The sequence below is a fragment of the Mycobacterium sp. genome, assembly GCF_032159775.1.
Lineage (GTDB): Bacteria > Actinomycetota > Actinomycetes > Mycobacteriales > Mycobacteriaceae > Mycobacterium.
Genome location: NZ_JAVHWK010000013.1, coordinates 1 through 44,422, shown reverse-complemented (window position 1 = coordinate 44,422; position 44,422 = coordinate 1). Strand labels below are relative to the sequence as shown.

Below are 44,422 nucleotides of genomic sequence, written 5' to 3'. Positions count from 1 at the left end.
CTCGTCCTTCTCCTTGAGCTCTTCGATCGTGCCCCAGGCGCGCTCGTACTGCGCACGCTTCTTGGACAGGATCAGACGGCCTTCCTTGTCCTCCTTGGTGAGGACAAGGGCTTCGACCTCATCGCCGACGGACACAACCTCAGAGGGGTCGACGTCGTGCTTGATGGAGAGCTCTCGGGAGGGGATGACGCCTTCGGTCTTGTAACCGATGTCGAGCAGGACTTCGTCACGGTCGACCTTGACGATGGTTCCCTCGACGATGTCGCCATCGTTGAAGTATTTGATGGTTTTGTCGATGGCGGCGAGAAAGTCCTCGGCCGAGCCGATGTCGTTGACGGCTACTTGCGGCGAGGTGACGGAGGGACTTGGCATGTGGTGGGTTGCTCCGGACAGGTTGGGTCGTAGGGACAGTTTGTGATTGGTGTCACCCGCAGCAGAGATCGCAAAACCACAGACGGGTTACCCGTTGAGGTTACTCGACTGGGTACACGCTGGACAAACTAGGTCCATCGGTCCCGCGATCGACAGCTACCCTGCTCTGGTGTCGTATGCCGGTCCGCCGCAGCAGCCACTTCAATTCATTCCGTCGTACCCGCCGATTTTGAAGAAGGTCCGCAAGGTCGGCGCGCCTCTTGGGGTACTGATCCTGCTCGGCACCATCGCCGGCTTGATCATCATCGCGCTGACCGCGTTCAACCCCGTCGGAACGGGCATCGGGTTCGCCCTGTCCAGCGCCGCCATGACGGTCGTCGTGCTGGCGTATCTGTGGTTGGACCGCTGGGAGCCGGAGCCGCCCCGGCTGTTGATCCTGGCCTTTCTGTGGGGCGCGTCGGTCGCCGTCATCGTTGCATCGATACTTCAACTCATCGCCGAGGCGGTGATCAACCCGGGCGGTACCGAATCGGTCAGCCCGATCACCATCGTCCTGGGTGCGCCCCTGACCGAAGAAGCGGCGAAGGGCCTGTTCCTTCTGCTGATGATGACGGGCCGGCGCCGCAACGAGCTGAACTCGCTGACGGACTGCCTGGTGTACGCCGGGCTGGTCGGCGCGGGGTTCGCCTGGCTGGAGGACATCCTCTACATCGGCGGCGGAGAAACTCTCGGCGACTCGCTGTTGACCGCGGCGATGCGGCTGATCATGGCGCCGTTCGCTCATTCGCTGTTCACCACGTTCTTCGGCATCGGCGTGTGGTTCGCACTACAGCGCCGAGGCGCTTTGGCCAAGGTCGGCTACATCCTGCTCGGATACATCTGCGCAGTGATCATGCACGGCTTGTGGAACGGGTCTTCGTTACTGGGCGTCGGGGCCTACTTCGGGGTGTACCTGCTGTGGATGGTGCCGATCTTCGGGTTGATGATCTGGCTCGGCGTGGCCAGCCGTCGCAAGGAGCAGCGGATCACCGCGGAGAAACTGCCCGGCATGGTCGCGGCCGGTCTACTGACACCCAACGAGGCGACCTGGCTGGGCTCGATCCGTCACCGCAGGGCTGCGGTCGCGCAGGCATCGCGGGCAGGCGGAAAACCCGCAGGCAAGTCGGTCAAGACATTCGCACATCAGGTCGTCGAGCTGGCGTTCGTCCGCGACCGCATCGATCGGGGATTCGGCGACCAGCGTGTGACCGCGCTGTTGAACGAGGAGACCTACGCGGTTTACGGAGCGCGTGCGGGTGCACCCGCTCTGCAGGCTTTGGCTGGATACCGCGCGACGGCGTCTTAGTGCGCGGCGGCGTCCCAGCTGCGGCCATAACCGACGGACACCTCGAGCGGCACGTCGAGCGGGTAGGCGCTGCCCATCTTGTCGCGGACCACCTTCTCGACGTCGTCGCGCTCCCCCTGCGCGATCTCGATCAGCAATTCGTCGTGCACCTGCAGCAGCATTCGTGACTTCAGCCCGGCATCCTTGATCGCTCTGTCGACCTCGATCATCGCCACCTTGATGATGTCCGCGGCGCTGCCCTGGATGGGTGCGTTGAGTGCAGCCCGCTCAGCTGCTTCGCGGACGTTGCGGTTGCTGCTGTCCAGCTCCGGCAGGTACCGGCGCCTGCCGAACACCGTCGATGTGTAGCCGTCCTTGCGGGCCTGGTCGACAACGTCTCGCAAGTAGTCCCGCACGCCGCCGAACCGGTCGAAGTACTGCTCCATCTGCACCTTGGCCTCTTCGGTGGAGATCTTGAGTTGCGCAGCAAGGCCATATGCACTCAATCCGTAGGCCAGCCCGTACGACATGGCCTTGACCCGGCGCCTGAGTTCGGCGGTGACTTCGTCGATGGGAACCGAGAATGCGCGCGATGCGACGAACGAGTGCAGGTCCTCACCGGTGCGGAAGGCCTCGATGAGGCCGTCGTCCTTGGACAGGTGGGCCATGATCCGCATCTCGATCTGGCTGTAGTCCGCGGTCATCAGCTCGTCGTAGCCCTCGCCGACGACGAACGCATCGCGGATCCGGCGGCCCGCGTCCGTGCGGATCGGAATGTTCTGCAGGTTCGGCTCCGTCGAAGACAGCCGGCCGGTCGCCGCGATCGTCTGGTTGAACGTGGTGTGGATTCGGCCGTCGGACCCAACCGCGTTGAGCAGGCCGTCGACGGTGACCTTGAGCCGGGTGACGTCGCGGTGCGCAAGCAGATGCTGAAGGAACGGGTGGCCGGTCTTGTCGAACAGTGACTGCAGCGCGTCGGCGTCGGTGGTGTAGCCGGTCTTGGTGCGCTTGGTCTTCGGCATCTCCAACTCGTCGAACAGCACCACCTGCAGCTGTTTGGGCGAGCCGAGGTTGATCTGCTTGCCGATCACTCCAAAAGCCGCCTCGGCGGCGTCGCGAATCTGGTCGGCGAACTCGCTCTGCAGCTCTGTCAGCTGGCCGATGTCGACCCCGATACCTGCGGTCTCCATCTCGGCGAGCACCCGCTGGACTGGCAGTTCCATGTCGCCCAGCAGCGATGAGGACTCGATGCGGGCCAATTCCTCGTCGAGCGCGTCGGCGAGGTCCATCACGGCGCTGGCCCGCAGGATCGATGTCTGGACCGCCTGCTCATCAACACCGTCAGTGTCGTCGAGCAGCGAAAGTTGTTGCTGCTCCGGATTATCCGCTCGTAGCTCCCGTTTCAAGTACCGCAACGACAGGTCGTCGAGCGCGAAGCTTCGTTGGCCGGGCCGAACGAGGTAGGCGGCCAGCGCGGTGTCCGACGTGACACCTCGGAGCGTCCAGCCGCGGCCTTCCAGATCGTGCATCGCGAGCTTGGCTTCGTGCAGCGCCTTGGGTATGTCGGCGTCTTCCAGCCACGACGCCAGTGCCGCCTCGTCGTCGTGATGCAGATCGGCGGTGTCCAGATAGCGACCGTCTCCGTCGGAGGCGACGATCGCCAACGCGGTCGCATCGGCGTCGAAGGCGAGATGGGTGCCGACGACGGCCATCCCGAACCGGCCGCCCGTACTGTGCGCAGTCAGCCACCCGGCCAGCTCGCCGGCTTCGAGCGCGCCACCGCGTACATCGAAACCCTGGTCCACCTCGGGATCTGTCGACGCCAGCGTGTCGAACAACCGCTCGCGAAGCACGCGGAACTCGAGGTCGTCGAACAGCCGGTGGATCTGGTCGCGATTCCACGGCTGCATGCGAAGCGTGTCGGGGGTCTGGGCCAGCGGGACGTCCTTGACCAGGTCGGTCAGCTCCCGATTGAGCACGACGTGCGACAGGTTGGCCCGCAGCGCGTCGCCGACCTTGCCCTTCACGGTGTCGACCTGGTCGACAAGCGCCTGCAGCGAGCCGTACTCGGCGATCCACTTCGTCGCGGTCTTCTCCCCCACGCCCGGAATTCCGGGAAGGTTGTCGCTCGGATCGCCGCGCAAGGCGGCGAAGTCCGGATACTGCTGTGGAGTCAGCCCGTACTTCTCCAGCACCGCCTCCGGCGTGAACCGCGTGAGCTCGCTGACGCCCTTGCGCGGGTACAGCACTGTGACGTCGTCGCTGACCAGTTGCAGCGAGTCGCGGTCCCCGGTGACCACGAGGACCCGGTAGCCCGCGTCCTCGGCCTGCGTCGCCAGCGTCGCGAGTACATCGTCCGCCTCGTATCCGGGTTCGGCCAGCACGGTGATGCCGAGTGCGCCCAGCACTTCCTTGGTGATGTCGATCTGACCGCGGAACTCGTCGGGGGTGGCAGATCGGCCCGCCTTGTACTCGGGATATCTATCCAACCGGAACGTCTGGCGGGACACGTCGAATGCCGCGGCGATGTGGCTGGGCTGCTCGTCGCGCAGCAGGTTGATGAGCATCGCGGTGAACCCGTACACCGCGTTCGTGGTCAGACCACCCTGGGTCTTGAAGTTCTCGGCGGGCAAAGCATAGAACGCCCGGAACGCCAGCGAATTGCCGTCAAGCAGCATCAATGTCGGCTTGTCGGTCGCCTTCTCGGCCGTTGCGCTTGCGGTCACGGCCCTACTCTATGCACGGCCGCTGACACGCAGTAGCCGACGAGCCCGATCGATCAGGACACGCGCGGCCGGGCTGATCGGGCCCGCTGAGCGCCAGACCAGAACGAGCCGCCCCCGCAGTTCCGGAACGAACGTCAACGCATGCAGGTCGGCGCGGCCACCCGGCACGGACGCAGGCACGATGGCGACCCCAAGTCCGCGCCCTGCCAGGTCGGCCAGCGCGAGTGGAGTGCTGGCCTCGAACGCGATCCGCGGAGAGACGCCCGCTTTCGCGCATGCGCGGTCGAACTGGTTGCGGATGCCCGCGCCGACGGGAAGTGCGATCAGCGTCCTGTCGCGCAGGTCGGCGGTCCGGATCTTCTTCCGTTTCGCGAGCGGATCGGCCAGGCACACCGCCGCTTTGATCGTCTCGTCGGTGACGACTTCGATGGAGAGCCCGTCGGGCACCTCGTCCGGGCCTACCGAGGCGATCGCGACGTCCAGGCGTCCGGTCCGGACGTTCTCGATCAGGTTGTCGGAAGTGTCTGTGCCCAGGGTGATCTCGACGTTGGGATGTTCTGCGTGAAAGTCGGCCAGCAGTTGCGGAATGTCGACGTTGTGTGACGTCACCGTTCCGATGGTGACGGTGCCGCGCACCAACTGGGAGACCTCGTCCGCGGCGACACCCATGGCGCGGACGGCGGCCAGGGCGGCCCTCGCATGGGGCAGCACCGCTTCGCCTGCCGCGGTCAGCCGCACCGCGCGACGCGACCGGTCCACCAGGGTCTGTCCCAGCTCGCGCTCCAGGCGTTGAATCTGGGCGCTGACCGCGGGCTGAGCGACGTGGATCCGCTCTGCCGCCCTGGTGAAGTTGGCCTCCTCGGCGACGGCGACCAGATACTCCAGCTGTCGAAGTTCCATAACGATTTATTATAGTTAGTCGACTAAAATGGTATTGGACTTATGGAAGTCATGCGCCGAGGCTGAAGGCATGGCTGAAAACGTTCTCGTTGCGAGGGCCCGCACACTGCTCGGCGAAGCGGCACATCCGATGTATTCCGTTGCCGCCAATGGTGATCGCAGGCAATCGCGGATGTGACCGTCCTCGCGGAGGAGCTTTCGCGCGCCAAATACCGAACCGACACAACTAGGAGTCACCCATGACGACTTACGTCCTCATCCCCGGCGCCTGCCATGGCGCGTGGTGCTTCGACGATCTCGCTGCAGCCTTGGGCGAGCGTGGTCACCGGGTGTTGCGCTACACGCTCACCGGGGTGGCCGAACGCGCACACCTGGCCCACGGCGGCGTCAACCTCGAGACGCACATCATCGACGTGCTGTCCGCGTTGGCTGCCGAACCCCACGCCGAGGATCTCGTACTGGTCGGACACAGCTATGGCGGCATGGTGATCACCGGCGTCGCCGACCGCATTCCCGAAAAGGTCGACGCGCTGGTGTATCTCGACGCGCTTGTCCCCCGCGACGGCGAATCGTGCTGGCATCTGGTCAACGACGAGGAGCGGCAGTGGTACCTCGACGTCGACGACACCGGCTACGGCGTACCGCCGATGCCGTTCTTCGACCCGCGCGCGACCTCCCACCCCCTCGCGTCGTTCCTTCAGCGGATGAGGCTGACCGGCGACCTGAACAGGTTCCGGCGACGCGATTTCGTCTACGCGCTGAACTGGCCGGGAGATTCGCCGCTGCGGCCGTCCTACGAACGGGTCAAGGACGATCCAGAGTGGAACGTGCATGAACTGGACGGCGCCCACAACCTGATGCGGGACAACCCCGAGGACCTGGTGCGCATCCTGACCGATGTGGCGAAGGGTCGGCGGGATTCCACCCGCGCTCCTGTGCCAATGTGATCAAGCCCGCTTCGTCGTTGATGCTTCGAGCCTGCGCTTCCCGGACCAGTTCCGCATAGTCCTGCAGCGAGATGCCGTTGATGGCTGCCAAACCGGGTCGTCGGCCGCCATCGATCGGGTCGACGGCCCACCGAGGCGGGCCGGGTCGATCGGACCGGCAACGTCCCAGAGCTGGTGGCCGGGACGCCTCTGGGGGCCAACTGCATCCGGACCCGTTCGCTACCGATCCCAAAACTTCTCCAGGCCCGAAAAACTGGAACACGTTTCAGTTTCGTCGCCGCAGTCGGTACGCTGACCGCGTGTCAGCTTCTACCCAACCCGCGATCGACGGCTGGTTCGCCAGCGACGGCTCCGGCGAGCCCTATCTGATCGGCGGCAAATGCCATCAGTGCGGCACGTACGTGTTCCCGCCACGGGAGAACAACTGCCCCAACCCGGCCTGTGACGGCGACGACCTGGCGCAGGTGCCGCTGTCGAGAAGGGGCACGCTGTGGAGCTACACCGAGAACCGGTACGCGCCGCCGCCCCCGTATCCGTCGCCGGATCCCTTCGAGCCGTTCGCCGTTGCCGCGGTAGAGCTCGCCGAGGAGGGGCTGATCGTGTTGGGCAAGGTCATCGACGGCACGTTGGCCGAAGATCTCAAGGTCGGCATGCAGATGGAGTTGGCGACCATGCCGCTGTTCACCGACGACGACGGGGTCCAGCGCGTCGTATACGCCTGGAGGATCGCATGAGTACCGGAGCCGCATCGACGGCGACATCCAGCCCCGAGCCCGTCTACATTCTCGGCGCAGGCATGCACCCGTGGGGCAAGTGGGGACGCGACTTCACCGAGTACGGCGTCGTCGCCGCGCGCGCCGCGCTCGCCGAGGCCGGCCTGGACTGGCGTCAGATCCAGCTGGTAGCAGGCGCTGACACGATCCGCAACGGATACCCCGGCTTCGTGGCGGGCGCCACGTTCGCCCAAAAGCTCGGCTGGAACGGTGTTCCCGTCACCTCGAGCTACGCGGCCTGCGCGAGCGGCTCACAGGCGCTTCAGAGTGCGCGGGCGCAGATCCTGGCCGGTTTCTGCGACGTCGCGCTGGTGATCGGCGCCGATACCACGCCGAAGGGCTTCTTCGCGCCGGTCGGCGGGGAGCGCAAGAACGACCCGGACTGGCAGCGGTTCCACCTGATCGGCGCGACGAACACGGTCTACTTCGCACTGTTGGCGCGGCGCCGGATGGACCTCTACGGCGCCACGCTCGAGGATTTCGCTGCGGTCAAGGTGAAGAACGCACGGCACGGCCTGGACAACCCGAACGCCCGGTACCGCAAGGAAAGCTCCGTCGAGGACGTGCTTGCCAGCCCGGTGGTGTCGGATCCGCTTCGGCTGCTGGATATCTGCGCGACGTCAGATGGCGCGGCGGCGCTGATCGTGGCGAGCAGGGCATTCGCCGAGAAGCACCTTGGCTCCGTCGAGGGCGTGCCATCGGTGCGTGCGGTCAGCCTTCAAACACCGCAGTACCCCCAGCATCTGCCCGAATTGCCGGACATCGCAACGGATTCGACTGCAGCCGTGGCCGCGCCCGAGCGGGTGTTCAAAGACCAGATCCTCGACGCCGCCTACGCCGAGGCCGGTATCGGTCCCGAGGATCTCAGCCTTGCCGAGGTATACGACCTGTCCACCGCACTGGAACTCGACTGGTACGAGCACCTCGGCCTGTGCGCGAGGGGCGAGGCCGAGGGTCTGCTACGCAGTGGCGCGACGACCATCGGCGGGAAGATCCCGGTCAATGCCTCTGGCGGGCTCGCATGTTTCGGCGAGGCGATCCCGGCCCAGGCCATCGCGCAGGTATGCGAGCTGACCTGGCAGCTGAAGGGCCAGGCCACCGGCCGTCAGGTCGAGGGCGCGAAAGTCGGCGTCACCGCCAACCAGGGCTTGTTTGGACACGGCTCGTCGGTTGTCGTCGCCCGCTAACCACCGGTAATCAAATGCGGAAACGCGCCGCATCGAAAGCACCATCGATCCCTGCCCACGTCTGTCGCACGATCTCGGCGACCGGCAACAGCCCGGCGATGCGTGATGACACCTGGCCGGTGTTGGCGACACTGGCATCCATGTCGCCGTCGAAGTACAGATCGGTCACCTTGCCCAGCAACTCAACGTTGGGATCATGGGCCGCGACGCGCGCGGCCAAACCCGTGCGCAGAACCCGCATCGTCGGATTACCGGGAACATCGAGAAGCACAGTGCCTGCGTCGTTCGCGCCGATAATGGCGTTCTTGAAGTTACTGTGCACCAGCGACTCTCGGCTTGCCAGCATCCGCGTTCCCATCTGAACGCCTTCGGCACCCAGTACGACCGCGGCCGCCGCGGACTGCGCGTCGCACATCCCGCCCGCGGCGATGATCGGAAGCTCGACGCATTCCGCGACGAGCGGTAGCAGGACCATCGTCGAGGCACCGAGCGCGGACTTGAAACCTCCGCCCTCAACGCCCTCGACCACCAGAGCGTCGACTCCGGCGTCGGCGGCCTTCATCGCCGCCCGCAGTGACCCGATGACGTGCACGACGGTCATGCCGGCGTCGTGCAGACGTTGAGTGAACAACGCCGGATCACCCGCCGACGTGAAGACGTGGCGCACTTTTGCCTCGGCAAGGATGTCGACGATCGACGGGTCCGCCTTCCAGCCCTGAATCATCAGGTTGGCTGCCACGGGTTGGGCGGTGAGTTCGCGAACGCGTCGCAAATCGGCACGACCCTCGGGTGTCAGCGTTTCGATCATGCCGAGCCCGCCTGCTTCCGACACGGCTGCGGCGAGCTCCGCCCTGGCGATGTAGGTCATCGGTGCCTGAACCACTGGATATTCGACGCCAAGCAGCGCCCGAATGCGGTTGTTCAGCATGCGCCACGGTCCCCCGCGCGGTTAGGCCACGCCGAGGTATGCGGCGCGAATGCTGTCGTCTTCCAGCAACTCTCGGGCATTACCCTCGCGGGTGGTCTCGCCCGTCTCCAGAATGTAGGCGCGGTCGGATCGGGTGAGCGCCTGCTGCGCGTTCTGCTCAACGAGCAGAACCGTCGTGCCCTGCGCATTGATGTCGGCGATGATCTTGAAGATCTGGGATATCACCATCGGCGCCAGTCCCATCGACGGCTCGTCGAGCAGCAGCACCTCGGGACGCGCCATCAGTGCCCGGCCGATTGCCAGCATCTGCTGCTCACCCCCGGACAGGGTGCCGCCGACCTGGCTCCTGCGCTCGGCCAGCCGGGGAAAGGTCTCCAACACCCAGTCGAGGCGCTCCTTGTGCTCTGCCTTGGACGGGAACTTTCTTCCGTAACAACCCATTTCCAGATTCTCGACAACCGACATACCCGGGAAGACGCCGCGGCCTTCCGGAGCCTGGATCAGGCCTTGCGTCACCCGCCGGTGTGCCTTCATGCGGGAGATGTCTTCGCCCTCGAACCACACCGAACCCGATGTCAGCGGCCGCAGTCCGGAGATCGCGCGCATGATCGTGGTCTTGCCCGCACCATTGGAGCCCAGCAGGGTGACCAGCTCACCCTTGCGCACCACCAGCGACACACCGTGCAGCGCTTTGATCCGCCCGTAGTGCACGACGATGTCACGGGCCTCCAGCAGGACCGGCCGGTCGTCGGCGTCAGGAGAGTTCGTCATCGGGCACCCCCAGGTAGGCGGCGATGACCTTCGGGTCTTCGCGGATCTCGGCGGGCAGCCCGTCGGCGATCTTTCGGCCGAACTCCAGCACGACGATCCGGTGGGTCACCCCCATCACCAGCCGCATGTCGTGTTCGATGAGCAGCACCGTGTACCCGTCGTCGCGGATCTTGCGGATCAGATCGATCAACGCCGCCTTCTCGCTGGGGTTGAAGCCCGCGGCCGGTTCGTCGAGGCACAGTAGCTTGGGTTCCGTTGCCAGCGCGCGGGCGATCTCGAGGCGCCGCTGATCGCCGTAGGGCAGGTTCTTCGCCTTCTCCTCGCCGCGATGGGCGATGCCGACGAAGTGCAGCAGCGCAGCGGACCGCTCGATCGCCGACTTCTCCTCCCTGCGGTGTCGCGGGGTGCGCACGAGCGCCCCCGGCACCGACGTGTGGTGTCGGGCATCGGTACCGACCATCACGTTCTCCAACGCGGTCATCTCGCCGAACAGTCGGATGTTCTGGAAAGTGCGGGCAATGCCCTTTCGGGTGATCTTGTGGCGCTTGACGCGGCCAAGCGGAGCGCCGTCGAAAATCACCGAGCCGGAAGTCGGCCGATACACACCGGTGATCGCGTTGAAGCAGGTGGTCTTGCCCGCACCGTTCGGCCCGATCATGCCGAGGATCTCGCCGCGGCGGATGTCGAACGTGACCGAATCCAGTGCGGTCAGCCCGCCGAACTTCACCGTCAGATCCTCTGTCCGCAAGAGGACTTCGCCTTCGGCGGCATGGATCTCGCGGTGCACACTGGCGAGCTCCTCGACGGATTCGTCGGTGCCGGGCAACTGCGTGCTCATGCGGCCGGCTCCTTTTCGCCGGGCTTGGTGCGCAATAGATCGCGCGCGGCCCTGCCGTAGGTCAACAGATGCTGGCGAGCGGGGAAGAGACCCTCGGGGCGGAAGATCATCAACACCACCAACGCGAGCCCGAAGAACAGGTACTTCAGGTCCCCCATGTTGATGCCGAGGAACTCCACACCCAGCAAGCGATTGGGCAGATAGACGATGATGAACGCGCCGAAGATCACGCCGAGCTTGTTGCCCTGTCCGCCGAGCACCACCGCGCACAGGAACAGCATCGAGTTGATGATGTTGAACGTCGGTGGCGCGACGTACTGCACTTGGCCCGCGTAGAGCGCACCCGAAAGCCCGCCGATCGCGGCGCCGATCACGAACGCCCACAGTTTGAATCGGAAAGTGTTGACGCCCATTACTTCTGCGGCATCCTCGTCTTCGCGGACGGCGATCCAGGCACGGCCGACCCGGCTGCGTTCCAGGTTTCCGACGAGCATCAGGATGGCGACGATAAGAATCAGACCGAGCCAGAACCACCAGGTGCCGTAGTTCGCGTGGCCCGTCGAGTTCGCGCTGGAGAAAACTCCTTCCGGCAGCTTCTCACTCTCGCCGACACGCGGGAATGCGATCTCGTTGAGGCCGCGCGGGCCGCCTGTGGTGTCGGCAAGGTTGTCGGCCATCAGCCGGATGATCTCGCCGAATCCAAGTGTGACGATCGCCAGATAGTCACCGCGTAGGCGAAGCGTCGGGAAACCGAGGATCAGGCCCGCGAGCGCGGTGATGGCCATGGCCAGCGGCACACACGACAACCAGGCCCACGGCGTGCTGAAGAAGCCCGTGGGTCCGACCATGTTCCATGGGCTGTCGGGGCTGGTGAGCAGCGCAACCGTGTACGCGCCGACGGCGTAGAAGCCGACGTAGCCGAGGTCGAGCAGGCCGGCCTGCCCCACCACGACATTGAGGCCGATCGCGATGATCGCGACCATGGCGAACTGCGCCATGGTGCCACCGAAGCTGATTCCGGGGGTGTCCAGAAACGGCGGGGTGTGCAGCGGCAGCAGTGCGACCGCCCCGAACAGCAGGACGCCGAAGACCCACTTCTGCGGCCGGGCCAGACCGTCCCACCAACGCCGAAGGCCGTCGCCGGGCGCGAGGAGGTTCTGCGTCCGCTTCGATACGCCATCCGTCTGCTTCTCGCTTGACGTCATGCGCGAGCCTTCCCAAGGCTTTCACCCAGTATCCCGGTGGGCCGGATCAGCAGCACCAGAACAAGCAGCACGAAGGCGATGACGTCGCGCCACTGGGTACCGAACACGGCCTGCCCGTAGTTCTCCATGATGCCCAACAGGAGACCGCCGAGCAGCGCGCCGCGCAGGTTACCGATGCCGCCGAGGACGGCGGCCGAGAAAGCCTTGATGCCCAACAGGAATCCGCCGGAATAGATGATTCCCTGCGGCACCTTCAGGGTGTACAGCAGGGCCGCGGCGCCGGCCAGCAGGCCGCCGATGAGAAACGTCGTCATGATGATGCGTTCACGGGAGACGCCCATCAGCGTCGCGGTGGTCGAGTCCTGTGCGACGGCGCGGATGCCGCGGCCGAACTTCGTCCGGTTGATCGCGATGTCGGTGAGCACGGCGAAAACCAACGCCGCCACGATGATCACGATGGTGACGTTGGAGACCGAGGCGCCGAAGATGGTGAACTGCGTCTTCGGCTGAACCAGGATGATCGGTTGCTGCGCGTTGCTGCCCCCGTAGCCCTTGATCAGCTTGGGAAGAACGAAGTGAACGAACTCCTGCAGCACGAACGACATGCCGATGGCGGTGATCAGGAACGTCAACGACCGTGCGCCCCGTCTTCGCAGCGGTCGGTACGCGACGAACTCGAGCCCGACGGCGGCCGTACCCGAGACCAGCATCGCGAACAACATCGCAATACCCAGATAGAGCAACGTCATCGCGAAGCCCTTGTTGTAGGCGTTGCCGCTCGGCGTGAAGCCCATGATCATGTCCAGCGCGAAGTAGGCACCGAACATGCCGAGCATGAAGATCTCGGAGTGTGCGAAGTTGATCAGCCGAAGCACGCCGAACACCAGGGTGTATCCGACGGCGACCAGCGCGTAGATAGCCCCCCACGAAAAACCGTCGATCGTCAACTGCCAGAAGCCGCTTCGCAAATTCTCGAGGTTGAAGTTGATATCCGCGGCTAGGCAGGCGTACTGGTCGACGCACTCGTGAATCATCCGGCGGCGGGCTCCTCGGCAGGCGATGTGAAGCGAAACGCGCCCGAGCCTTCAGGTCTCGGACGCGCCTCGCCGCAGGATTACTGAACCTTGAAGATCCAGATCAAATTGGTGGTGAGCTCACCGGTCGGGGTCCACTGGTACTTGCGTGCCACTCCCTGGCCGTTGTAGTTCTTGACGAAGTCGAGCAACGCGGGCCGCGTGATGGCCCCCGAGTCAATGCCCTTCACCAGAATCGTGCCGAGGTCGTAGCCTTCGGCGCTGTAGGTGCCTGCCTCGGCGTTGAACTTCTTCTGGTACTCCTCGGCGAACGGTCCCGTCGCAGGGCCGCACGGGCAGGACAGGATCGCGTCCTTGGCCGCTTCACCGGCCTGGCTGACGAACTGCGGGTCCTTGGTGCCGTCGGCGCTGACGAAGGTGCCCTCGAAGCCACCGTCCTTGAGCTGCTGGACGAGCGGAGCCGCCTCCGAGTAGTAGCCGCCGTAGAACACGGCCTTCGGGTTGACGCCCTTGACCTGCGTCACCGCGGCCGAGAAGTCTTTGTCGCCCTTCTTCACGGAGATGTTGCAGCCCGAATCGGCAGTCGCACCAAGCGTGTCGCGCACGGCCGTCGCCAGACCCAGCCCGTAGTCCGTGCTGTCGTCGATGACGCAGATCTTCTCGAACTTCAACCCGTTCTTCAGGTAGTTGGCGACCGACGGGCCTTGCACCGCGTCGTTGGCCAGGCCGCGGAAGAACGTCTTCCAGCCGTTCTCGCTCAGGGTCGGGTTGGTCGCCGACGCCGTCACGGCGACAAGGCCGGCCTGGTCGAAGACGCCGCCGGTGGCCTTCGTCTCACCCGAGAACGCCGGTCCGACAAGACCAATCGTGTACTGGTCGTCGACGATCTGCGGCGCGATCGCGGTCGCCTTCTGCGGATCGCCCTCGGTGTCGAACGGCTTCAGCTGAATCTGGCAGCCGGGGTTGGCGGCATTGTGCTTGTCGATCGCCAACTGCACGCCGTTCTTGATGTTGATGCCGAGCGCCGCGTCAGGGCCGTTGAGCGCACCTGCCATGGCAATCGACACCGGCGGGCAGTTGGCCTTGCCGTCACCAGCCGGATCGGCGGGTGCAGCCCCCTCCGCCGCCTTGACTTCGGCGCCCTTGTCATCGATCTGCACCTGTTCGACGATCTTCAGGTTCGTCTGCGACGACTCTTCTTCCGGCTTGGACTGCTGACAGGCAGCCATGCTGAGGACCACCAGTCCTGCGCTACCGAGCGCAACTGCGCTCCGTGTGACGCGACCGCGCACGTTTCACCTCCGACTCGACGTTTCATCGGCATCGACGATCCGGCCGGTGATTCGGCCAGGGCGCTGACGCTTCGGGGTAGAACATAGCCAACGCGCGGCCGTGGTGCGCGTTTTCGGTGTATTGCTAGGCCGACGGCGCGGCGTCCTCCGGTTCGTCCAGCGTCTCGAGCACAACCTCGGCGACTCGCCTCATGGTTGTACGCCGATCCATCGCCGCCCGCTGAATCCACTTGAACGCCTCGGGTTCGGACATCTGATGCTTGGTCTGGAGCAAACCCTTGGCCCGCTCCACGAGCTTGCGCGTCTCCAGCCTGTCCGACAGCGTCGCGACTTCCTGCTCCAATGCGGAGATCTCACTGAATCGGCTGACCGCCACCTCGATCGCCGGAATCAGGTCTGTGATGGAGAACGGCTTGACGAGATACGCCATCGCGCCCGCATCGCGGGCCCTCTCGACCAACTCGCGCTGGCTGAAGGCCGTCAGCACGACGATCGGGGCGATCCGCTTGGCGGCGATCTCGGACGCCGCGTCGATGCCGTCGCGACGTGGCATTTTGACGTCCATGATCACCAGGTCCGGCTTGAGGCTTTCGGCCAACTCGACGGCTTCCTGCCCGTCACCGGCCTCGCCGACCACCTCGTAGCCCTCCTCGCGCAGCATCTCTGCCAAGTCGAGCCGGATGAGCGCTTCGTCCTCTGCGATGACGACGCGATGCGGCTTGGCACCGTCCGTCGTTGAGCCGGTCATGGCTGCCATTGTGGCGGTCGCGGCCGCAATCAGCGACCTCGGGGGATCCTCTATGGTGGTAGGCCGCGCCCTCGTATCCCAACTGGCAGAGGAAACGGATTCAAAACCCGTACAGTGTGAGTTCGAATCTCACCGAGGGCACCGCTGTCTGCGGCTACAGCACGATGCGTGTGGGCACCGGCGCTAGCAGCGCCTTCTGCAGGCCGACGGCCTGGCGGTAGCCGGCAAATGCACCGAGCAGGGTGAAGCCCGCGATACCCGCGACGCCGGGCAGTGCCGCCGCGAGAATGTCCATGTTGGTCGCGGACCTCAAGTACTCCGAGTAACCGACCCTGAAGGTGTCCGGGATCTTCGTCGGCGGTCGAAGGGAGTCGCCGGGCGCGAGCGGGCTACCCGGGCTGGGCGCACTGGTGGACGGAATCACCGGAACGGCTTGCGGCGCGGGCGGCCCGATGGCCGGCGCGGAGGGCAGGGGCAGCAACCCGCCCGACAGCGGAACGGCAGCAGGCGGCGGCGTCACCGACGGAGCAGGCGCAGCGGGAACAGCGTCTACCAGGGGCGAGCCCATCATCGTCGGGGCCGCATACGCCGCTGGAGCGATGGCTGGGGCCGCCGCTGTTTCCGCAGCAGGCGAGGCGACAGGACCCTTTGATCGGATCACGACGCTGCGGGTGCTCGGCGCGGTCGACACGGTGCTCGTGCGGGCCTGGCCGCCGTTGACGCTCTTCGTCTTTCCGCCACCGCCCAGCAGGTCGACCCCGAGGACGTCGACTCCTCCGACCCCGCCGCCGATGCCGGCAAGATCTGCGTTCGCGACCGCCGCGCCGACGAGCGATGGTCCGACGACAAATGCGCTACAGGCGATCGCGCACCCGATCGCGCTTCGTGTCAGCGAACCATTCATGCTTGTCGCTCCCACCCAAAGGGACAGACCCGGAATGACCTAGAGACGTACCCGCATCGCGGTGGAATCAAACTACCCGCTCACAGCAGAAAGCTCGTCGGTACCGGAGCCAGCAACGCCCGCTGAAGGGATTTCGCCTGGCGGTAACCCGCGTACGCACCGACGAGGGTGAATCCGGCAATCCCCGCGACGCCGGGGAGTGCCGCCGCGACGAGGTCTGTGGTGGTCGCAGACCGCAGGTACTCCGCGTATCCGACCCGGTATGAGTCGGGTATCCGCACAACACTTGAATTACTGGGTGCCAGTGGATCTTTCGCTTGTGGCGGGGCCTGCGAGGGGGCAGGCGGCGCATCAGGCGCTGGCCGACCCTCCGGCTGTGGTGCGACCGGAGGCGGCGCGGCCAGCGGGACGGCGGCGGGCGTCCGCGGAATGGCACGCGGCACAGACCGCGGCGCGGCCGTGCCCGCCGAGCGCGTTGACGCTGTCCCCCGAATGACGATATTGCGGGTAATCGGGGCAGAAGGCACCGACGGCAGGTTCGATGACCGGCCTACCGGGCTGACGCGCGACACCGCGCCGCCGCCTCCGCCCCGGCTCGCACTCTGCGGGCCTGCGCCCTGCAGGCTTGCACTCTTCGGGACGCCACCAGCGGCGACCAAGCCGGCGGCCTGAGGTCCGCTATCGAACGTCGACACCGGCGGGCCGGCATCGGCCGTCGTCACGCCGACGGTGCGAGCAGCCTGCCCGCTGGGAGGCGCCTCGGAGCCGGGCCGGGGGTGGTGAAGATCGGATTTGTCGTCGTCGCCACCGAGCAGGTCCAGGAGGTCCGGGCCGATGCCGAGAATGGCGTGCGACTGCGCAATGCCCACCACACCCGGACCGCAGACCATCGCCCCGCAGGCAAACGCACAGCCGATTGCCGCGCTACGAATCCAAACCCGGTCCACGCTTCGTCCCCCACGATCAGCGAAAGGCAGGCTTAAACCATACAACGTCGCACTAAATTGTCGCCTCCGTCACGGGCTCGGCCGCGGCGCCCTCCCCCCGACTCCTGCGGTCCCACTCCGCAATCACCTCGGTTGCGGTCGGCTTACTCAGCAAACTGCCGACGACGAAGACCACCAGGCCGGACGCCAGCCCGACATAGATGGGCTCATTGGCGAAGATGTCGCCGACGGCGATCATGGTGGCCAGTGTGGCCACGGTGCCGACCGCCATCGCCGCGATCGCGCCGACGTTGGTACCGCGCCGCCACAGCAGCCCGCCGAGGATCGGGATCAGCAATCCGCCGACAAGGATGTCGTAGGCCACGGTCAACGCGGCGACGACGTCTTGCAGCAGGCACGCGATGACAATCATCACGACTCCGAAGACGGCGACATAGATCCGATTGCTGCGGATGTGGTCGTGTTCGCTTCCCGCTTCGATGTCGCGCTTGCGCAGCCGGGCAACGATGTCCTGGCTGAAGACCGTCGCCGTTGCGATCAGCGCTCCGCTCGAAGTGGACATCACCGCGGCAAGCGCGGCCGCCAGCACCAAGCCGGCCAGGATAGGCGGCAACTGCATTTCGACGAACTCCGCGAACGCGTCGTCGCGCGCCTCCAACGCGGGCAGCAGAACCTTGGCCGCCATCCCGATCACCGCACCGGCAACCGCGTACAGCAGGCAGTACACGCCGGCCGCGGTACCCGCCCAGCGGGCAACGCCTGGACTGCGTGCGGTGAACACCCGCTGCCAGATGTCCTGGCCGATGAGGAGTCCGAAGGTATAGATGACGAAATACGTCAGGATCGTCTGGCCGCCGATCGCGGTGAAGGACGTCGCGTCGGCCGGCAGCTTGTCGGCCAGCCCGCCGATTCCGCCTGTCTTGTACAGCGCGACCGGCAGCAGGATGAAGAAGATGCCGATGGTCTTGATCACGAACTGAACGAAGTCGGTCAACGTGATCGACCACATTCCGCCAAGGACCGAGTAGACGACCACCACGCTGCCCCCCAGGACGATGGCGAGCACCCTGCCTATATCGAACAGCGCACTGAAAATGGTCGCGTAGGCGATGGTCGAGGTGACCGACAGCATCAACGTATAGCCGAACATGACCGCGCCGGACAGCACTGAAGAGCCTGGGCCGTAACGAAGTTCGAGCATCTGGCTGACGGTGTACACGCGCAGTCGCTGTATCCGGCCTGCAAACAGCAGGCTCAGCAGGAGAATGCCGGTGCCGATCGCGAACACCAACCACATGCCCGAGATGCCGTACTCGTAACCCAGACCGACGCCGCCGATGGTGGACGCCCCGCCCAGCACGATGGCGGCCATCGTGCCGGAGTAGAGCATAGGACCGAGTCGCCGACCGGCAACCAGGAAGTCGGATTGCGTTGTGGCTCTGCGCTTACCCCAGAACCCGAACGCGATCATGCCAACGAGGTAGATGACGACGACGGCGATATCCATGAGGATGGTCCTTTCAGCGGATGTCGAAGTGAATGAGGGTCGGGCCATCGGCATCGAGTGCGTCGCCGACGAGCCCGGTCAGTTCTGCGGTCGAGGTGGTTCGGGCGCCGTTCGCGCCCATCGCGACAGCCAGTGCGCTCAGGTCCGGCGTGCGCAGCTGGACTCCGATCGGCGGGATCCCGCGGGCCGCCTCTTGATCCTGAATCTCCCGGTAGCCGCCGCTGTCCACGACGATGACCGGTACGGAAAGTCCTTGTTCCACAAGTGTTGTCAATTCTTGCACCGAGAACATCAACGCCCCGTCACCGAGTAGGACGGAAACCGGTGCCTCCGGTCGGCCGATCGCTGCGCCGAGTCCGGCGGGAAGTCCGTAACCGAGGGTGGCGAAACCCGGGCAGTAGCAGAACCGCCGCGGCGCGGGCAGGTCGAAGTAATGCACGGAGCCGAAATAGGTGACCTGTGAGCTGTCGCCGGCCAGCGCGGCATCGGAGGGGAGCGCCGCGCGGACCGCGGCGTTGATTTCGGCGTAGGGGCCCGCATCGACGGCGGCCTCGTCACGGCAGGCCGTGCGCAGGTCCGCCGCACGCTGCTCTCCGCCAGCCGGTTTCGCGGGCAGCGTCTCGAGCAGCGCGTTCAACGTGGTGGCGGCATCACCAAGCAGCGCGTGGTCTGCCGGGCAGTTCTTGTCCAGTTGGGCCGGGTCGATATCGCATCGAATGACGACCCTCCCGCGAATGTGGCCCTCCCACAGGTCGGAGTCGCCGAGTTCGGTGCCGATCACCAGAAGCGCGTCGCTGTCGGCCGCGGCCTTCTGCAACGCCCGAAGTCGTATCGATGCGCCGACCGACAACGGGTGCGCCTCGTCGACCGTGCCCTTTCCGTTGACCGTGGTGGCGACCGGCGCGCCCACCGCCTCGGCGAGGGCCGTCAACTCCTTCTGTGCATCGACGGCGCCACCGCCGGCGATGATGAGCGCCGACTCGGCCGAGGCGAGGAGTTCGGCGGCGCGGCGCACCGCGTTGCGGTCGGCTGTCGGCGGGGCGACCGCCGCATCGACCCGTGGGCCGCCGGCCCAGGCCTGCTCGAGCACGTCGACCGGAATCTCGATGTGGACCGGACGGGTCCGTCGTCCGGTGAACCCGCTGAACGCATCGGACACCGCGGACGCCGCTTCGTCGGCGGTGTGCACCCGACGGCTCCATGACACCAGCTGATCCATTGCGCCGCTGGCATTCTTGGCCTCGTGCAGCTGGCCGAGGTCGCGCCCCGCGGTACCCGTCGGCATGCCGGAGGACAGAAGCAGCACCGGCTGGGACTCGGCATAGGCGGTTGCGGCCGCCGTCATCGCGTTCGTCAGGCCGGGCCCGCTGGTGGTGACCACGACGCCGGGCCGCCCGCTGACGCGCGCATAAGCCTCCGCCGCATAGCCTGCGCCCTGCTCGTGACGTGGCGTGATGGCGCGGACGCCGTGCCCGCCGAAGTGCCGGTACAGCTCAAGGTTGTGAGTGCCGGGGATTCCGAAGATGGTGTCCACACCGTGTGCGGCAAGGGTTTCGACGACGGCTGCACCGCCGTTGCGATAGTCGGTCACGAACCCGCCGCCAGGACGGACAGCAGTTCGTAGGCAACGTGCGCCGCCGCTATCCCGGTGATCTCGGCGTGGTCGTAGGCCGGTGCGACCTCGACGATGTCGGCTCCGACCACGTTGACACCGACCAGGTTTCGCAAGCAGTGCAGCAATTCACGGCTGGTCATGCCGCCGGCCTCAGGGGTCCCGGTGCCGGGCGCATGCGCGGGATCGAGTACGTCGATGTCGACGGAAACGTACACGGGTGCCTCACCGAGGCGGGCGCTCATGCGTTCGATGACGGTAGCAAGTCCGTCGATCTGAAAGTCGTCGGAGCCGATGACCTGGAAGCCGAGCACACGGTCGTCGGAGAGGTCGCTCGGCGCGTACAACGGGCCGCGGATGCCGACGTGCAAGCAGTGTTCCGGGTCGAGCAATCCCTCTTCGCTCGCCCTGCGGAACGGGGTGCCGTGGGTGAAAGGCGCGCCGAAGTAGGTGTCCCAGGTGTCCAGATGAGCGTCGAAGTGCAGCACCGAAATCGGACCGTGGTCACGGTGCAGAGACCGCAGCAGCGGAAGTGCGATGGTGTGGTCCCCGCCGAGGGTGATCAGCTTGGTGCCGCCGTCCCGCAGTTCGTCGGAGGCCCGTTCGATGGTGGTGATCGCTTCCGCGATGTCGAACGGGTTCACGGCGATGTCCCCTGCGTCGGCGACCTGGTGCACCGCGAACGGCTCGACGTCGAGGCGAGGGTGGTACGTACGCAGCAGCTTGGATGCCGCGCGGATGTGTTGGGGTCCGAACCGTGCACCCGGCCGGTAGGAGACCCCGGAGTCGAACGGGATGCCGACGACGGCGACGTCGGTGTGGGTCACCTGATCGGTACGCGGCAGCCGCGCAAAAGTGGGCGGACCGGCGTAGCGCGGCACTTTGGTGGCATCGACAGGACCGAGCGGCTGTTGTGACGACGTCATGAACACGACGATTCCTGAGACGACGGTCACACCGTTATCGACAATTTGTAGAAATTGTGGGCACGCAGTTGGACGATATGTCCATGCCGACGGTCGCGGAGTTGCTTGACGACGCATCCCTTGGCCTCGAGCTGGCCGCAGGCCCCGACGGCAGCGACCGCGAGATCGAGGCGGCAGCGGTGTCCGAGCTGACTCATCCCGGACCATGGCTGCAGGGCGGGGAGCTGCTCCTGACCATCGGGCTGCTCCTACCACGCACCGTCGACGGCTGCGGGGCGTATATCGGCGAGCTTCGCGACGCCGGTGTGCGGGCGGTCGGCCTCGGGCTGGGCACCGAACTGCCCCATCAGCGTGCTCCGGACCGCCTCATCGCAGCCGCCGACCGGCACGAAATGCCGCTGTTGACCGTGCCCGACGGGGTGCCCTTCATCGCGGTCACCAAGGCGGTTTTCGCGTTTCGGGCCCGCGAAGAACGCCGGGTCTTGGAACGGACACTGCACACGCAGCGCGCGCTCACTGCCGCCGCAGTCAGCCCGGGTGGCCTGCTGGGGATCCTCAACGCGCACCGCGAGGCGACGGGCCGGTCAGGTGTCATCGTCGATCAGCTGGGCCGGGTGCTGGCGCAAACCGACGCCGACGGCGATCGTCTTGTCGAGCGGATGTCGAGCCTCCTCGCGTCGGTACGGGACCACGGCCTGACGGCCGCGGCCGCCGACATCGGCGAAGGCCGCCGGCGCGAGTTGCATGCACTCGGCGCCCAGCGGCTGCGGGCGTGGTTGCTGATCGACGGTCCGGTGGAAGTGCCTGCGGCCGAACAGATCACCGGCGACCTGGTGTCGCTGTTGTCCTTGGAGCTGGAGCGCCGCCACGGGCTCAACAGCGCACAGCGACGCGAACGGTCCCAGGTGTTCGACCGGTTGGCGAGGGGCACGGTGGACGACGCGACAGCGGCCCGCTGGCTGGCATCGCTGGGCTTGAAGGACGCCGATCAACGGGCCGCCGCGATCGCCGCGCCCGACGACGCGGAGGAGCTCGCCGCAGACCTACTGACCACCTTGCGCGACGCGCTGGTCCGGGTGGTCGGCAACGTCGTCGAAGTCACGGTCCCGCTCGCGACCGATCTGCCCGCCGCGCTGGCCACGCTGGCTCCGGACAGGGCGGCCGGGATCGGCATCGGGGTCCGGCCCGGCGCCGTTGCGGTGTCGCTGCGGCAAGCCCGCTCGGCTTTGCCTGCGAGCCGGCTGCAGGGCCGGCATCTGCACGCAGAAGAAATCGCCAGCAGCCGGATGTTGTTCGGTGCAGTCGGCCTCGAATCGCTGCAGGCCTACACCGACGCGGTACTCGGGGCGCTCGACGCCAGTGACCGGGCGACCGAACTGCTGCGCGGGCTCACCGCGTTTCTCGAGCACAACGGGCACTGGGCGGCGGCGGCGAACGCCCTGCGGGTGCACAGGCACACCATGCGTCACCGGCTCGAGGCGGTCGAGAGGCTGACGGGCAGGCGAATGGATTCGGCGCAGGACCGTCACGAGCTGTGGCTTGCGCTGCGCGCGCGAGAGATCGGCAGGCTTTCTGCGGACCCAGCGAAGTAGGCTCTCCCCATGACGCGCAGGGCGCGGTCGGTGTGTATGCCCGAGCTGGCGATCGCGAACGCGGTTCCGGCCCGCACTCGGCACTACGCCGAGAGCGTGGCCAGTCGCTTCCGCGTCCTCAAGGTCGCGGCCTGGATCGGCGCAGTGATCAGCGTTGCCTTCGGAATCTTCCAGCTGACGGTCGGCGGCCCGCTGTGGTGGATCGGGCTGCTCAACCTGGTGTTCGGTGCGGTCTTCGTCGCGGTTCCGCTGCTGTACCGGTTCGGCGAGCTGATCGCGCCGCTGACCTTCTTCGTGTTCGCCTACATTTCTGTCGGCTATATCTGCTACTCGATCGGCACGAATTCCGGTCTCCAGTTCTACTTTCTGGTCGCGGCAACGCTGGTGCTCCTCGTGTTCGGGATCGATCGCATCGTTCTGGCGTCGACGATCGTGGCCTTCGGTGCGGCCGGATCGATTGCCCTCCAGATCTTCGTCCCCGACGATAGGAATCTCGGCCCGCCGTGGATGCTCACCGTCGGTTTCATCAGTTCCGTCATCGGCTCGGCGGTGATGGTGGTCGCAACCGTTTGGTATGCGATGCGCGAGATCGACCGCGCCGAGAAGGCCATGGAGGCCGAGTATCAGCGATCCGAGTCGCTGTTGGCGAACATCCTGCCCGCGTCGATCGCGAGCCGGCTCAAGGATCCGGCGCGCAATATCATCGCGGACAAGTACGACGACGCGTCGATCCTGTTCGCCGACATCGCCGGATACACCAAGAGGGCCAGCGATACGACACCCACCGAACTGGTCCGTTTCCTTGACACCCTCTACACCGATCTCGACGCCCTGGTAGACCGGCACGGGCTGGAGAAGATCAAGACCAGCGGCGACTCGTACATGGTGGTCAGCGGCGTGCCGACGCCCCGGCCCGACCACGTGCACGCCATCGCCTGCCTGGCCCTGGATATCACCGAAGCGGTCGCCGGCCTGACGGACCCGCAGGGCCGGGCGGTGCCCTTGCGCATCGGACTGGCGTCGGGGCCCGTGGTCGCCGGAGTCGTCGGGGCCCGCAAGTTCTTCTACGACGTCTGGGGCGACGCGGTGAACGTCGCATCGCGGATGGAGTCCACCGACGTCGAGGGTCGGATCCAGGTGCCTCAGGCGATGTACGAGCGACTCAAGGACGGCTATGTACTAGAGGAACGGGGCGACGTCGACGTCAAGGGCAAGGGCCTGATGCATACCTGGTACCTGGTCGGCAGGCGCAACGGTGACGGCTCGCACGCCGCCGAACTCGAGGCGGTCAGTCCTTGGACGACAGCTCATTCGGTTTGAGCCGCTGCGCAATCGCGCCAAGCCGCCACAGCGTTTCTCGGTTGCGCGGCCACGCCGCAAGGTCACCCAGTTTGCTTGGCACGAGGGCGCCCACCCCGGTGACCGGGTACTCCTCCATCGTCACTCGGCAGCCCTCGGGAATGTCGCTGAGCCGCAGAATGACTCGGGCGGCACCGAACTGGCCTTTGGCGCGCAGCACCAGCTTCTCCAGCGGCGCGCTCTCCTCGACAATGGTCTCGTCGTCGATCAGCAGCGGCCAGACGCCGATCGAATGCCGGATCGTGGAGCCCTGTGCGGGCCAGTTCGGGTCCACCGCCCGCATTCGACTGTTACCGACCACCCACTGAGAGTAGGTCCAGCCGTCGGCGATCACGTCCCACACCTGCTGACGGGATGCGCGAATATCTCTCGTGACTGTCACGCGCGTGGAGTACCCGCTTCGCCGGTGCCTAGACCTTGCGGTTCTCGGACTTGATCAGCCAGGCGAGCTTTTCCAGGCCGTCGATGAGCTGGTGCAGGATGTCTGCCGTGCTGGGATCTTCCGCGTCGACCTCGTCGTGCACGCCACGCAGGGTGCCGACTGCCGCGTAGGTGCGCGCGGTTATCAGGTCAACCACCTCGGCGGTGCCGTGCTCATATGCCGGGAACTGTGGAAGCGACGTGCCCGCCGCGACCGTGTCGGAGCGACCGTCGGGGATGACGTCGAGCGCGCGCATCCGCTCGGCGACCGTGTCGCTGGCCTCTCGCGCGAAGTCCACGAGTTCATCGAGCTGAAGGTGAAGGTCGCGGAAGTTCGTGCCGACCACATTCCAGTGCGCCTGCTTGCCCTGAAGGTGTAGCTCGATGAGGTCCACCAGGACGCGCTGCAAGTTGTCCCTCAGCTGGCTGGATGCTTGGAAGTTCCGAATATCGGTTTCAGTTCGACGTGTGCCCATGCACAGTCCAACGAGCAGTAATCTTGAATGACTCCAAATAGGACTATGAGTGGCGTCACACTTCCTGCTGATCCTGCGCAGCGAGCAACCGGGCGTATCCGGCGCCCATACCCAGAAGGACCAGGCCGACGACGATGAACACCGCAACCCGGAACATCCCGTCCAGCGTGCCGAGGTCGAACAGAAACAGCTTCGCCATGGACCCCGCGACCAGCGCCAGCCCACCGGCGAGCGGCAACGACCTGTCGTCTCGTGGCTGCCGCGCCGCGCACACGAACAAGGCGGCGGCCATGGCGATCCAACAGATGGTGGCAGCCATGTGGCCCGCGAAGAATCCGCCGCTCTCGCCGCCTGCCAGCACGCCAGCCGTCACGGTGAACATGGTGATCGAGTAGACGACCACGACCGCCAGGCCCGCCAGCAGCACGCGGAGCGCATCGGTGTCCAACACCGCGCGGCCGATCCACGACCAGACGACCGCGACGACGGCGATGATCAGCAGGATGCTGGAAGCCAATATGGCCACCGAATCCGGCGTCGACAACTGCGTAGCGCGGACCAGCAACGTGGGTGGCGCATAGCTGAGGTAGGCAAGCCCGCCAATGACACCGAACCCGACGGCCGCCACCCGCGCGACGGCGTCGCGTCGTCCCGCAACGGCGATCACCACGGCCATCGCCAACAGCACCGGCGTGGCGACCTCGCCGTCGAAGGCGACCGTAACGGCGATCAGAGCGGACACCGCCGATGTCGCCGACCAGATCCGGCGGACCATCGTGGAGACGCCTGGTAGCCGGTCGCCGACCAGCACGACCGCCAGGAGCGCCGCGGCCAGTCCGCCCGCCATCAGCGCGGCGACCGTCGAGGGAAGCGCCACCGACGCGCACAGCACCGGGCACACGCCCGCGACGGTCAGCAGCGCCATCGCGCCCCTGTTGTCGGTCGACGGCAGCAGCACCAGTGCCCCCGCCATGGCGAGCACCGCGGCGATCGCGCAGCCGCCGGCCAACCAGGCGCCGTTGGTGTCGCCGATACGGGCCGCGACCAACGCGATCAACAGCGGCAACGTCGGCGCCATGATTCGCGCCGCGTGCAGCCAGACCCAGTTCTTGCCGAGCTGAGGAAGCAGCGAAGCGGCCGAGATGGCGAGCATGAACGCAATCAACAGCATCGTGATGCCGTCGGAGACGATCGGGGCGAGAATGATCAGCGGTACCAGCACGAGCAGGCCGAGGTGCTGGCTGTCCCAACGCCTGGCCAGGATGAGGCCACCGCCACCGATCACTGCAGCGAGCACCAACCCGAAGGGTGCGGACACCCAGTGGTAGATCGTCGTGATCGCGATGACGTCCATGTACGCCGCGGCGATACCCGTTGCGGCAAGGGCGATGGCACCGACACGTCCGCCGGGGCGCGAGTTCAAGCGGGCGGCGACGACGACAAGCGCCCCGGCGAGCAATGCGCCTGCGCCGACTCGGATTTCGGGACGCAGGATGCCGGCCTGGGCGGCGAGCACGAGCAGCAGGACAACGCCGATGAGTGTGACTGCGACGCCTGCGACGGCGAGAACCTTGCCGATCCAATTCGAGTCGCGCGGTGGCCGAGGCGCTTTCGGCGGTGCGGGCGGTGGCGTCATCCGCGGCGGCGGGGCCATGGGAGGCGGCGGAGGAGGAGGTGGCGGCGCGTACGCCGCGGCGGGCGATATATAGGGCTGGGGAATGTACACGGGGGGCGGCACCGGCTGCGGTGCGGGTTGCGAAACGTTCGGGCGTTGGCCCAGAAGGCGGTCCAGTTCGGTCAGGTCGGCGGAAACCTTCGCGAATTGCACGGACATCGAGGCAAAGTTCGCCGAGAGCCGGGAAACGACGGCGTCATGCGGTGCGGTCATTGCGCCATCGTCGCAGCGGACGGGAGTACGCGGATGAGTAGGACTACCCGAATCCGCCTATTCGTCCAGGCCGTGTTCGATGGCATAGCGCGCCAACTCGACGCGGTTGGCGACCTGCAGCTTGCGGAACGTGGCCTGAACGTGGTTTTCGACGGTGCGGTGACTGAGCGACAGCCGCGCGGCGATCTGCTTGGCGGTCAAGCCCTTGGCGACGTGGCGCAGGATCTCGGTTTCGCGCTCGGTCAGGCTCGGCGCCGAACTCGAGTCGGGTCCTTGCGCGATTCGCCGGTATTCCCCCAGCACCAACCCGGCCAGCCCCGGTGTGAACACCGCACGGCCCTCCGCCGTCGCCCGCACGGCGTCGCCGAGTTCGGCCTTCGAAGCACTCTTGACCAGATACCCGGTTGCGCCTGCCTTCACGGCCTCCAACACGTCCTCACGCTCGTCGGAGGCCGACAGGACCAGGATCCTCGACGCAGGCGACACAGTCAGCACTTCCGCGGTTGCCTGCGCGCCGTCGCCGTCGGCCAGCCGCATGTCCATCACCACGACGTTCGGCTGCACTGCCTGCGCCCGCCTGCGCGCTGACCCCACACCATCGGCGGTGGCTACCACGTTGAAACCGCCCTCGGCGAGATCGCGAGCAACCGCGTCGCGCCAGATCGGATGGTCGTCGACCACCATCACCGTCGGGGTATCGTCAGTTCCCATTCCGTCCCGCATCCCGGCCCGGTGTTCAACTTGGCGCTGCCACCCAACCAATCCATCCGCCCCACAATCGATTTGGCTATCCCAAACCGACCCTCACCGACGGCTTCGGAGAGCCGACCGTCCGAGATCCCGACACCGTCGTCGCGGATGCTCACCGTGACGGTATCGCCGAGATCCTCCAAAAGCACGTAGGCCCTTGCATCGGGACCCGCATGGGCGGCGGCGTTGTCGAGCGCGTTGCCTGCCGCTGCCGCAAGTTCTTCGGCGACGGTTGCCTCCAGCAGCACCGGATCAGCAGGCACACTCACCGAAACCCGGTCCGACGCCCGTCGGCGAAGGAGGGCACCGATATCGGTCAGCTCACCTATCCGCGGTTCGGCGTCCGTCGAGCTGACCAGACGGCGCAACGCACGTTCCTGCTCCCCTGCCAGCTCTGCCAGTTCCGCTGTCTCGCCGCCGATCTCGCGGCCCCGGCGGGAGACGAGCGCAAGGACCTGAATGGCGCCGTCGTGCACCTGCCTGGAGAGCCGTTCTCTTTCCTCGGTCCTCGCCGCCAGCCGCGCGGCACGTTCCAGGTCGGTGTGGGCGCGCCGCGCCGTCTGCGCGGCCATGCCGACACCGAGACCCACCGCAAGCTCGATCACCACCGTCGCGTTACGGCCGAGGTCGTAGTTCAGTACACCCTTCGCCAACGTGCTGGCGGCGACAATCACTACGCCACTGAGCATCCCGTAGATCGGGCCGAGCAGGATGGCCGCAGATATCGTCGCATTGGTGGCCCACAGCGTGGTCGGCCAGGACTGGTTGTTCAGCGCCCACTGGTCGGACGCGACGAACTCGGTGGACAACATCAGCGCGACCACGACGGCGAGTTCGGCCACCACCCAGGCGGGCCGGCGGCCGAACCCGTTCAGATAGGCGACCGCACAGGCGACGCTCCAGCCGATCAGGACCACGAACAGCAGCCATCCGATCGCGGGCCGGTCCAGGTCGTCGGTGACGGCGATCTGAAAACCGAGCGCGTAGACGCAACTGAGCAACCGGAACACCTGCGCCGCCCGCCACAGCGGGGTGACCGGGTCCGGTGTGCTTGCCGGCATCAGAGCTAGAGGACCTTGGACAGAAAAGCCTTAGTACGCTCGTGTTGCGGGTTGGCGAGCACATCGCGTGGGGGGCCGCTTTCCACGACCACCCCGGCATCCATGAACACGAGTTGATTTGCCACTTCGCGGGCGAAGCCCATCTCGTGGGTGACCACCACCATCGTCATGCCCTCGGAAGCAAGCTTTTTCATCACCGCGAGAACCTCACCGACGAGTTCTGGATCCAGCGCCGACGTGGGCTCGTCGAACAGCATCAGCTTGGGGTTCATTGCGAGCGCCCGGGCGATCGCCACGCGCTGCTGCTGGCCGCCGGATAGCTGCGCAGGATAAGCGTGCGCCTTGTCCGCCATGCCGACCTGCTCCAGCAGATCCTTCCCCCGCTCCATCGCTTCGGCCTTCTTGACACCCTTCACATGGATAGGTGCCTCGACGATGTTGCCCAATGCCGTGCGATGGGGGAACAGATTGAAATGCTGGAAAACCATGCCGATTTCGCGCCGCTGTTTGGCCGCGACACGGGGTGAAATCTCGTAGAGCTTGGCGCCGGCATCGCGGTAGCCGATCAAGTCGCCGTCGACATGCAGGCGACCCGCATTGACCACCTCCAAGTGGTTGATGCACCGAAGGAACGTCGACTTGCCCGAGCCGGACGGGCCGACCATGCACATCACCTCGCCCCTGCCGACCTCGAGCGTGATGCCCTTCAGGACGTCGAGGGCACCGAAGCTCTTGCAGACCTCTTCGGCCTTCACCATCGGTGTCACGCGCCCTCACCTCCTCCTCCCGGCGCTCCGGTTCCCTGCGCCTTGGCCAGCACCTCGAGTTGCTTGTTCGTCAGCTTGCGCGATGCGCCACGCGAGTAGTACCGCTCCAGGTAGTACTGGCCGACCATCAAGATGCTGGTGACCACCAGGTACCAGAACGCCGCCACCAGCAGGAGCGGAACCGGTTCGAACTCGCGGGCTGCGATCTCGCGAGAGGTGATGCCGTACAAGTCGAGGGCGAACGGCACGGCAGTGACCAGCGATGTGGTCTTCAGCATGCTGATGACCTCATTGCCGGTCGGCGGGATGATCACCCGCATCGCCTGCGGAAGGACGGTGCGGCGCATTGCCATCCCCCACGACATGCCCAGTGCGGTCGACGCCTCGAGCTGACCTTCCGGCACGGAACTGATTCCCGCGCGGATGATTTCGGCCATGTAGGCGGCCTCGTTGAGGGCCAAGCCGACGATCGCCAACAGAAACGGGATGGAGAGCGCCTGCAGATTGAGATGGAAGAACGACGGTCCGAACGGCACACCCAGCTGGATGTTGGCGTAGATCGTCGGGATCAGACCCCAGAACACCAGCTGTACGTAAACCGGGGTGCCGCGGAAGATCCACAGATACACCCACGACACCGACTTGAAAACCGGGTTCGGCGACAGCCGCATCACGGCAAGCAGCACGCCGAGCGCGATCGCGAGCACCATCGAGTAGATGGTCAGCTGCAATGTGTTCAGCAGGCCGACACTGAGCACCCGCTCGTTGAAGACGTACTCCCCGAAGACGCGCCATCGGTAGGCGTCATTGGTGGCAGCGCCGTAAAGGAACAGGACCAACAAGATGATGATGACGACCGCCGCCACCCACCGCCACGGATGACGCAGCGGAACGGCATCGATCGCGGCTGGAGCGGTGGCTGGCGGCGTGTCGACATCAGTCATAGTGGAATCCCTGAACCTAGTTGATCGCGCCGTTGATCACCGGCTTATCGATCAGTCCTGACTCGACACCCCAGTTGGTGGCGATCTCCTTGTATTTACCGGTCTCGATCAGGTGCTCGAGCGCCTGCTTCAGCGACTGCGCAAGGGGCGAACCCTTCTTCACCGGCCAACCGTACGGTGCTGCGTCAGCGATCTCACCTGCCGCCTCCAGCTTGCCGTTGCTCTGCTTGATCGCATACGCGGTGACCGGCGAGTCCGCCGACATGCCGTCGGCCTGCCCGAGCACCACGGCGTTGGTCGCGGCGTCCTGACCGTCGAACTTGAGGATGTCGATCGGCGGCTTGCCCGCATCGGTGCACGCCTTGCTCTTGGTGGGCAACTCCTCGGTCTCCTCGGTCGTGGTGGCCTGCACCGCGACTTTCTTGCCGCACGCGTTGTTCGGGTCGATCGGAGTACCCGGCCGCTGCGCCCACAGGATGCCCGCCGAGAAGTAGGTCACGAAGTCGACCGTCTGCTCGCGCTCCTTGGTGTCGGTGAACGACGACATCCCGATGTTGAAGGTGTCACCCTGGATTGACGGGATGATTTTGGCGAAGTCCGCCTCGCGATACTCCGGGGTCAGGCCGAGGGTGGCCGCAACGGCGTTCACCAGATCGACGTCGAAGCCGACGATCTTGCCGCTGGGATCCTTGAATTCGTTTGGCGCGTACGGAATGTTGACGCCGACGATCAACTTCCCCGACGACTTGATCGCCTCGGGCACGGTGTTCGCGATGGCATCGACCTTCTCCGCGGACACCCCCGAGGTTGCGCTTGTCGACTCGCTCGATCCGGAATCGCTGCCGGCCGAACAGCCTGAAACGGCGAGGGTGGCGGCCGCAGCGAATACCGCTGCCAATCGCCACATGTTCCCCCGACGGGTTTCCCATCCACCTGACACGGTTGCCTCTACTTTCTGCATTGGGCAGTTAACGTACGGAAGGTTAATGGCGACGACGACGTTGCGCCGCGCTTCGGCTTATTGTGCTGTCGGACTCAATTTCCCGCGCGTTGCTTGCAAACTCTTATCCGCGCCGTTAGCGCTGTGAAACACTTCGATCATGACTACCGAAGCTCCCCCGGTCCTGTTGCCACACCTCTGGAAGTCGGCGCTGATGTCCGGACTTCTGGCGGTGATCCTTGGCATCATCGTGCTTGCGTGGCCGGGGATCTCGATCCTGGTCACCGCCATCGTGTTCGGGGCGTATCTGCTGGTGACCGGCATCTCGCAGGTCGTCATGGCGTTCAGCCTCCATGTCACGGCCGGCGGCAGAGTGATGCTGTTCATCAGCGGGGCGGCGGCGCTGATCCTCGCCGTGCTGGCTTTTCGGCATTTCGGCGAGGGCTACGCGGTTTTGCTGCTGGCCATCTGGATCGGGGTCGGGTTCATATTCCGCGGGGTCGCCACGACGGTGGCCGCGGTCAGCGATCCCACCATGCCTGCCAGGGGCTGGAACATCTTCATCGGGCTGATCAGTCTCATCGCCGGTGTCGTGGTGATGGCCTCGCCGTTCGAATCCATCCTGACGCTGGCAATCGTCGTCGGCGTCTGGCTGATCGTCATCGGAGTCTTCGAAGTCGTGTCCGCGTTCGGGATCCGCAAGGCCGCCAACGCACGCACCGCGTCCGCGCCACGCGCTGAACCGCCTGCGCCTGCCGATTCCTCGGCATCATGACCGAACCGCAGCCGCCGCAATACCCGCAGTACCCGCAATATCCGCAATATCCGCCCCCACAGCCGCCAAGTGGCGGCTACCCGGGCGGTTATCCGCCACCACCGCCTCAGCCCTACTCGGGGTACAACCCGCCGTCCGCGGGGCCGCGAAACGGGTTGGGCATCGCTGCGCTGGTCGTGGCGATCATTGCGCTGATCTCTGTTGTCGGCGGCGTGGTGCTCGGCATCGCAGCTGTGATACTCGGCTTCCTCGGATGGCAGCGCGCCAAGCGTGGAGAAGCCACCAACGGTGGCGTCGCGATCGCGGGCATCGTGCTCGGAGTTCTGAGCATCATCGAGGCTATCGTCGCGATCGTGCTGTCGGTGTGGGTGTTCAACGAAGTGGGCGGCACCGACTACATGGACTGCGTGTCGAGGGCGGGCTCGGACCAGGAAGCCGTCCAGCGTTGTGTCGACCAGTTCCAGAAGAAGGTCGAGGATCAGTTCAGCGTCACGGTCACGACGCCCGCAGCACCGACGCCCTAGTCAAATGCCGTCGCCTCGGGACGAACTCGAGCGACAACAGCACGATGAGAAGCGGCACCACCTGTGTGAGCGTCGCCATCACATACCGCTGGTCGCCCAGCGCATGAAACTTCCGTAGATAGCGGTAGAGGGACTCGAGCGCGATGAGCGGGTCCCCCAGGTGGACCGCCGTGAAGACGAGGCTGCGGGGCAGGGTGCGGTGCTTGTCGGTGAAGATCTCGGGAAAAGCTGCAAAGGCAAGCGATAACCGTTGCGCCCCTTGCTCTCTGGCCTTTTCGATCATGTCGACCGACAGTCGCTCGTCGATACCGTTGGGCGCCCCGCGGCGACGCCACGGCACGTCAAGGGTCACCTCGGTGCCGTTGCCTGCGGTGGCGTAGCGGTGGAAGCCTTGGACGCGACCGGTCTTGTCGCGCGCGATGATCAGGGTGACACCCGGGTATCTGCCCTCCAGCGTGCCGTCGAGCGCCATCGAGAAGCCGCGCTCGGTCCGAGAACCGCTCGGCGACTCGAGGATCACGTCTGTCAGTTCGGCAAGCAGATCGTCGGGCAGGCTCTGTTCGTCAACCACTTCGGTGGTGATGCCGAAGTTGGTGGCGCGCTGCACGGCCTGACGGAGATTGCGATATTTCCGCCCGATCATGTCGAACGTCGCCACGTCGATGATCACATCGCGCCCGATGGGAACGGGGGTGAGCTTGCGGCCCAGCACTGCAGGGTTCGCCCAGAGGTTCAGGCGCCGTTCGCTGCAGCCGAGGACGGCGATGCGCCACCCCCTGGTGTGGCACATCGCGGCGAAATCCGCGACCAGAGCGGTGTACCGGGCCTCATCGCCGATCGGGTCGCCGCTGACAACGGCGAAGCCGAGCCGGGCGCGGTAGGCGATCGCGGCGGTGCCGTCACCGCTGAAGTGATAGCACTTCGACGCCTGCATCGCGAACGGCGCAAGCGGGTCACCCGACGTCTCGTTCACCAACGCAAATACCCGGGGCAGATCCGCCGGGTTCGGGCGTGCCGAGGCCGGCCGCATCAGCAACACAGCCGATGTCACCAACAACACGTCGCCGGGCATATCGAAAGCCAGGAACACCGCCGCGATGCCCGCGATGCAGACCACCATTGCCGCGGTGGCATGGCCCGCGGTGACCGGCCTTCCCAGGAAGATGCCGCGCGCAATGAGCACGACGGTGCTCAAGATCGTCGCCGACCAGGCCAGATCCTTGTGCAGCAGGAGCACCCAACAGGACAGGCTGAGGACGGCGAGCGCGCTGATCCAGCGAGCGGCCGTCGAGTCGACGTGGACGACGACACGCTCGCGGGCCCGAAGCCCCGTTGCTTGCTCCATCGCTATGCACCCGGGAAGTACTTGATGATTCCTTCTTGCACCACGGTAGCCACGATCTGCCCGGATTGGTCGAAGAAGTGTCCGGTTCCCAGCCCTCGCGAGTCGGCGGCCACCGGTGAGGTCGTCGAATACAGCACCCACTCGTCGAACCGGATCGGGCGGTGGAACCACACCGAGTGATTGACCGTCGCAGCGAAGATCCGGTCGTAGCCCCACGACAGTCCGTGGGTGGTGATGATCGAGTCGAGCACCGTGGTGTCCGAGGCGTACACCAGGGCGGCGGTGTGCAGCAGCGGGTCTCCCGGCATGGGCCCGTCGGCCTTCAGCCACACCCGGTTGTGACCGAGCGTTTCGCCCTTGCTCCTCATCACCCAGGCCGGGTCGTTCGTGTACCGCCATTCGACGGGCCTCAACGCCTCCACGAACTGCGGCACCGTCTTCTCGTAGCCGGCGAGCAGATCGTCGATCTTGGGCAGCGACAACGGATCTGGCACCACGGGTGCGTCGATTCCGTGTTCGAGGCCGCGGCCGCCGTCGACGAACGAGACCATCGCGGTGGTCAGCAGCACGCCGTCCTGCACGACGTCGACCCTGCGGTTGGCGAACCGGCGTTCGTCGCGCAACCGCACAACCCGGAATTCGAGGTCCTTCTCGGGGTTGCCGCCCGCGATGAAGTGCGTCGACATGGCTCCGGGCGGGCAGTCCCGGACCAGGGTCCGACCCGCCGCCACGAGGGCCTGCGCCATCATCTGCCCGCCGAACGTGCGGGGGGGATTCTTACTCGGGTGAGACCCGACGAATGTGTCGTCGTCGATCCGGATGAGGCCCAGGACCGCCAGCAACTCTTCGAGGTCGCCTACCGGCACCTGTGGCCCTCCCCCGTCTAGACGTCGTCCTCGCCGATCCTGTGCACCTGGATCAGGTTGGTCGAGCCTACTGTGCCCGGTGGCGCGCCTGCGATGATGACCACCAGGTCACCGCGCTTGTAGCGGCCGAGTTCGAGCAGGGACTTGTCGACCTGGCGGATCATTCCGTCGGTGGTATCGATGTGCGGCACGATGAACGTCTCGGTGCCCCAACTCAGTGCCAGCTGGCTTCGCACCTCGGGCAACGACGTGAAAGCCAGAAGTGGCAGCGGGGTGTGCAGCCGGGCCAGTCTGCGGACGGTGTCGCCGGACTGCGTGTAGGCGACCAGCGCCTTGGCGTCCAGCCGCTCGCCGATGTCGCGGGCAGCATAGGAGATCACACCGCGCTTGGTCCGCGGCACGTGCGTCAGCGGCGGCACCACCACCGAATTCTGCTCGACCGCCGAGATGATGCGGGCCATGGTCCTGACAGCTTCCAGCGGGTACTTGCCGACCGATGTCTCACCCGACAGCATCACCGCGTCGGCGCCGTCGAGCACCGCGTTGGCGACGTCGGAAGCCTCCGCGCGGGTCGGTCGGGAGTGCTCGATCATCGACTCCAACATCTGGGTGGCGACGATAACGGGTTTGGCATTCTCCCTTGCCATTTGGATGGCCCGCTTCTGTACCAGCGGCACCTCTTCCAAGGGCAACTCGACGCCCAGGTCGCCGCGGGCGACCATGATGGCGTCGAACGCCAGCACGATGGCCTCCAGGTTATCGACGCCTTCGGGCTTCTCCAGCTTGGCAATCACCGGTACCCGGCGGCCGACGCGGTCCATCACCTCGTGGACGAGTTCGACGTCGGCGGGCGACCGCACGAACGACAGCGCGACGAGGTCGACGCCGAGGCGAAGAGCGAACTCGAGGTCGTCGATGTCCTTCTCCGACATCGCGGGCACCGACACGTTCATGCCGGGCAGGGAAAGGCCCTTGTTGTTGCTGACGGGCCCGCCCTCGGTCACCGTGCACACGACGTCATTGCCGTCGACGTGCTCGACGACCAGACCGACGTTGCCGTCGTCCACGAGCAGGCGGTCGCCGGCTGCGGCGTCGGCGGCGAGATTCTTGTAGGTGGTGGACACCCTGTCGTGGGTGCCCTCGCAGTCGTCGACGGTGATGCGAACGGTTTCGCCGTTCGCCCAGTAGGTGGGTCCTGCGGCGAACCGCCCCAGCCGGATCTTGGGACCCTGCAGGTCGGCGAGGATGCCCACCGCGCGGCCCGTCACATCCGATGCCGCCCGTACGCGCTTGTAGTGGGCCTCGTGATCTGCGTACTCGCCATGGCTGAAGTTGAGTCGGGCCACATCCATTCCGGCCTCGACCAGCGCCCGAACAACATGGTCTTCACTGGTCGCCGGGCCGAGAGTGCAGACGATCTTTCCGCGTCTAGTCACGACTTCTCAGCATAGTCCCGAAAGGTGCCTGTCACGCGACGGCAAGCGGCAATGCGCCCGGCAACACCGGCGCGGGCAAGTCGGACTCACCCATCAGGTAGGAGTCGACGGCGTGCGCCGCGCTGCGCCCCTCGGCGATCGCCCACACGATCAGCGACGCCCCCCGGTGGGCGTCTCCGCAGACGAAGACTCCCGGGGCGCCCGTCTGCCAATCCGATCCGCACGACAACGCCCCTCGCCCGTTCAGTGCCAGCCCGAGGTCGTCCAGCAGGGCCATGTGTTCGACACCGTCGAACCCGATCGCGAGCAGGGCGAGGTCGCACGGAATCTCCAGGGTGTCGCCGACCGGGGTGATCCGCCTGCGGCCTTTGGCATCACGGGTGACCCGCACCTCGGCGATCTCCATTGCGCGGACGTGGCCGTCGTCGTCGCCGACGAACCGCTGCACGGCGACCTCGTAGCGCCGCGCGCCGCCCTCCGCGTGGGCGGGCGACGTGCGCAGCACCAGGGGCCACATCGGCCATGGTGAGCGGGACTCGTCACGGTACTCCGGCGGTTCTGGGTTGTAATCGAGCTGCGTGACCGAGGCCGCGCCCTGACGATGCGCCGTGCCGAGGCAGTCCGCACCGGTATCGCCGCCGCCGATGATGACGACGTGCCTGCCCTTGGCCGACAGCGCCGAGGGGCCGTCGCCCTCGCACTCCCTGTTGGCAGGCACCAGGTGCTCCATCGCGAGATGCACACCGTCGAGCTGCCGTCCCTCGACATTGTTGTCCCGGCCGCGCAGCGCCCCGACGGCCAATACCACCGCATCGTGGCGCTCGCGTAGCTGCTCCACAGACAGGTCGACGCCCACCTCGCATTCGGTGACGAAACGTGTTCCCTCGGCGCGCATTTGGGCCAATCGCTGGTTCAGCGTCGCCTTCTCCAGCTTGTATTCGGGGATTCCGTATCGCATCAGGCCGCCCAACCGGTCGTCGCGCTCGTACACCGTGACGTCGTGTCCGGCGCGGGTCAGCTGCTGGGCAGCAGCCAGACCTGCGGGACCGGAGCCGATGACTGCGACGCTCCTGCCCGTGGAGATGGCGGCGGGTTGAGGCTCGACGATGCCGTCCATCCACGCGTGGTCGGCGATGGTCTGTTCGATGCGTTTGATGGTGACGCTGCCGCCGGTCTTGTCGTCGCCGATGGACAGCACACAGGCCGACTCGCACGGGGCGGGACAAAGGCGGCCGGTGAACTCGGGGAAATTGTTGGTGGCATGCAGTCGATCGCTCGCGGCATCCCACCGGCCTCGGCGGACGAGATCGTTCCATTCGGGGATGAGGTTGCCCAGCGGACAACCGGCGGTTACCGAGTGGCAGAACGGAATTCCGCAGTCCATGCACCTGCGGGCCTGCCGGGACACCTCGCCGGCGCGCTGCTGCGGATCCTGTTGTTCGTACACCTCGCGCCAGTCGCCGACCCGCTCGTCTACCGGCCGCTTGGCCGCCTCGACACGGTGTACCTCCAGGAATCCACGCGGATCAGCCACGGCTCGCCTCCATGATCGCGGCGTCCACGTCGCGGCCCTGCGCCTTGGCCATCCTGGTCGCGGTCAGGACACGCTGATAGTCGGTCGGCATGATCTTTGTGAACTGCGCGCTGCGCCGTGGCCAGTCGGACAGTAAGGACGTGGCTACCGTGCTACCGGTGAACCGGGCATGCCTGGCCACCACGTCGTGCAGCCAGGTGAAGTCCTCGGGGTCGGGACGTTGCAACTCCACCATCTCGGTGTTGACCATCGCCTGATCGAGGCCGAGCACGAATGCGATGCCGCCCGACATGCCCGCGGCCATGTTCCGACCAGTTTCACCAAGCACCACGACACGTCCGCCGGTCATGTACTCGCAGGCGTGGTCTCCCACGCCTTCGGACACCGCGAGCGCACCGGAGTTGCGGGCACAGAAGCGTTCCCCGACCCGGCCGCGGAGAAAGACCTCACCGGATGTGGCGCCGTACAGCAGCGTGTTGCCCGCAATCACGTGGTCCTCGGGGAGGAACAGCACGTCGTCGGGCGGCTTGACGATGACCCGTCCACCCGACAGTCCCTTGCCGACGTAGTCGTTGGCGTCACCGACCAGCTCGAGGGTGATGCCCGGCGGCAGGAAGGCACCGATGGACTGGCCCGCGGAGCCGTGCAGCTCGATGTGGATGGTGCCGTCCGGCAGCCCCTGCGCGCCGTATCGGCGGGTGACTTCTGCGCCGAGCATGGTGCCCACCGTGCGGTTGACGTTGCGCACCGGCAGTTCCAGTCGGACAGGGTGAGCATCCTCCAACGCACCCTCGGCGAGTTGGATCAGCGTCTGATCCAAAGCCTGGTCCAGCGCGTGGTTCTGGTCGCGGACGCGCCTGCGCACCGTCTGGCCGGGATCGTGGGCGTTATCCGACTTCGAGAAAATCGGCGTCAGATCGAGACCCGTTGCCTTCCAATGGGATACACCGTGCGCCGTATCGAGCATGTCGACTTGGCCGACCGCCTCGTCGATGCTGCGGAAACCCAGCTGGGCGAGGTAGCGTCTGATGTCCTCGGCGACGAACCGGAAGTAGTTCTCCACGAACTCCGGCTTGCCGTTGAACCGCGACCGTAGTTCGGGGTTCTGGGTGGCGACGCCCACCGGGCAGGTGTCGAGATGGCAGACCCGCATCATGATGCAGCCGGAAACCACCAATGGTGCGGTGGCGAAGCCGAATTCCTCGGCGCCGAGAAGCATCGCCACAACGACATCGCGCGCGGTGCGCATACCGCCGTCGCACTGCACCGTTATCCGGTCACGCAATCCGTTCAACATCAATGTCTGCTGGGTGTCGGCGAGGCCGATCTCCCACGGGGCACCTGCGTGCTTGAGCGACGTCAGCGGCGCGGCACCGGTGCCGCCGTCGTACCCGGATATCAGCACGACGTCGGCGTGCGCCTTCGAAACGCCGGCCGCGACGGTGCCGACGCCGACCGAGCTGACCAGCTTGACGTGGATGCGTGCGTCGGAGTTGGCATTCTTCAGGTCGTGAATGAGCTGTGCCAGGTCTTCGATCGAGTAGATATCGTGGTGCGGCGGAGGCGAAATCAGGCCGACGCCAGGCGTCGAATGGCGGGTCTTCGCGATGTTCGGGTAGACCTTATAGCCCGGCAGTTGCCCACCTTCGCCCGGCTTGGCGCCTTGGGCCATCTTGATCTGAATGTCCGATGCGTTCACCAGATAGTCGCTGGTTACGCCGAAGCGCCCCGATGCCACCTGCTTGACGGCGCTGCGCCTGCGCGGATCGTAGAGCCGGTCGACATCTTCACCGCCCTCGCCGGAGTTGGACCGCCCGCCGAGGTTGTTCATCGCGATCGCCATGGTCTCGTGCGCTTCGGCCGAGATGGAGCCGTAGCTCATCGCTCCGGTGTTGAACCGGGTGACGATCGAGTCGACCGATTCCACCTCGTCGAGAGGCACAGCGGGGCGCACTCCCGTCTTCAACGCAAAGAGGCCGCGCAGCGTGCCGCCCTCGCGGGATAGCCGGTCCACCTCGTCGGAGTACTGCTTGAAGACGTCGTAGCGCCGGGTACGGGTGGAATGCTGAAGCAGGAAGACCACTTCGGGCGTGAACAGGTGGAGCTCACCTTCCCGGCGGAACGCATACTCGCCACCGACGTCGAGGCGGCGGTGCACCCGTTCGGTGGGGTTCTCCGGATAGGCACGGCGATGTCGTTGCTTGACCTCCTCGGCGATCACGTCGAGCCCGACTCCTCCCAGTCGGCTCGGCGTGCCGGTGAAGTATTCGCCGACCACGTCGCGGTCAAGGCCGATCGCCTCGAAGGCCTGGGCACCGGTGTACGACGCAACGGTGGAGATGCCCATCTTGCTCATCACCTTCATGACGCCCTTGCCGAGTGCCGTCAAATAGTTGCGAACCGCCGCGGCGGCCTCGATGCCGGTGAGCTCGCCCTCGCGGACCAGGTCCTCGATAGATTCGAAGGCCAGATAGGGGTTGACCGCGGCTGCCCCGAATCCGATCAGCATCGCGATGTGGTGCACTTCGCGGGCATCGCCGCTTTCCACCACCAGAGCGACGGTGGTGCGTTGCTTGGTCCGCACCAGATGGTGGTGCACCGCGGACACCGCGAGCAGGGACGGAATCGGTGCGCGGGTGTGGTCGGAGTCCCGGTCTGAGATGACCAGTGTGCGAACACCTTTGGCGATCGCGAGGCAGGCCGCAAGACGGAGATCCTCGATAGCGTCGGCCAGGCCCGCACCGCCACGTTCGACTTCGTACAAACCTCGTAGCACGGCCGTGCGCAGCCCGGGCTGTTCCCCGTCGTCGTTGATGTGGACGATCTTGTTCAGCTCGTCGTTGTCGAGCACCGGCCAGGAAAGCTGGATCTGACGACAGGACGCCGCGGACGGGTCGAGCAGGTTCTGTTCGGGCCCCATCACGCGTGCCATCGACGTGACGACAGCCTCGCGGATCGCATCCAGCGGCGGATTGGTCACCTGGGCGAAGAGTTCGACGAAATAGTCGTAGAGCAATCTCGCGCGCTGTGACAACACGGCCGCTGGGGTGTCGGTGCCCATCGAGCCCAGCGGCTCGGCGCCGGTTGCCCCCATGGGCGTCAACAGGATTCGCAGGTCTTCTTCGGTGTAGCCGAAGGCGACCTGCCTGCGGAGGATCGAGTCGTGATTGGGCTGTGTGCGAATGCGGTCAGGCAGCGTCTTGAGGTCAAGCAGGCCAGCGTGCAGCCATTCTCCATACGGGCGCGCGCCTGCCAGTTCGGCCTTGATTTCGTCGTCGGCGACGATGCGTCCGGCCGCGGTATCGATCAAAAACATCTTGCCGGGTTCGAGCCGGCCCTTCGCGACGATTTGCGCCGACGGCACGTCGAGCACTCCGCTCTCGCTAGCCAGGATCACGCGGTCATCGATGGTGCGCCACCAGCGGCCCGGTCGTAACCCGTTGCGGTCCAACACGGCCCCGACGACTGTGCCGTCGGTGAAGGTGACGCACGCGGGCCCGTCCCACGGCTCCATCAGCGAGGCGTGAAACTGCCAGAAGTCCCGGCGCGGTTGGGCCAGCGATGCGTTGTTCTCCCACGCTTCGGGGATCATCATCAGCACGGCGTGCGGCAGGCTGCGTCCGCCGAGGTGCAGAAGCTCGAGAACCTGGTCGAACGACTCCGAGTCCGACGCGTCGGGCGTGCAGATCGGCGAGAGCCGCGCGGTGTCGCCGGGGATGTCGGAACTCGCCAGCATGGCTTCGCGGGCGTGCATGCGGTTGCGGTTGCCGCGCACGGTGTTGATTTCGCCGTTGTGGGCGACAAAGCGGAAGGGGTGCGCCAGCGGCCAGGATGGAAACGTGTTCGTGGAGAAGCGGCTGTGCACGATGGCGATCGCGCTCATGCATCGCTCGTCACGCAGATCCGAGAAATATTGCGGCAGCTGCATCGTCGTCAGCATGCCCTTGTATGTAATGGTCCGGCTGGACAGAGATGGGAAGTAGACGTTTGTCGCCTCGGCTCGTTTACGCATCGGATAGATTCGCCGGTCCAGGTCGATGCCGCCCACTCGATCGGGCGATGCCACGAAGATCTGCGCCATGTAGGGCATGCAGCCCAGCGCGGTCTCACCGAGGTCGGCGCCATGGGGATCGACCGGCACATCGCGCCAGCCGAGGACCTCCAACATCTCCTCGGCGGCAATGGCCTCGATCCCTTCACGCGCTGCCGCGCGCTCGGTGGCGTCCTGCGGCATGAAGCAGATGCCTGCGGCGTACGTGTTGGCGCCGTCGGTGGTCGGCGCGGGCAGCTCGAACTCGAGCACGTCGGCGAACAACTCCACCGGCAGCTGTATCAGAATCCCCGCACCGTCACCGCTGTTGGTTTCGGCGCCCGCCGCGCCGCGATGTTCGAGATGATCGAGGGCGACGAGGCCGTCGGCGACAATGGAATGCGAACGCCTGCCCTGGATGTCGGTGATCATCGCGACACCGCAGGAGTCGGATTCGTTGCTGGGGTCGTACAAGCCCTGGGCGCGCGGCAATGCCGAGAACAGCACTGGAATTTACCTCCGCAGTCTGGCGAAATCATTCGTCCGGGACTGCAGCGGCCCGAAATGCGATTGTATCAGCGCAGCTGGGCGCCTACCCGGTGAGAAGCGTGGGCACCAGCGGGAATCCGGGCAGATTTCGCGCCACCGTCCAGGTGACCGCGAGGACCACGATGACGGCGATCGCGGGCGTCGTGAAGACGGGCCGTCCGGCCCGCCTGCGCACCAGAACCCATGCCAGCAGAGCGGGCAGCCCGACGAGAAGGAAGATGTTGTCGACGACGGCGGCGGCCAGGTCGCCGTGCAGGAGGTCGTGCGTCATCCGCAACCCGCCACACGCCGGGCAGTTCCACCCCGTCAGCAGTTTGAACGGGCAGCCCGGGAAGGCAAAGTCGGGATTGTGGGGATCGGCGAGGCCGACGTACGCCAGCCCACCGGCCAGCAGCGCGCCGCTGCCGAGTGCGCCGTACAGCCGCGCCCGGTCACTGAGCGCGGCGTTAGGTGCCCTCACGAAGGGGACGTCCCTCCGTGTCGCGCACCTTGTCGGTGAAGATCAGCACGGCGTCGATGATGCCCCACACCACCGCACCGATGCCGCACGTGACAAGGCCGACGACCAGTTGCGCGATGCCCAGCCCGGTATAGCCCAGGTAGATGCGCCCGATGCCGACGAGACCGAACAACCCGATCAGCTGCAGGAGCCCGGCCACGATCTTCGACTTGTCCGAAAGAGGCTCGCCGGTCAGCGGATGGCGGCCGTACGGCGCCGACGGATCCTGATACGCCTGCGGATACTGGCCGTACTGCTGACCCGGCGGCGGATACCCGGGCGGTTGAGGCGCATATCCGGGAGGTGGCGGCTGATAATGCGGTTGGTGAGGAGGCGGAGGTCCCTCGGCGCCACCGAAATGCGGCTCAGTCATGGCACCAAGCATGCCAGAACCCGACGGTTGCTAGATAGGTTGCCCGGCCAGAAGTCGAAGAGTGTCGGTCACCCCGTTCACCGGTCACTCAGGTCACGCCAGAGCCGACCGCTTGGCGAACACGTCACCGGTCACGCTTGCAGCATTGACGTAGATCATTCGAACAACCGGTGAACGAATTTCCACTCCCCGCCGATCCGTGCAAGATTGTCGTAATAGATTCCGTACTGCTCGACGTTGACTTTTGCGCCCGCTCCGCCCAACTCGGTATCCGCCAAGCCGGCCCCCCGGGTCAACTCATGAATCGTCGTCGTAGCCGTCGCCTGATCGGTTTCACTAAACGCGATCACTGAAGCTTGCGACGTCTGTATCAGGAGGTCGTACGCGCCCGTACCCTGCAAGAATTCCAGGAATGCCGCGCGGCTCTCGAATCGCAGTCCGAGCAGAGGGCTCTCCCACACCGCGTCTGCAGAAAACAGTCGGTCACACTGCTGCCAGGCGGCACGCGTCACCGCGTCCGAGTAGCGGCAGATGACATCTTGAATCGCAAGCCGATCAAGCCATTCGCCCAAGTCATGCCCTGATGGTGCGACCATTGCCCCGCCTTCCGCGGTAAGAGCGTACATCGACGGAGCGCGGCGTCACCCGGACATTCCATTGTAAAGTTCGCCGTTCCCGGCACGGCCGTCCGCAACACCAGTACGTTGCCCCTGTGGGCTGTTCGTTGCGGTTCGGGTCGGTCGACGCACAGTCCGAGGGGCGGCGATGACACGGGAGCCGAGGATCATCATCATCGGGGCGGGTATCGCGGGCATCGCCACCGCGGTCACGCTGCAGCGCGCCGGATTTCGTGACTTCACGATCCTGGAGAAGGGCACCGACGTCGGTGGTGTGTGGCACTGGAACCGCTACCCGGGTCTGACGTGTGACGTCGCGTCGCAGCTCTACCAATTCTCGTTCGCGCCCAAACCCGACTGGACCGGAATATTCGCCACGGGTGCCGAGATTCAGCGCTATCTCCGCGGGGTCGTCGAACAATTCGCTCTCGACGATCGCATTCGCTTGAACTGTGAAGTCGTGTCGACTGTCTTCGACTGCCCCGCATGGCAGGTGGCTACCGCCGACGGCACACAGCTGGAAGCCGATTTCGTGATCGCCGCGACCGGCGTGCTCCACCACCCGTTCACGCCGGATATCCCTGGCCTCACCGCGTTCGAGGGCGATGTCGTGCACACCGCGCGATGGGACGACGATATCGCGACCAGCGGACGCAGGATCGCCGTCATCGGAAACGGTTCCACCGGAGTGCAGATCGTGTCCGCGCTGCAGCGCGAAGCCGTTCACATCACGCAC

40 protein-coding genes and 1 tRNA gene are annotated in these 44,422 nt (G+C 65.9%); 10 read left to right on the top strand and 31 right to left on the bottom strand.

The features are described 5' to 3' along the window. On the bottom strand, positions 1-372 hold a 372-nt coding region (locus tag QOJ24_RS01385; protein ID WP_526258356.1), incomplete at its 3' end, for a S1 RNA-binding domain-containing protein. 169 nt (positions 373-541) lie between these two features. Here QOJ24_RS01385 and QOJ24_RS01380 point away from each other — a divergent pair. Next, positions 542-1,717, top strand: a complete 1,176-nt coding sequence (locus QOJ24_RS01380) for a PrsW family intramembrane metalloprotease (protein WP_526258354.1) — start codon at positions 542-544, stop codon at positions 1,715-1,717. Here the strand turns inward: QOJ24_RS01380 and polA are convergent. Both polA and QOJ24_RS01370 read right to left on the bottom strand, forming a co-directional pair. Beyond that, positions 1,714-4,374 (bottom strand): DNA polymerase I, encoded by a 2,661-nt coding sequence (gene polA, locus QOJ24_RS01375; RefSeq protein WP_526258366.1) that lies wholly within the window; start codon positions 4,372-4,374, stop codon positions 1,714-1,716. The two genes, QOJ24_RS01380 and polA, sit on opposite strands and share 4 nt — an antisense overlap. Before the next feature lie 57 nt (positions 4,375-4,431). Then, positions 4,432-5,322 carry a LysR family transcriptional regulator gene (locus QOJ24_RS01370; RefSeq protein WP_526258352.1) on the bottom strand — a complete coding sequence of 297 codons (891 nt, stop codon included), beginning with the start codon at positions 5,320-5,322 and terminating at the stop codon, positions 4,432-4,434. Positions 5,323-5,561: 239 nt separating this feature from the next. Between QOJ24_RS01370 and QOJ24_RS01365 the strand changes: the two genes are divergently transcribed. The 3 genes from QOJ24_RS01365 to QOJ24_RS01355 all read left to right on the top strand — a co-directional run bounded on the left by QOJ24_RS01365 (position 5,562) and on the right by QOJ24_RS01355 (position 8,229). Beyond that, complete coding sequence (locus QOJ24_RS01365; RefSeq protein ID WP_526258350.1) at positions 5,562-6,269, top strand: alpha/beta fold hydrolase; 708 nt, start codon at positions 5,562-5,564, stop codon at positions 6,267-6,269. 299 nt (positions 6,270-6,568) lie between these two features. Next, on the top strand, positions 6,569-7,003 hold the full coding sequence (locus QOJ24_RS01360) for a Zn-ribbon domain-containing OB-fold protein (RefSeq protein WP_526258348.1): 435 nt from the start codon (positions 6,569-6,571) through the stop codon (positions 7,001-7,003). Then, on the top strand, positions 7,000-8,229 hold the full coding sequence (locus tag QOJ24_RS01355; protein WP_526258346.1) for a lipid-transfer protein: 1,230 nt from the start codon (positions 7,000-7,002) through the stop codon (positions 8,227-8,229). Before QOJ24_RS01360 ends, QOJ24_RS01355 begins: the two co-directional genes overlap by 4 nt. A 10-nt stretch (positions 8,230-8,239) precedes the next feature. Here QOJ24_RS01355 and QOJ24_RS01350 read toward each other — a convergent pair whose 3' ends face one another. From QOJ24_RS01350 to QOJ24_RS01320, 7 genes are all read right to left on the bottom strand, one after another. Then, complete coding sequence (locus QOJ24_RS01350; RefSeq protein WP_526258344.1) at positions 8,240-9,157, bottom strand: NAD(P)H-dependent flavin oxidoreductase; 918 nt, start codon at positions 9,155-9,157, stop codon at positions 8,240-8,242. Positions 9,158-9,178: 21 nt separating this feature from the next. Continuing rightward, a complete protein-coding gene (locus QOJ24_RS01345; RefSeq protein WP_526258343.1) occupies positions 9,179-9,928 on the bottom strand; it encodes an ABC transporter ATP-binding protein in 750 nt (249 codons plus the stop codon). Beyond that, on the bottom strand, positions 9,912-10,766 hold the full coding sequence (locus QOJ24_RS01340; protein ID WP_526258341.1) for an ABC transporter ATP-binding protein: 855 nt from the start codon (positions 10,764-10,766) through the stop codon (positions 9,912-9,914). The genes QOJ24_RS01345 and QOJ24_RS01340 overlap by 17 nt, the downstream gene beginning before the upstream one ends. Then, positions 10,763-11,971, bottom strand: a complete 1,209-nt coding sequence (locus QOJ24_RS01335; RefSeq protein WP_526258339.1) for a branched-chain amino acid ABC transporter permease — start codon at positions 11,969-11,971, stop codon at positions 10,763-10,765. Before QOJ24_RS01335 ends, QOJ24_RS01340 begins: the two co-directional genes overlap by 4 nt. Further along, positions 11,968-13,005: a branched-chain amino acid ABC transporter permease gene (locus tag QOJ24_RS01330; RefSeq protein WP_526258337.1), complete on the bottom strand. Its 1,038-nt coding sequence runs from the start codon at positions 13,003-13,005 to the stop codon at positions 11,968-11,970. The genes QOJ24_RS01335 and QOJ24_RS01330 overlap by 4 nt, the downstream gene beginning before the upstream one ends. Positions 13,006-13,085: 80 nt before the next feature. After that, complete coding sequence (locus QOJ24_RS01325; protein WP_526258335.1) at positions 13,086-14,297, bottom strand: branched-chain amino acid ABC transporter substrate-binding protein; 1,212 nt, start codon at positions 14,295-14,297, stop codon at positions 13,086-13,088. A gap of 124 nt (positions 14,298-14,421) precedes the next feature. Beyond that, positions 14,422-15,045, bottom strand: a complete 624-nt coding sequence (locus QOJ24_RS01320) for a two-component system response regulator PdtaR (RefSeq protein ID WP_526258333.1) — start codon at positions 15,043-15,045, stop codon at positions 14,422-14,424. Positions 15,046-15,112: 67 nt separating this feature from the next. Here QOJ24_RS01320 and QOJ24_RS01315 point away from each other — a divergent pair. Further along, positions 15,113-15,186: transfer RNA gene (locus QOJ24_RS01315), tRNA-Leu, on the top strand. 13 nt (positions 15,187-15,199) lie between these two features. Here QOJ24_RS01315 and QOJ24_RS01310 read toward each other — a convergent pair. The 5 genes from QOJ24_RS01310 to speB form a co-directional block, all read right to left on the bottom strand. Then, complete coding sequence (locus QOJ24_RS01310; protein WP_526258331.1) at positions 15,200-15,949, bottom strand: hypothetical protein; 750 nt, start codon at positions 15,947-15,949, stop codon at positions 15,200-15,202. Positions 15,950-16,029: 80 nt separating this feature from the next. Next, positions 16,030-16,896 carry a hypothetical protein gene (locus QOJ24_RS01305; protein ID WP_526258329.1) on the bottom strand — a complete coding sequence of 289 codons (867 nt, stop codon included), beginning with the start codon at positions 16,894-16,896 and terminating at the stop codon, positions 16,030-16,032. A 52-nt stretch (positions 16,897-16,948) separates the two neighbouring features. Further along, the gene (locus QOJ24_RS01300; protein WP_526258327.1) at positions 16,949-18,403 is read right to left on the bottom strand and encodes a sodium:solute symporter family protein; all 1,455 of its coding nucleotides are present in this window, start codon (positions 18,401-18,403) and stop codon (positions 16,949-16,951) included. A gap of 13 nt (positions 18,404-18,416) precedes the next feature. Then, on the bottom strand, positions 18,417-19,994 hold the full coding sequence (locus QOJ24_RS01295) for a thiamine pyrophosphate-binding protein (protein ID WP_526258325.1): 1,578 nt from the start codon (positions 19,992-19,994) through the stop codon (positions 18,417-18,419). Beyond that, a complete protein-coding gene (speB, locus tag QOJ24_RS01290) occupies positions 19,991-20,941 on the bottom strand; it encodes an agmatinase (RefSeq protein WP_526258364.1) in 951 nt (316 codons plus the stop codon). The genes QOJ24_RS01295 and speB overlap by 4 nt, the downstream gene beginning before the upstream one ends. A gap of 83 nt (positions 20,942-21,024) precedes the next feature. Here speB and QOJ24_RS01285 point away from each other — a divergent pair, with 83 nt between their 5' ends. Together QOJ24_RS01285 and QOJ24_RS01280 are read left to right on the top strand one after the other, a co-directional pair. After that, positions 21,025-22,533: a PucR family transcriptional regulator gene (locus tag QOJ24_RS01285; protein WP_526258323.1), complete on the top strand. Its 1,509-nt coding sequence runs from the start codon at positions 21,025-21,027 to the stop codon at positions 22,531-22,533. A gap of 9 nt (positions 22,534-22,542) precedes the next feature. Next, on the top strand, positions 22,543-23,853 hold the full coding sequence (locus QOJ24_RS01280) for an adenylate/guanylate cyclase domain-containing protein (RefSeq protein ID WP_526258321.1): 1,311 nt from the start codon (positions 22,543-22,545) through the stop codon (positions 23,851-23,853). Here QOJ24_RS01280 and QOJ24_RS01275 read toward each other — a convergent pair. From QOJ24_RS01275 to QOJ24_RS01240, 8 genes are read right to left on the bottom strand one after another with little or no spacing between them, the layout of a single operon-like run. Next, on the bottom strand, positions 23,822-24,274 hold the full coding sequence (locus QOJ24_RS01275) for an SRPBCC family protein (protein WP_526258319.1): 453 nt from the start codon (positions 24,272-24,274) through the stop codon (positions 23,822-23,824). The genes QOJ24_RS01280 and QOJ24_RS01275 overlap by 32 nt on opposite strands. Positions 24,275-24,302: 28 nt before the next feature. After that, positions 24,303-24,788 carry a Dps family protein gene (locus QOJ24_RS01270; protein WP_526258317.1) on the bottom strand — a complete coding sequence of 162 codons (486 nt, stop codon included), beginning with the start codon at positions 24,786-24,788 and terminating at the stop codon, positions 24,303-24,305. Between the two features lie 55 nt (positions 24,789-24,843). After that, entirely contained in the window at positions 24,844-26,676 is a 1,833-nt protein-coding gene (locus tag QOJ24_RS01265) for a DUF2339 domain-containing protein (RefSeq protein WP_526258315.1), read from the bottom strand. A 57-nt stretch (positions 26,677-26,733) separates the two neighbouring features. Further along, complete coding sequence (locus tag QOJ24_RS01260; RefSeq protein ID WP_526258313.1) at positions 26,734-27,387, bottom strand: response regulator transcription factor; 654 nt, start codon at positions 27,385-27,387, stop codon at positions 26,734-26,736. After that, a complete protein-coding gene (gene macS / locus QOJ24_RS01255; protein WP_526258311.1) occupies positions 27,360-28,487 on the bottom strand; it encodes a MacS family sensor histidine kinase in 1,128 nt (375 codons plus the stop codon). Before macS ends, QOJ24_RS01260 begins: the two co-directional genes overlap by 28 nt. Positions 28,488-28,492: 5 nt before the next feature. Then, positions 28,493-29,245, bottom strand: coding sequence for an amino acid ABC transporter ATP-binding protein (locus QOJ24_RS01250; protein WP_526258362.1), 753 nt, complete (start codon positions 29,243-29,245; stop codon positions 28,493-28,495). Positions 29,246-29,250: 5 nt separating this feature from the next. Continuing rightward, a complete protein-coding gene (locus tag QOJ24_RS01245) occupies positions 29,251-30,198 on the bottom strand; it encodes an amino acid ABC transporter permease (protein WP_526258309.1) in 948 nt (315 codons plus the stop codon). 16 nt (positions 30,199-30,214) lie between these two features. Next, positions 30,215-31,105 carry an ABC transporter substrate-binding protein gene (locus tag QOJ24_RS01240; RefSeq protein ID WP_526258360.1) on the bottom strand — a complete coding sequence of 297 codons (891 nt, stop codon included), beginning with the start codon at positions 31,103-31,105 and terminating at the stop codon, positions 30,215-30,217. A 217-nt stretch (positions 31,106-31,322) separates the two neighbouring features. On the opposite strand from QOJ24_RS01240, the gene QOJ24_RS01235 reads away from it, so the two are divergent. Beyond that, positions 31,323-31,913 carry an HdeD family acid-resistance protein gene (locus QOJ24_RS01235; RefSeq protein WP_526258358.1) on the top strand — a complete coding sequence of 197 codons (591 nt, stop codon included), beginning with the start codon at positions 31,323-31,325 and terminating at the stop codon, positions 31,911-31,913. Next, the gene (locus QOJ24_RS01230; RefSeq protein WP_526258307.1) at positions 31,910-32,437 is read left to right on the top strand and encodes a DUF4190 domain-containing protein; all 528 of its coding nucleotides are present in this window, start codon (positions 31,910-31,912) and stop codon (positions 32,435-32,437) included. Before QOJ24_RS01235 ends, QOJ24_RS01230 begins: the two co-directional genes overlap by 4 nt. Here the strand turns inward: QOJ24_RS01230 and QOJ24_RS01225 are convergent. The 8 genes from QOJ24_RS01225 to QOJ24_RS01190 form a co-directional block, all read right to left on the bottom strand. Continuing rightward, positions 32,409-33,782 carry a phosphatidylglycerol lysyltransferase domain-containing protein gene (locus QOJ24_RS01225; RefSeq protein WP_526258305.1) on the bottom strand — a complete coding sequence of 458 codons (1,374 nt, stop codon included), beginning with the start codon at positions 33,780-33,782 and terminating at the stop codon, positions 32,409-32,411. The genes QOJ24_RS01230 and QOJ24_RS01225 overlap by 29 nt on opposite strands. A gap of 2 nt (positions 33,783-33,784) precedes the next feature. Then, positions 33,785-34,648 (bottom strand): acyl-CoA thioesterase II, encoded by an 864-nt coding sequence (locus QOJ24_RS01220; RefSeq protein ID WP_526258303.1) that lies wholly within the window; start codon positions 34,646-34,648, stop codon positions 33,785-33,787. Between the two features lie 17 nt (positions 34,649-34,665). Beyond that, a complete protein-coding gene (gene pyk, locus QOJ24_RS01215) occupies positions 34,666-36,084 on the bottom strand; it encodes a pyruvate kinase (RefSeq protein WP_526258301.1) in 1,419 nt (472 codons plus the stop codon). 31 nt (positions 36,085-36,115) lie between these two features. Next, positions 36,116-37,618 (bottom strand): glutamate synthase small subunit, encoded by a 1,503-nt coding sequence (gltD, locus tag QOJ24_RS01210; RefSeq protein WP_526258299.1) that lies wholly within the window; start codon positions 37,616-37,618, stop codon positions 36,116-36,118. After that, positions 37,611-42,155 carry a glutamate synthase large subunit gene (gene gltB / locus QOJ24_RS01205; protein WP_526258297.1) on the bottom strand — a complete coding sequence of 1,515 codons (4,545 nt, stop codon included), beginning with the start codon at positions 42,153-42,155 and terminating at the stop codon, positions 37,611-37,613. Before gltB ends, gltD begins: the two co-directional genes overlap by 8 nt. An 85-nt stretch (positions 42,156-42,240) precedes the next feature. Beyond that, entirely contained in the window at positions 42,241-42,657 is a 417-nt protein-coding gene (locus QOJ24_RS01200) for a DUF2752 domain-containing protein (protein ID WP_526258295.1), read from the bottom strand. Continuing rightward, positions 42,644-43,069: an NINE protein gene (locus QOJ24_RS01195; protein ID WP_526258293.1), complete on the bottom strand. Its 426-nt coding sequence runs from the start codon at positions 43,067-43,069 to the stop codon at positions 42,644-42,646. Before QOJ24_RS01195 ends, QOJ24_RS01200 begins: the two co-directional genes overlap by 14 nt. A gap of 155 nt (positions 43,070-43,224) precedes the next feature. Beyond that, entirely contained in the window at positions 43,225-43,665 is a 441-nt protein-coding gene (locus QOJ24_RS01190; RefSeq protein ID WP_526258291.1) for a nuclear transport factor 2 family protein, read from the bottom strand. Positions 43,666-43,834: 169 nt separating this feature from the next. Between QOJ24_RS01190 and QOJ24_RS01185 the strand changes: the two genes are divergently transcribed. After that, positions 43,835-44,422: flavin-containing monooxygenase (locus tag QOJ24_RS01185; protein ID WP_526258289.1), on the top strand; the 588-nt coding region annotated here is incomplete at its 3' end.

Excerpts from the sequence above, each read along its gene's own strand:
- QOJ24_RS01320 (WP_526258333.1), bottom strand. The coding sequence starts at position 15,045 with ATGACCGGCTCAACGACGGACGGTGCCAAGCCGCATCGCGTCGTCATC.
- QOJ24_RS01280 (WP_526258321.1), top strand. The coding sequence starts at position 22,543 with ATGACGCGCAGGGCGCGGTCGGTGTGTATGCCCGAGCTGGCGATCGCG.
- QOJ24_RS01265 (WP_526258315.1), bottom strand. The coding sequence starts at position 26,676 with ATGACCGCACCGCATGACGCCGTCGTTTCCCGGCTCTCGGCGAACTTT.
- QOJ24_RS01300 (WP_526258327.1), bottom strand. The coding sequence starts at position 18,403 with ATGGATATCGCCGTCGTCGTCATCTACCTCGTTGGCATGATCGCGTTC.
- QOJ24_RS01330 (WP_526258337.1), bottom strand. The coding sequence starts at position 13,005 with ATGATTCACGAGTGCGTCGACCAGTACGCCTGCCTAGCCGCGGATATC.
- QOJ24_RS01245 (WP_526258309.1), bottom strand. The coding sequence starts at position 30,198 with ATGACTGATGTCGACACGCCGCCAGCCACCGCTCCAGCCGCGATCGAT.
- QOJ24_RS01310 (WP_526258331.1), bottom strand. The coding sequence starts at position 15,949 with ATGAATGGTTCGCTGACACGAAGCGCGATCGGGTGCGCGATCGCCTGT.
- QOJ24_RS01345 (WP_526258343.1), bottom strand. The coding sequence starts at position 9,928 with ATGACGAACTCTCCTGACGCCGACGACCGGCCGGTCCTGCTGGAGGCC.
- QOJ24_RS01365 (WP_526258350.1), top strand. The coding sequence starts at position 5,562 with ATGACGACTTACGTCCTCATCCCCGGCGCCTGCCATGGCGCGTGGTGC.
- polA (WP_526258366.1), bottom strand. The coding sequence starts at position 4,374 with ATGCTGCTTGACGGCAATTCGCTGGCGTTCCGGGCGTTCTATGCTTTG.
- QOJ24_RS01195 (WP_526258293.1), bottom strand. The coding sequence starts at position 43,069 with ATGACTGAGCCGCATTTCGGTGGCGCCGAGGGACCTCCGCCTCCTCAC.
- QOJ24_RS01225 (WP_526258305.1), bottom strand. The coding sequence starts at position 33,782 with ATGGAGCAAGCAACGGGGCTTCGGGCCCGCGAGCGTGTCGTCGTCCAC.
- QOJ24_RS01260 (WP_526258313.1), bottom strand. The coding sequence starts at position 27,387 with ATGGGAACTGACGATACCCCGACGGTGATGGTGGTCGACGACCATCCG.
- QOJ24_RS01370 (WP_526258352.1), bottom strand. The coding sequence starts at position 5,322 with ATGGAACTTCGACAGCTGGAGTATCTGGTCGCCGTCGCCGAGGAGGCC.
- QOJ24_RS01350 (WP_526258344.1), bottom strand. The coding sequence starts at position 9,157 with ATGCTGAACAACCGCATTCGGGCGCTGCTTGGCGTCGAATATCCAGTG.
- QOJ24_RS01285 (WP_526258323.1), top strand. The coding sequence starts at position 21,025 with ATGCCGACGGTCGCGGAGTTGCTTGACGACGCATCCCTTGGCCTCGAG.
- QOJ24_RS01250 (WP_526258362.1), bottom strand. The coding sequence starts at position 29,245 with ATGGTGAAGGCCGAAGAGGTCTGCAAGAGCTTCGGTGCCCTCGACGTC.
- QOJ24_RS01355 (WP_526258346.1), top strand. The coding sequence starts at position 7,000 with ATGAGTACCGGAGCCGCATCGACGGCGACATCCAGCCCCGAGCCCGTC.
- QOJ24_RS01230 (WP_526258307.1), top strand. The coding sequence starts at position 31,910 with ATGACCGAACCGCAGCCGCCGCAATACCCGCAGTACCCGCAATATCCG.
- QOJ24_RS01190 (WP_526258291.1), bottom strand. The coding sequence starts at position 43,665 with ATGGTCGCACCATCAGGGCATGACTTGGGCGAATGGCTTGATCGGCTT.
- QOJ24_RS01340 (WP_526258341.1), bottom strand. The coding sequence starts at position 10,766 with ATGAGCACGCAGTTGCCCGGCACCGACGAATCCGTCGAGGAGCTCGCC.
- QOJ24_RS01240 (WP_526258360.1), bottom strand. The coding sequence starts at position 31,105 with ATGTGGCGATTGGCAGCGGTATTCGCTGCGGCCGCCACCCTCGCCGTT.
- speB (WP_526258364.1), bottom strand. The coding sequence starts at position 20,941 with ATGACGTCGTCACAACAGCCGCTCGGTCCTGTCGATGCCACCAAAGTG.
- QOJ24_RS01270 (WP_526258317.1), bottom strand. The coding sequence starts at position 24,788 with ATGGGCACACGTCGAACTGAAACCGATATTCGGAACTTCCAAGCATCC.
- QOJ24_RS01335 (WP_526258339.1), bottom strand. The coding sequence starts at position 11,971 with ATGACGTCAAGCGAGAAGCAGACGGATGGCGTATCGAAGCGGACGCAG.
- macS (WP_526258311.1), bottom strand. The coding sequence starts at position 28,487 with ATGCCGGCAAGCACACCGGACCCGGTCACCCCGCTGTGGCGGGCGGCG.